Source organism: Catenovulum sediminis (assembly GCF_007289895.1).
Taxonomy (GTDB): domain Bacteria; phylum Pseudomonadota; class Gammaproteobacteria; order Enterobacterales; family Alteromonadaceae; genus Catenovulum; species Catenovulum sediminis.
Genome location: NZ_CP041660.1, coordinates 692055 through 749725, shown reverse-complemented (window position 1 = coordinate 749725; position 57671 = coordinate 692055). Strand labels below are relative to the sequence as shown.

General features: G+C 40.9%; 51 protein-coding genes and 1 tRNA gene (2 of these 52 cut by a window edge). 26 read left to right on the top strand and 26 right to left on the bottom strand.

Annotated elements, in window-relative coordinates:
* The 10 genes from FNT16_RS02985 to rplU all read right to left on the bottom strand — a co-directional run.
* A protein-coding gene (locus FNT16_RS02985; RefSeq protein WP_143870158.1) for a metallophosphoesterase crosses the window boundary here: on the bottom strand, positions 1 to 580 show its 5' portion. Its footprint begins 740 nt before the window's first position; 580 of the gene's 1320 nt are visible here — the first part of the coding sequence; it begins with the start codon at positions 578 to 580; the stop codon falls past the left edge of the window.
* 3 nt (positions 581 to 583) lie between these two features.
* Positions 584 to 1282: a histidine phosphatase family protein gene (locus FNT16_RS02980; RefSeq protein ID WP_143870157.1), complete on the bottom strand. Its 699-nt coding sequence runs from the start codon at positions 1280 to 1282 to the stop codon at positions 584 to 586.
* A 5-nt stretch (positions 1283 to 1287) separates the two neighbouring features.
* Positions 1288 to 2304 carry an NUDIX hydrolase gene (locus FNT16_RS02975; RefSeq protein ID WP_143870156.1) on the bottom strand — a complete coding sequence of 339 codons (1017 nt, stop codon included), beginning with the start codon at positions 2302 to 2304 and terminating at the stop codon, positions 1288 to 1290.
* A 9-nt stretch (positions 2305 to 2313) separates the two neighbouring features.
* Positions 2314 to 3426 (bottom strand): HprK-related kinase B, encoded by a 1113-nt coding sequence (locus FNT16_RS02970; RefSeq protein ID WP_143870155.1) that lies wholly within the window; start codon positions 3424 to 3426, stop codon positions 2314 to 2316.
* Entirely contained in the window at positions 3423 to 4325 is a 903-nt protein-coding gene (locus FNT16_RS02965; RefSeq protein WP_143870154.1) for a GAK system ATP-grasp enzyme, read from the bottom strand. The genes FNT16_RS02970 and FNT16_RS02965 overlap by 4 nt, the downstream gene beginning before the upstream one ends.
* On the bottom strand, positions 4318 to 5952 hold the full coding sequence (locus tag FNT16_RS02960) for a PhoU domain-containing protein (RefSeq protein WP_143870153.1): 1635 nt from the start codon (positions 5950 to 5952) through the stop codon (positions 4318 to 4320). The genes FNT16_RS02965 and FNT16_RS02960 overlap by 8 nt, the downstream gene beginning before the upstream one ends.
* 1071 nt (positions 5953 to 7023) lie before the next feature.
* Positions 7024 to 7521: a dihydrofolate reductase gene (locus FNT16_RS02955; RefSeq protein WP_185976669.1), complete on the bottom strand. Its 498-nt coding sequence runs from the start codon at positions 7519 to 7521 to the stop codon at positions 7024 to 7026.
* An 8-nt stretch (positions 7522 to 7529) separates the two neighbouring features.
* On the bottom strand, positions 7530 to 8699 hold the full coding sequence (gene cgtA, locus FNT16_RS02950) for an Obg family GTPase CgtA (RefSeq protein ID WP_143870152.1): 1170 nt from the start codon (positions 8697 to 8699) through the stop codon (positions 7530 to 7532).
* 179 nt (positions 8700 to 8878) lie between these two features.
* Positions 8879 to 9136 (bottom strand): 50S ribosomal protein L27, encoded by a 258-nt coding sequence (rpmA, locus tag FNT16_RS02945; RefSeq protein ID WP_143870151.1) that lies wholly within the window; start codon positions 9134 to 9136, stop codon positions 8879 to 8881.
* A gap of 17 nt (positions 9137 to 9153) precedes the next feature.
* On the bottom strand, positions 9154 to 9465 hold the full coding sequence (rplU, locus tag FNT16_RS02940) for a 50S ribosomal protein L21 (protein ID WP_143870150.1): 312 nt from the start codon (positions 9463 to 9465) through the stop codon (positions 9154 to 9156).
* 239 nt (positions 9466 to 9704) lie between these two features.
* Between rplU and ispB the strand changes: the two genes are divergently transcribed.
* The 9 genes from ispB (at position 9705) to FNT16_RS02895 (ending at position 20515) form a co-directional block, all read left to right on the top strand.
* Complete coding sequence (gene ispB, locus FNT16_RS02935; RefSeq protein WP_143870149.1) at positions 9705 to 10676, top strand: octaprenyl diphosphate synthase; 972 nt, start codon at positions 9705 to 9707, stop codon at positions 10674 to 10676.
* Between the two features lie 165 nt (positions 10677 to 10841).
* Positions 10842 to 11969, top strand: a complete 1128-nt coding sequence (locus FNT16_RS02930) for an FIST signal transduction protein (RefSeq protein ID WP_143870148.1) — start codon at positions 10842 to 10844, stop codon at positions 11967 to 11969.
* 2 nt (positions 11970 to 11971) lie between these two features.
* Positions 11972 to 13870 (top strand): putative bifunctional diguanylate cyclase/phosphodiesterase, encoded by a 1899-nt coding sequence (locus tag FNT16_RS02925; RefSeq protein ID WP_143870147.1) that lies wholly within the window; start codon positions 11972 to 11974, stop codon positions 13868 to 13870.
* A gap of 140 nt (positions 13871 to 14010) precedes the next feature.
* Positions 14011 to 15438: a tRNA (N6-isopentenyl adenosine(37)-C2)-methylthiotransferase MiaB gene (gene miaB / locus FNT16_RS02920; RefSeq protein WP_143870146.1), complete on the top strand. Its 1428-nt coding sequence runs from the start codon at positions 14011 to 14013 to the stop codon at positions 15436 to 15438.
* 31 nt (positions 15439 to 15469) lie between these two features.
* Entirely contained in the window at positions 15470 to 16495 is a 1026-nt protein-coding gene (locus tag FNT16_RS02915) for a PhoH family protein (RefSeq protein ID WP_143870145.1), read from the top strand.
* A 1-nt stretch (position 16496) separates the two neighbouring features.
* Complete coding sequence (gene ybeY / locus FNT16_RS02910; RefSeq protein WP_143870144.1) at positions 16497 to 16994, top strand: rRNA maturation RNase YbeY; 498 nt, start codon at positions 16497 to 16499, stop codon at positions 16992 to 16994.
* A 20-nt stretch (positions 16995 to 17014) separates the two neighbouring features.
* Complete coding sequence (gene corC, locus FNT16_RS02905; protein ID WP_143870143.1) at positions 17015 to 17893, top strand: CNNM family magnesium/cobalt transport protein CorC; 879 nt, start codon at positions 17015 to 17017, stop codon at positions 17891 to 17893.
* The gene (lnt, locus tag FNT16_RS02900) at positions 17890 to 19494 is read left to right on the top strand and encodes an apolipoprotein N-acyltransferase (RefSeq protein WP_143870142.1); all 1605 of its coding nucleotides are present in this window, start codon (positions 17890 to 17892) and stop codon (positions 19492 to 19494) included. Before corC ends, lnt begins: the two co-directional genes overlap by 4 nt.
* 64 nt (positions 19495 to 19558) lie before the next feature.
* A complete protein-coding gene (locus tag FNT16_RS02895) occupies positions 19559 to 20515 on the top strand; it encodes a Gfo/Idh/MocA family oxidoreductase (RefSeq protein WP_185976738.1) in 957 nt (318 codons plus the stop codon).
* A 333-nt stretch (positions 20516 to 20848) separates the two neighbouring features.
* Here the strand turns inward: FNT16_RS02895 and FNT16_RS02890 are convergent, their stop codons facing one another.
* The 5 genes from FNT16_RS02890 to FNT16_RS02870 all read right to left on the bottom strand — a co-directional run bounded on the left by FNT16_RS02890 (position 20849) and on the right by FNT16_RS02870 (position 25233).
* Positions 20849 to 22237: a HipA domain-containing protein gene (locus FNT16_RS02890; RefSeq protein ID WP_143870140.1), complete on the bottom strand. Its 1389-nt coding sequence runs from the start codon at positions 22235 to 22237 to the stop codon at positions 20849 to 20851.
* Complete coding sequence (locus tag FNT16_RS02885) at positions 22221 to 22541, bottom strand: helix-turn-helix domain-containing protein (RefSeq protein ID WP_246072326.1); 321 nt, start codon at positions 22539 to 22541, stop codon at positions 22221 to 22223. Before FNT16_RS02885 ends, FNT16_RS02890 begins: the two co-directional genes overlap by 17 nt.
* Before the next feature lie 311 nt (positions 22542 to 22852).
* On the bottom strand, positions 22853 to 24445 hold the full coding sequence (gene tnpC, locus FNT16_RS02880) for an IS66 family transposase (protein ID WP_221935053.1): 1593 nt from the start codon (positions 24443 to 24445) through the stop codon (positions 22853 to 22855).
* 48 nt (positions 24446 to 24493) lie between these two features.
* Entirely contained in the window at positions 24494 to 24832 is a 339-nt protein-coding gene (gene tnpB, locus FNT16_RS02875) for an IS66 family insertion sequence element accessory protein TnpB (RefSeq protein ID WP_143870139.1), read from the bottom strand.
* An 11-nt stretch (positions 24833 to 24843) separates the two neighbouring features.
* Positions 24844 to 25233 (bottom strand): hypothetical protein, encoded by a 390-nt coding sequence (locus tag FNT16_RS02870; RefSeq protein WP_143870138.1) that lies wholly within the window; start codon positions 25231 to 25233, stop codon positions 24844 to 24846.
* 106 nt (positions 25234 to 25339) lie between these two features.
* Here FNT16_RS02870 and FNT16_RS02865 point away from each other — a divergent pair, with 106 nt between their 5' ends.
* Positions 25340 to 25960 carry a BrxR family transcriptional regulator gene (locus FNT16_RS02865; RefSeq protein WP_143870137.1) on the top strand — a complete coding sequence of 207 codons (621 nt, stop codon included), beginning with the start codon at positions 25340 to 25342 and terminating at the stop codon, positions 25958 to 25960.
* Between the two features lie 67 nt (positions 25961 to 26027).
* On the opposite strand, the gene FNT16_RS02860 is transcribed toward FNT16_RS02865, so the two are convergent.
* Entirely contained in the window at positions 26028 to 26297 is a 270-nt protein-coding gene (locus FNT16_RS02860; protein ID WP_143870136.1) for a hypothetical protein, read from the bottom strand.
* A 231-nt stretch (positions 26298 to 26528) separates the two neighbouring features.
* Here FNT16_RS02860 and dusA point away from each other — a divergent pair, with 231 nt between their 5' ends.
* Together dusA and FNT16_RS02850 are read left to right on the top strand one after the other, a co-directional pair.
* Positions 26529 to 27503, top strand: a complete 975-nt coding sequence (gene dusA / locus FNT16_RS02855) for a tRNA dihydrouridine(20/20a) synthase DusA (RefSeq protein WP_143870135.1) — start codon at positions 26529 to 26531, stop codon at positions 27501 to 27503.
* Positions 27504 to 27599: 96 nt separating this feature from the next.
* Positions 27600 to 28325: a nucleoside-binding protein gene (locus tag FNT16_RS02850; RefSeq protein ID WP_221935052.1), complete on the top strand. Its 726-nt coding sequence runs from the start codon at positions 27600 to 27602 to the stop codon at positions 28323 to 28325.
* Here the strand turns inward: FNT16_RS02850 and FNT16_RS02845 are convergent.
* From FNT16_RS02845 to FNT16_RS02820, 6 genes are all read right to left on the bottom strand, one after another.
* Complete coding sequence (locus FNT16_RS02845) at positions 28322 to 29038, bottom strand: phosphatase PAP2 family protein (protein ID WP_143870134.1); 717 nt, start codon at positions 29036 to 29038, stop codon at positions 28322 to 28324. The two genes, FNT16_RS02850 and FNT16_RS02845, sit on opposite strands and share 4 nt — an antisense overlap.
* A complete protein-coding gene (locus FNT16_RS02840) occupies positions 29022 to 30566 on the bottom strand; it encodes a glycosyltransferase family 39 protein (RefSeq protein WP_246072322.1) in 1545 nt (514 codons plus the stop codon). The genes FNT16_RS02845 and FNT16_RS02840 overlap by 17 nt, the downstream gene beginning before the upstream one ends.
* 10 nt (positions 30567 to 30576) lie before the next feature.
* The gene (locus FNT16_RS02835; protein WP_143870133.1) at positions 30577 to 31368 is read right to left on the bottom strand and encodes a phosphatase PAP2 family protein; all 792 of its coding nucleotides are present in this window, start codon (positions 31366 to 31368) and stop codon (positions 30577 to 30579) included.
* Positions 31355 to 32938 carry an ArnT family glycosyltransferase gene (locus tag FNT16_RS02830; protein ID WP_143870132.1) on the bottom strand — a complete coding sequence of 528 codons (1584 nt, stop codon included), beginning with the start codon at positions 32936 to 32938 and terminating at the stop codon, positions 31355 to 31357. The genes FNT16_RS02835 and FNT16_RS02830 overlap by 14 nt, the downstream gene beginning before the upstream one ends.
* Positions 32939 to 32943: 5 nt before the next feature.
* Positions 32944 to 33996 carry a glycosyltransferase family 2 protein gene (locus tag FNT16_RS02825; RefSeq protein ID WP_143870131.1) on the bottom strand — a complete coding sequence of 351 codons (1053 nt, stop codon included), beginning with the start codon at positions 33994 to 33996 and terminating at the stop codon, positions 32944 to 32946.
* Positions 33997 to 34093: 97 nt separating this feature from the next.
* Positions 34094 to 35032: a lysylphosphatidylglycerol synthase transmembrane domain-containing protein gene (locus FNT16_RS02820; RefSeq protein ID WP_143870130.1), complete on the bottom strand. Its 939-nt coding sequence runs from the start codon at positions 35030 to 35032 to the stop codon at positions 34094 to 34096.
* A 142-nt stretch (positions 35033 to 35174) separates the two neighbouring features.
* Here FNT16_RS02820 and FNT16_RS02815 point away from each other — a divergent pair.
* The 4 genes from FNT16_RS02815 to FNT16_RS02800 all read left to right on the top strand — a co-directional run bounded on the left by FNT16_RS02815 (position 35175) and on the right by FNT16_RS02800 (position 38173).
* Positions 35175 to 35250 (top strand) — tRNA-Arg (locus FNT16_RS02815).
* 104 nt (positions 35251 to 35354) lie between these two features.
* Positions 35355 to 36362, top strand: coding sequence for a tryptophan--tRNA ligase (gene trpS, locus FNT16_RS02810; protein ID WP_143870129.1), 1008 nt, complete (start codon positions 35355 to 35357; stop codon positions 36360 to 36362).
* A 78-nt stretch (positions 36363 to 36440) separates the two neighbouring features.
* Complete coding sequence (locus FNT16_RS02805; protein WP_143870128.1) at positions 36441 to 37745, top strand: hypothetical protein; 1305 nt, start codon at positions 36441 to 36443, stop codon at positions 37743 to 37745.
* Positions 37745 to 38173 (top strand): type 2 periplasmic-binding domain-containing protein, encoded by a 429-nt coding sequence (locus FNT16_RS02800; protein ID WP_143870127.1) that lies wholly within the window; start codon positions 37745 to 37747, stop codon positions 38171 to 38173. Before FNT16_RS02805 ends, FNT16_RS02800 begins: the two co-directional genes overlap by 1 nt.
* A 63-nt stretch (positions 38174 to 38236) precedes the next feature.
* Here the strand turns inward: FNT16_RS02800 and FNT16_RS02795 are convergent, their stop codons facing one another.
* Positions 38237 to 39808: a GGDEF domain-containing protein gene (locus FNT16_RS02795; protein WP_246072320.1), complete on the bottom strand. Its 1572-nt coding sequence runs from the start codon at positions 39806 to 39808 to the stop codon at positions 38237 to 38239.
* Between the two features lie 170 nt (positions 39809 to 39978).
* On the opposite strand from FNT16_RS02795, the gene FNT16_RS02790 reads away from it, so the two are divergent.
* Genes FNT16_RS02790 through FNT16_RS02775 form a run of 4 tightly spaced genes read left to right on the top strand, consistent with a single transcriptional unit; the run spans position 39979 to position 45566 of the window.
* Positions 39979 to 41838, top strand: a complete 1860-nt coding sequence (locus tag FNT16_RS02790; RefSeq protein ID WP_246072318.1) for an extracellular solute-binding protein — start codon at positions 39979 to 39981, stop codon at positions 41836 to 41838.
* 13 nt (positions 41839 to 41851) lie between these two features.
* Positions 41852 to 42952 (top strand): microcin C ABC transporter permease YejB, encoded by a 1101-nt coding sequence (locus tag FNT16_RS02785; RefSeq protein WP_143870126.1) that lies wholly within the window; start codon positions 41852 to 41854, stop codon positions 42950 to 42952.
* The gene (locus FNT16_RS02780) at positions 42952 to 43977 is read left to right on the top strand and encodes an ABC transporter permease (protein WP_143870125.1); all 1026 of its coding nucleotides are present in this window, start codon (positions 42952 to 42954) and stop codon (positions 43975 to 43977) included. The genes FNT16_RS02785 and FNT16_RS02780 overlap by 1 nt, the downstream gene beginning before the upstream one ends.
* A complete protein-coding gene (locus FNT16_RS02775; RefSeq protein WP_143870124.1) occupies positions 43977 to 45566 on the top strand; it encodes an ABC transporter ATP-binding protein in 1590 nt (529 codons plus the stop codon). The genes FNT16_RS02780 and FNT16_RS02775 overlap by 1 nt, the downstream gene beginning before the upstream one ends.
* A gap of 81 nt (positions 45567 to 45647) precedes the next feature.
* Here the strand turns inward: FNT16_RS02775 and FNT16_RS02770 are convergent, their stop codons facing one another.
* Positions 45648 to 48017 (bottom strand): alkaline phosphatase D family protein, encoded by a 2370-nt coding sequence (locus FNT16_RS02770; RefSeq protein WP_143870123.1) that lies wholly within the window; start codon positions 48015 to 48017, stop codon positions 45648 to 45650.
* A gap of 226 nt (positions 48018 to 48243) precedes the next feature.
* On the opposite strand from FNT16_RS02770, the gene FNT16_RS02765 reads away from it, so the two are divergent.
* From FNT16_RS02765 to FNT16_RS02740, 6 genes are all read left to right on the top strand, one after another.
* The gene (locus FNT16_RS02765; RefSeq protein WP_143870122.1) at positions 48244 to 50082 is read left to right on the top strand and encodes a DUF5060 domain-containing protein; all 1839 of its coding nucleotides are present in this window, start codon (positions 48244 to 48246) and stop codon (positions 50080 to 50082) included.
* Positions 50083 to 50170: 88 nt separating this feature from the next.
* On the top strand, positions 50171 to 51070 hold the full coding sequence (locus FNT16_RS02760) for a sulfatase-like hydrolase/transferase (RefSeq protein ID WP_143870121.1): 900 nt from the start codon (positions 50171 to 50173) through the stop codon (positions 51068 to 51070).
* A gap of 149 nt (positions 51071 to 51219) precedes the next feature.
* On the top strand, positions 51220 to 53547 hold the full coding sequence (locus FNT16_RS02755; protein WP_246072317.1) for a CRTAC1 family protein: 2328 nt from the start codon (positions 51220 to 51222) through the stop codon (positions 53545 to 53547).
* Between the two features lie 223 nt (positions 53548 to 53770).
* Positions 53771 to 54370 carry an anthranilate synthase component II gene (locus tag FNT16_RS02750; RefSeq protein ID WP_143870120.1) on the top strand — a complete coding sequence of 200 codons (600 nt, stop codon included), beginning with the start codon at positions 53771 to 53773 and terminating at the stop codon, positions 54368 to 54370.
* 89 nt (positions 54371 to 54459) lie between these two features.
* Complete coding sequence (locus FNT16_RS02745; RefSeq protein ID WP_143870119.1) at positions 54460 to 55605, top strand: HDOD domain-containing protein; 1146 nt, start codon at positions 54460 to 54462, stop codon at positions 55603 to 55605.
* A 140-nt stretch (positions 55606 to 55745) separates the two neighbouring features.
* The gene (locus FNT16_RS02740) at positions 55746 to 56639 is read left to right on the top strand and encodes a type 2 periplasmic-binding domain-containing protein (RefSeq protein ID WP_143870118.1); all 894 of its coding nucleotides are present in this window, start codon (positions 55746 to 55748) and stop codon (positions 56637 to 56639) included.
* 13 nt (positions 56640 to 56652) lie between these two features.
* Here the strand turns inward: FNT16_RS02740 and mutH are convergent, their stop codons facing one another.
* Entirely contained in the window at positions 56653 to 57333 is a 681-nt protein-coding gene (gene mutH, locus FNT16_RS02735; RefSeq protein ID WP_143870117.1) for a DNA mismatch repair endonuclease MutH, read from the bottom strand.
* A 1-nt stretch (position 57334) separates the two neighbouring features.
* On the bottom strand, positions 57335 to 57671 hold the 3' end of the coding sequence (locus FNT16_RS02730) for a putative RNA methyltransferase (protein ID WP_143870116.1). It continues 524 nt past the right edge of the window; only the last 337 of its 861 coding nucleotides appear in the window; the start codon falls outside the window, past its right edge; its stop codon occupies positions 57335 to 57337.

The window sequence follows — 57671 nt, the reverse complement described above, 5'->3', positions numbered from 1 at the left end:
TGTTTTTTAAGTCTGTTTTTGTTAGATATTGTTCTTTAATTTCTTGTAAGAAAGGGACGGCCTTGGCACCCATACGGATGAAAAAATGCGCATTTCTAGGATCATCTGTTTGACCGACACTGCGCATACCAAACAATACTCGGATATCATGGTTGCCGGCTATCAGGCGCACACGCGCACCCGTTTTGATGAGTTGGTGTAGTGCTCTTAAAAGTTCTAGGTTACTGGGCCCTTTATCAAAAAAGTCACCGCCAAATATAAAAAGTGCTTTTTTACCAAACTCAGTGAGCTTAAAGTTTTTACCTTTATTCGTTATTTCAATCCCACCACTTGCTAATAAAGAGTGAGTGAGCGCATTGGCGTCGGCATGTAAATCCGTAATAAAAATAACTGGGCGCTTGGGCCATTTCCACTCGGTTGTTTTTAACAAGGCCAACACTGACTCTTTAGCTTTTGTATAGTTACTTTTGCACTTTCTAACCGCATATTTTTTGCCATCTAGCCAGTTTTCTGTTTCAACGGGCAATTGTGCAGCGAGCCATTGTTGATTTGCGAAATTAGGCAGTGTTTTTAATAACATAATTTAATCTCTATATTCACTAGATTGACTTCTGACTTTCCAATCGCCATAAACTGGTAATAGCGGTGCACTATCGTTTAAATGAAAAATAACGGGCTGTGCATGAAACATACTCAGTTGTTTAATTTGCTCAAATTTTAAAATGCCCAGTTGGTATGCAGCATGTCGTAATGACGCGCCATGCGCAAAAAACAATATTAGTTGATTTTTTTGCATCGTGCTTTGGCTATTTATTTGTTGTTTTATATATTGTGCAACTCGTTCACCGGCTTGTATTAACGATTCCGCACCTGGGTAGGGAAGCCGATAGTAACTGTCTGATTTCCAATGAGGTATGGGGCTTTGAAGCCTAGGATCTTTTTTTATTATGTCTTCTATCTCGTTGATTGTCAGGTTCGCTAAACTGCCAACACTACGCTCACACAGCGCATCCGATTCGATTATTTTATTCGCTGAGTTAAATTGTGGTGCAAGTGAGTTCATGCACAATTGCGCTGTTTGCCAAGCACGAAGCAGCGTTGAACTGTGAATTTGAGTAATGGCTGAGTGATGTTGTTGGCAAAAATCATTTAACGCTAACGCACACTGTCTGCTTTGTTTTTCACCTGCCTCGGTTAAAGGGTAAGGTTGAAAAGCGCTGGGCGTATTTGCGCGCTGGTGATATTGAGCATGTCTGATTAACGCGATATAGGTTTGTGGCATGTGCTTTACTCAGTTTTTAGCTGTGATGACATGTTGGCTACCAGTTGTTGTATAAGTGGGACGAGTGCGGATTGATTCACCAGTTCACAAGCTTGCTCTGGTGTCACCCAGCGGCGAACTCGGTGTGATTCTGGCCACTTGTTTTTTGCCAGCACTTGCAATACTTGCATCGGATAGACAACAACTTGACAATTGGCCTGCCATTTTTCGTATTGATAGTAACCAATTTCTGTGTCTTCTATAATGCCTTCAATTCCTGCCTCTTCAAACGCTTCTTTCGCAGCAGATTCTTGTGCACTTAAGCCTGGCTCGTGAATACCTTTTGGAATTACCCAGCTGGTATTGCGGCTATTGCTGATTAACAGTATTTGTAAGCTATTTTTCTTTTTACGGTAAGGGATAACAGCTGATTGTTGATAATAATAGGCAGGTCTGATTCTGCGCTCCGTACCCTCAATATTCGGGTAGGGGAAAGATTTTTGGTAAGCGTCTTTGTGCTGTAAAGTTAATAAATCTACCTTTTTTTCAGCAATTGAACGCCACTCGCTGGTTATGTTTAATACGGCGACACTGGAAGACTTAAACAACTTGCCATCTCGACTGGTATGTTTTTGCAGTGCCGCTTGGCCTAATAAAATACTAAGTAGACGTTCTAATATCTTATTGTTGGTGACAAGAATGATTCGGTTGGCCGATTCGGGGAGCGATTGTAAGAGTAATAAAAGTTCCTGATGAGAGCTTTTATATAACTTTTTATTGATTCTAAGTTTGTTGACACTCAACCCCATGGCTTTTAGCATTTTTTCAGCTGATGTTACGGCTGATTCAGCGGTTGAACTGATGACTTCATCCGGTTGAAATTGGTTTTGCGCTAACCAGACACCTAAACGTTGCGACGAACGCTTACCCTTGTCGCTCAGCGGCGCAGTGAGTTTAGGGGTGCGTGATTTGCTTAACAGGTTTTGCATCAAGCTGGTATTTGCGCGTTTTCCCTGACGCACCAGAATAAGTTGTTTAGGCATAAAGAACCGTTACTTTTGCTCTGCAAGGAATTGAGTGCAAAAATTTCTCAATGTTGCGAAATTCACACCACCCGTGACTTCAAATAATTGTATATCTTTTAAACATTCAGTATAAACCTTGGCATCGGGTTTATTTTGATTTTCTAGAAAAACACCCGATTTATCTTGATAAAAAGGGCCGGGAGATTTCATGATAGCCGATAAGAGGTGCGTTTTTTCAGCAATATCGATAGATTGAACCAATGTGGGTTCATCTAATGTATGCGACCAATTGAGAATGAATAGTGCACTAAGTGGCTGGTTGTCAGCAAATTTATCTGAACCATAGACCTGACTGACATCAACATCATATTTGTGTTCAAGCTGCCACAATTCATCCTCTGATAATTGCTCAAACTTTTTTACTTCTGAATCAGATAAGATGGTTTTTAGTTTGCTATTGTTGAGTAAAGTGCCAGGGTTAACTCTGGGTAATTTGGGTATTCCACGGGCAATAAGTTGGTTGTTTTTATTTTTGATGAATAGCCTATCATTGCTAATAAATTTAAAACCTTGTTGATTGAGCAGGTGCAACATAATGGTTGATTTTCCACCGCCCGAATAACCTGCAAAAGATAATGCTGTATTTTGATAAGCGCAGGCGGATGCGTGACAGATAAGCCAATCTTCGTGCTGTATTTGATTCATATATTGGTTGTTTATGAAATTCACAATTTGATTCAGGTTTTCTAAACATGGACCAACAGCAAGTTTCAAGGTCTCATTTTGTAAAAATGTCATGCCGGTTCTGTATTTATAGATCAGGCGCGTATTTTCAAAGTCGAAATACATGTCTTTGCGACCTGATTTTCCTGCTTCTCGCCGCCAGTCCAGCCAGTTTATATTTAATGATGCGGCTTCGGTTTGCAATATAATGATTTTAATGCAATTTTCAGCTGATGATGGCTGTGGCAAGTGTGCAAAATATGTTTGCAGTTGATGGCATATTTGTTCTGAATTGCTCGATATTTCAAAGTAGTAGTCAACAACCTGTAACACAAAAGAATATCTCGCTGAAGAAATAGCTGCATTTTTTGTGAGTTGTTCAATAGTTTCTTGAAGGTTATTCAACTTACTCATCATACTTGTTTGCCTTGTAAAACTTGCTCAACAACATAATCCACATAAAGATTTGCTGCATTAATTCCGATACCTTCTTTTGCCCCTCTAAATCCTCCAAAAGCGGAGACTTCAAATACAACCGGACCGTCAGGTGTTTGTGCAACATCGACTGTCGTAAAATCCATATTAAATGGCACTTGGGCTTTATGTGCCAGTGCAATTAATTCGTCATCAGCTTGGTAATTCGCATATTTTCCGCCGCTATTAATTGTGGTGTTCCAAGCGCTGTTTTGCGAAACACGCGCATAACAGCCTAGATATTCATTACCTAAAAATACCATCCCCAAATCTTGACCGGGCAGTTCTATTTTTTTCTGAATGTACATCATAGGGTTAGATGCACTAAACTCTGTTATTTGCTGCTTAAGCTCTGTTGCTGCTGTGCTGGCTTTGGCGATGAACATGCCACGTGCCTTGGTCGAATATAAAGGCTTAAATACCGCTTCCTGATATTGTTCGACAATTTTAATTGCTTCATCAATTGATTCTGTAACTTGTGTCGGTGGCATTGGGATATCGTGGTTACATAGTGTTACAGTGCAGCTTAAACGGTCTATCAAACGTAAAATATTTTCTGCACGGCTAAAAACACGTACACCGCGATTTTCTGCGACTCTTAACAATTCCAGTTTGTCGAGTACATGTGGGCTATATTCTGCACTGATTTTTTTTACGATTAGGGCATCAAGTTGCGTTAAATCAATATTTTTGTATGTCAGCGTTTTACTTTCAGTATCTAGTTTCACTTCTGCCATATCAAGTAATAAACGATAGCCTGTTTTTTCAGCGACTGCATCCGCTAGGACTTCGCTCGACCATTTTCCGGGTAAGCCAATAACCCCTATTTTTAAGTTAGCCACTAAATAACTCCAAAATTGGCAATTTATATTTTTTTGCTTGTTTAAAATTTAATTTATTTACTTGTGCCAGTATGTACTGTGCACGATAAAACATATTTTGTGAAAGATTGCGATCTAAGATAAATCGCGTTGACGTTGCAAACGAGCGCGCCAATCCAAATGCCAACCTGATTTCAAAAAAGGTGTCGTTATGTTTTTCTGCAAAAGATTGTGCAAATCGATAAAAATTAATGATTTGTTGGTTTATACGTTGGCGGCTGCGGGTATCAAATACCTGAAGCCGGTAGTGAGACACCATAAAAACCGAAACGTCCTGCACATAGTCTTGATAACGAGAGCGGTGTACGTCGATAAAGTTAATTTTGTTTGATGGATGATTATAAATGATGTTATCGACGTTGAAGTCACCGTGAATAAAGACGGTAAATGGAGCAGGGTAAGCAGTTTCTAGTGCTTCTCCATGTTTTAACAGTTCATTTAGGCCGTATTGGGCGTGTCCACAAATATTTATGCTGTGTTGTGAAAATTCTGGATGTATTGCATAGACATCAGCCATTCGCTTTTGGGTTTGCGCACAAAAAGCAGCATTGGCAATTTCATTTTTTTTAGTCGTTTGCCAAATATCGGTTAAACGTTCAGCCAATGCTTGTAGCGAGCATTGCATGATATCTTCAGGGACATTCAGTACGATTTCTTCAAAAGTGATACCCTCTAAGTGTTCAATGAGCAGTGCTGCATTATCGCCAGTTTTTTTGTAGGTGAGTATTTGGGGAGCCACTCCTGGAAAAATGCGGTGCCAGCGCTTCACACCATCAAATTCTTCTTTTAATTTTTTACGCTCACCATCTTTAAAAATCGCCAGTTGTTGCTCGTTGTTATCGTCAATATAATGTACTGAGGATATACCGCTGCCAGAGCGCGTTTCCGCAATCTGTGCGAGTTCAATTTCAGCGAGTTTGTCTTCATCCAGCCAATTATTGAGCGTGTCACGTAGACTTTGGAATCTTTGAAGATCAAGTGGCTGACCTATGTTATTGGAAATAATAGATTCACTGATATTTAACAGGCAATCTCCCATTTGTTCTATCGCGTGAGCAATAAACAATGCGGTTACCAGATCTTCGGTATGTTGCTGTTTTTTGAGTTCTGTTGTGTATGTTTTTAAAATTTTACGGTAAGACTTATCTATTTTATGTTCGGCTTTGCTTAATTTTAATGCTAAGCGCGTATCATTTTTAATAAGCGCCAGTTCGATGAGCTGGGTGCTTTTGATTATTTTTTTTATTAATGGCAAATAAACCGACAGCTCGATTTGGTGGTCGCTTGATAAGTGTTTTATTTGTTGCACACAATCTCTGGCAAGCTGAGTAATGCGCTCTAACTCATTGGCTATTACAGAGACAGTATTTAATTGCATATTCTGCCGATGGCAGTTGTTTACAATGTGGCGGTTGCAGGCGTTTTGGATGCGTTGCATTAGATTGTATGCATAGCCGCTGCGTTTAATTATGCGCTGACCAACTGTGTCTATCTGACTTTCTAAATAGGCATGTAATTGGCTTAGTTGTGATTCAACTTCTACAACTAAAAATCGCAAATTATTACTAATGGCTTTCGGTAACTGCATACTTCAATAGTAGAAAAATAGTAGGGAAATAAAAACAGTATAACATCTGCAAAGGGGCAGATTATGACAATTTAAATTTATTGGAATAATTAACAAGAAGAGTGAATGGTGGCGACCTCAGCCGCCACCTAAATTTTCAATCATCTAACCATGATGAAGACATTCTTGTCGAAGGTTTCCCTAAAAGCATCTGAATGATGTGTCCATTATTTCTAGTTATTGTATTTTGCATCCTGCGGGATTCCACCCATTTTTTCCATTTAAACTCATCCTAAGTCTTTCCCTTATCCTGTACGTCCTGTTTGCTCCTGCTGCTTATCCTAAGCTTTGTATGTGCAACCTTGCTTCCATTTTCCTTTACATCCTGTCGCTTTGCGCCTGCCAGTATTTCCTATACCTAATGTGGCTCCTGCCTTCCTTTATCCTGTACATCCTGTTTGCTCCTGCTGCTTATCCTAAGCTTTGTATGTGCAACCTTGCTTCCATTTTCCTTTTACATCCTGTCGCTTTGCGCCTGCCAGTATTTCCTATACCTAATGTGGCTCCTGCCTTCCCTTATCCTGTACGTCCTGTTTGCTCCTGCTGCTTATCCTAAGCTTTGTATGTGCAACCTTGCTTCCCTTGTCCTTTTACGTCCGAGTACTTTTGTTTCCCAACAGTTCATCCTAAACACTTAAAATCCATTATCCTACCCTAATACTCCACATCCTTTGCACATCCTTGCTGACAATCCTGTTCATCTATTCGGCATCTTGCCTTCCTTTCCTCAACTTTTTCCGTGTTACTCTGAAGTTGGGTGCAATCCGTTTTCCTAAGCAACGTGGTAAATAATAGTTAATTGACCTGCGGTCTGAAACTGACTATTTACTAAATAATTTTCTGCACTAAAATTTTAATACTTCCACATTGCTTTAATTTTGTTGTAAATCAATCGTTTATGTTTTTATTGGTGTTTATGTATGTTGTTTAAAGAGAAAAGTCCTAGCCCCTATGTGAGAAATCTCTTACAAGGTGTGGGGCGTATTGGGAAGGCAGCCTGTGAAATGTAAAAGGCGTAGATCTTGAGTAATTTTAAGATCTACGTGCATAGGTCACAAATTTATGAGGATATTGATTTTTTTCGTCTACAGTCCCTTCAATTTGTTTAATGGGCTGCCAGTTATTTTCTGTGATTTCCGGAAAAAACGCATCACCTTCAATCGATGCATCAACCCAGGTTATATATAAAATGTCAGCATAGGGTAGAAATGTTTCATATATATGGCCACCACCAATGACCACAATTTCTTCCGAGTCAGCGTGTTGTTTCGCTATCTCTAGTGCCTGCTCGGGCGAGTTCGCTAATTTCACATCAGGGTGCGGCGCTTGAGTTTGTCGGCTTACAACAATATTCAATCGGCCAGGCAAAGGCCGGCCAATTGAATCAAAAGTTTTGCGTCCCATAATAATGGGCTTATTCAGCGTAGTTTGCTTAAAAAACTTTAAGTCTGCCGGCATGTGCCAAAGGAGTTTATTGTCTTTGCCAATGGCCCTTTCGGGCGTCATGGCGGCTATCATTGATAATTTCATAATATAACTTACTTTTGATAAATTATTTCTGGGCCGTCTTCGTCATCTTCATCGTCGTCCCAATCGTCATCATCCCAGTCTTCGGGTGCTTCTTCCATAACGCTATCATGATAATTTTGCCATTTAAACTCGACTTGTTCTTCAGTTTTCTGTTCTTCTAAGTCGGGTTGCGGGTTGGCAATTAGCCACTCGCCGAGCTCGTTAACTAAAACATCTAGGTTCTTGCGTTCAGCTGCTGAAATGGCGAAAACTGGTCCTTGCCAATCCAGTGCCGATTTTATTTCATCCATTTTGGCTTGTGCATCTTCTTCGAGCATTAAATCGATTTTATTGAACACCAGCCATCTTGGCTTCTCAGCTAAAGCCGGGCTGTATTTTTCCAGTTCCGACAAAATCGTAAATGTATCTTCAATCGGATCTGAACCATCAAAAGGTTCTATATCAATAACATGCAATAATACCCGACAACGTTCAAGGTGTTTTAAAAAGCGAATGCCTAAACCCGCACCATCTGAAGCGCCTTCGATCAAACCGGGTATATCGGCAACCACAAAGCTATTGCCAACGCCTTGGCGGACAACACCCAAGTTTGGCACTAAAGTTGTAAATGGGTAATTAGCGATTTTAGGTTTAGCCGCAGACACAGCACTAATTAGAGTTGATTTTCCAGCATTTGGCATACCCAATAAACCAACATCTGCCAACAACATTAATTCTAGGTTCAACTCGCGAACTTCACCGGGTGTACCATTGGTTTTTTGTCTTGGCGCGCGGTTAACACTGCTTTTGAAGCGTGTATTGCCTAAGCCATGAAAGCCACCTTTGGCGACCATCATTTTTTGCTCGTGTTTTAACACTTCACCAATCACTTCACCGGTTTCTGCATCGGTGGCACGCGTTCCGACCGGTACTTTTAAATACTTGTCTTGACCTCGACGACCTGTACAGTTTTTACTTTTACCATTTTCGCCGCGCTCTGCTGCGTGAAATCGTTCAAAACGATAATCGATCAGTGTATTTAAACCTTCATCGGCTATTAAATATACGTCACCACCATCGCCACCGTCACCACCGTCAGGCCCACCATTTGGTACATATTTTTCACGTCGAAAGCTAACACAGCCATTTCCACCATCACCGGCGTCAACTTTAATTTTTACTTCATCGACAAAATTCATTTTATACCTCTGTATGTGAGCCGTTATGCCAAGCAGTTAATTTGAATATCAATTATAGCGCTTTAAGGTGCAGGACGTATATGGAGTACTTAAACTGGATATTGAGATTAACTGCAGAAATGTATATTAAACAAAAAACCCCGCCGTAGCGGGGTTTTAAAATTCATTAGGTCTGTAAATTAAGCAGCTTCGATGCTTACAAATTTACGGTTGTGCGGACCTTTAACTTCAAATTTAACTTTACCATCAGATAAAGCAAATAAAGTGTGGTCACGACCAATACCTACGTTGTTGCCCGCGTGGAACTTAGTACCACGTTGACGAACGATAATGTTACCCGCTAAGACAGATTCACCACCGAAACGCTTAACACCTAAGCGTTTGCTTTCTGAATCACGTCCGTTTCGAGTACTACCTGCTGCCTTCTTATGTGCCATTGATTCAGTCTCCTGTATTAAGCATTAATGCCAGTAATTTTGACTTCTGTAAACCACTGACGATGACCAGCTTGTTTGCGAGAATGCTTACGACGTCTAAACTTAACAATCTTAACTTTCTCACCACGACCATGACCAATGACTTCAGCAGTCACTTTACCGCCTTCAACATAAGGTGCGCCAATTTTAATATCTTCGCCATTAGAGATTAACAAAACATTGTCGAACTCAACTGAAGCACCAGCTTCAAGTTCAACTTTCTCTAGGCGAACGGTTTGGCCTTCGGCTACACGGTGTTGTTTACCACCACTTTGGAAAACCGCGTACATATTCTACTCCGCTCACTATAATGACGTTTGACCAAGCAAACGTACAAATCTTCAAAACAGGGCGCGAATTCTACTGTAAGCATTTTTATAAGGCAAGCCAAAAATACGCTTTATTGCGTGAAATATCACCAATATTAAGGATATGCGAAAATAGCGTGGATAAAAGGCATATTTTGTCGCCAAAATTGTGTAAACTTAGCGCACTTTTTAACAGCTTATATTATTGTCGTTTCAATTCAATGCAACTTGAAGAAATTAAAGCATTAACCAACAAAGATATGTTGGCCGTCAATCAGGTTATCGCTCAACAATTAGAGAGCGACGTTTCCCTCATTCAACAGCTTGGCTTTTATATCGTGAATAGCGGTGGTAAACGTATTCGACCACTTATTACGACACTCGCTGCCAGAGCGCTCAATTGCCAGAATGATAAACATATCACGCTAGCCGCAATTATAGAGTTTATCCATACGGCGACATTGTTACATGACGATGTTGTCGACGAGTCAGATAAAAGGCGGGGGCGAGATACGGCCAATGCTTTGTTTGGAAATTCAGCTTCGGTATTGGTGGGTGATTTCTTATATACACGTTCATTTCAGATGATGGTCTCGTTAGATGAGATGCGAGTCATGCAAATTTTATCAGACGCAACCAATGTGATTGCTGAGGGTGAAGTTATGCAGTTAATGAACTGTAATGAGCCAGACACCAATGAAAAAATGTATATGGATGTAATCTATTGCAAAACGGCAAAGTTGTTTGAAGCGGCAACTCGATTAGCCGCTGTGTTGGGTGGATTTGACGAAAAAGTTGAAAAAGCACTGGCAGATTATGGTTGTTATTTGGGTACTGCATTTCAACTGATGGATGACTGGTTAGATTATGCAGGTGAATCAGAGCAATTGGGTAAAAATGTGGGCGATGATTTAGCAGAAGGTAAACCCACACTCCCTTTAATTCATGCGATTCAAAATGGCTCTGATGAACAAGCTGAATTATTGAAAAAGATCATATCAGAAGGCAACGGCTTACCTTATTTACAAGAGGTTTTGGCGATAATTCAACAAACTAAATCGTTGGACTATACGTTAGCGCAAGCGGAGAAACACGCAAAAATGGCGGTCGATGCATTACAGGTGATAGCCGACTCAGAGCATAAATCTGCTTTGGAAGCATTAGCTTGGTTAGCCGTTAAGCGTAATAGCTGATTCTTAATAACAAGCTGAAGCCGCAGGCAAGCTTAGTTTTGCAGAATAGCAGTGCAATAACCTGCTGTTTTGCATCTTGCAACCATCAAAACTTTCATCAATTTGCCTTTACTTGTTTCTGTGTAGTGCTAGCTTTAAATAAGTAAGTTAGCGCGGAGTAAGACAATGAAGGCGACTCAGTATCTGTATAAGGAAGCGCAGTGGCAACCGAAGTTAGAAGTTAATGAAAAGGTAACTCTGCTGTTAGCATTTGGCTGCGCTGAACACATCAAACAAGCTGGTTTTATTGAGCAACTCGAAAGCATATTTCCCAATGCAGAATTAATTGGTTGTACGACAGCAGGGGAAATTTGTAAAGACGAACTTTACGATAATTCTATCGTGCTCACGGCACTTGAATTTAGCGCGACTCAGATTCAGGTGAGCTTAAGTGAGTTGGATCACCATCGCTTGGATTTCAGCGCACAAAATGCAGCGCAAAGTTTATATCAACCCGATCTTAAATACGTCCTTGTGCTGGCGGACGGGCACAAAATAAATGGCTCTGAACTATTGCGTGGGCTGGAAAGGATCTTACCAAATGACATCATCATTACTGGAGGATTAGCAGGAGACGGCACTGAATTTAAGCAGACGCAGGTATTTCACAATCGTAAATGTATTTCAAATGGTTTGCTGTTATGTGGCTTTTATGGTGATGCGATACGAGCTCATCATGGTTCTCAGGGCGGATGGGAAGCGTTTGGGCCCGACCGGCTGGTCACCTATTCAGAGCGCAATATATTATATAGTCTCGACGACAAGTCGGCATTGTCGTTGTATAAAAAATATCTAGGCGAGCATGCAAAAGAACTTCCTTCATCTGCTCTATTATTTCCTTTATTAATCAAATCGCAGGCACAAACCTATATCAGAACAATCCTTGATGTTGATGAAAAAGCGGGCAGTATGATCTTTGCTGGTGATATACCTCAAGGTAGTACAGCGCAATTAATGCGTGCCAGTTTCGACAGATTAATAAATGGCGCAGAACTGGCCGCAAAAGCAGCACAATTGAATTTACCTGAGGATGCACAAAGTGGCTTAATTTTAATGGTCAGTTGTGTTGGCCGACGCTTAGTTTTAAAACTCAGAGTAGAAGAAGAACTTGAAGCCGTCACTAAATTATTTGGCGATAACTGGACATATGCCGGCTTTTATTCATATGGAGAAATATCACCCTTGATAGACGGAAAAGCTTGTGCGCTGCACAATCAAACCATGACCTTAACCGCTCTATATGAAGTGCTTTAAATATGCATAGATTGTTGCAGCGTTTAATTAAAAAATATCCAGCATATGAAGATCTCATGAACGAGATATCTGTTGTTTTTGAGCAATCAGATGAGGATAGACGTATGTTGGAGCTTGCATTACAACTCACGTCGGATGAATTAAACGCAATTAATCATAGGCTGCAGCAACAACTGGATCATACAAAAAACTACCAAACTCAAATTCAAATTGCATTAAGTAAACAAAAAGCGCTATTAAATGCCAGCCCTGAAGCCGTATTCAGTTTTGCTAGTTCGGGCCATATAGATAGTATAAATCGGGCTGGTTGCGAATTTTTTAATATGCGTGAGGCGGATATTCGGCGCTTGAGCTACAGTGAAATCTTACGTTTAGTTTTTGCTAAAATTAAAGATGGTAGCGAGTTATACGCAGCAATTGATTCATTAAAATTAGATAAGTTTGCGCAGTTGCAGGGGTTTTTTGAAACCCATGATGGCAACTATTATGAGTACAATAGCAGTGCTGAAATAGCACAGGGACGCTATATTGGACGGGTATGGTGTTGTCGGGATATCAGCGAAATTAAACAACAACAAGATGTCATTCAACATCAGGCATTTTACGATGGTTTGACCGGGTTACCAAACCGCATTTTGTTAAAGGAAAACTTACAAAAAGCCATTAACCGAGCCAAACGCAGTGCGCAGCAAGTAGCCGTTTTATTTATAGACTTAGATGACTTTAAAAAGGTAAATGACAGTGAAGGGCATAGTGAGGGGGATCTGTTTTTAGTTGAAGTTGCAAATCGCTTGCAGGCTACTTTGAAAGATGTCGGTATTTTAGGACGTTTGGGCGGAGATGAATTTTTAGTCATTATAGAAGCGATTGAATCAATAACTCAAGTTGAACAAGTTTCAGCGAACATTTTGGCGATATTTAGCGAGCGTTTTATTTTCAAGAGCAATCAATACGCCATATCTGCCAGTATCGGGATTAGTGTTTATCCCGATGATGGTTCTAATGTAGACAGTTTAATTAGCAAAGCTGATATGTCTATGTATCAAGCAAAACGGAAAGGCAAAAATACCTATTGTTGCTTTAATACTGAATTAGAAGAATATGTTATGACGCGCGTCAACACTGAAACGCGTTTATATGAGGCGATTCGCAAGCAAGACTTTGTACTGCACTTTCAGCCTAAAATAGACCTGCAATCAGGTTGGCTGCATGGCGTTGAAGCGCTCATCCGCTGGCAACCAGAAGGGCAAAAGTTAATTTACCCCGACGGCTTTATTGCGCTTGCCGAAGAAATTGGAATCATTAGTCAAATTACTGAAATCGTGGTGCGTCAAGTTTGTGAAAAAATTGCCTGCTGGCAGCAAGGCGCACTTGCAGGCATTCCCGTTTCAATCAATATCTCAGCCATTGATTTTAGTAATTCTGCGTTTATGAACAGATTAATGCAGATGATTAATGAAAGTGGGGTTGACACTCATCTGTTGGAATTTGAGTTAACAGAAACCGCTTTGTTTACCGATTTAGAGCATGTCAGAAAAGTGATTTCTGAGCTTAAGGCTTATTCGATAGGGATTTCAATTGATGATTTTGGTACGGGCTATTCTTCATTCAGCTACTTACAGCAATTGGATATCGATTACCTCAAAATAGACAAAAGCTTTATTCAGTCAATGAAAAATAACGAAAAATCGTCGGCTATCATTAAGAGTATGATCGATGTCGCGCGAAACTTGGGCTTGAAGGTTGTTGCTGAGGGGATTGAAGATGAAAATGACGCGCAAATGTTATGTTTAATGGGCTGCCATTTAGGGCAAGGTTATGTATTTGCTAAGCCTTGTGATGAAAAACAATTAGAAATGTATGTTAAAAACCAGTTTCGCAGACAACCCTATGTGCTGTGAAAACAAGCTGTAACAGAAACAAAACGCCTGTTGATGTAAATCTAAACAAATTTGTTTTAACCAGCTATGGTCTATGGATAGGAAAGTCGTTACAATACGCGGTCATTTTTCCCGTTGGTTAAAATTTGGGCGTTATATAAATGGGCAAAAAGCTTTATATTAAAACTTGGGGTTGCCAGATGAACGAATATGATTCGCAGAAAATGGCGGATCTATTAGACTCAACCCATGGTTATACCTTGGCTGAAGAAGCTGAAGAGGCGGATGTTATCTTATTGAATACCTGTTCTATTCGTGAAAAAGCGCAAGAAAAGGTATTTCATCAGTTAGGTCGCTGGAAAGAATTAAAAGATGTCAATCCAGAGCTTGTCATTGGGGTGGGGGGCTGTGTTGCTTCGCAAGAAGGTAAAGCCATTCGCCAGCGTGCACCTTTTGTTGATATTGTTTTCGGACCACAAACTTTACACCGGCTACCTGAAATGATTAATCAGATTAAATCAGGTGATAAATCTGTTGTAGATGTCAGTTTTCCGGAAATTGAAAAATTTGACCGTTTACCAGAACCGCGAGCTGAAGGTCCAACCGCTTTTGTCTCTATTATGGAAGGTTGCTCCAAGTACTGTACTTTTTGTGTTGTGCCTTATACTCGGGGGGAAGAAGTTTCCAGACCTGTAGATGATGTATTATACGAAATTGCCCAATTGGCCGAACAAGGTGTCCGAGAGGTTAACTTGTTAGGACAAAACGTAAATGCATATCGCGGTGAAACGTTTGATGGTGGTGTTTGCCATTTTTCTGAGTTATTACGTTTAGTTGCATCAATAGACGGTATTGATCGGATTCGTTATACCACTTCTCATCCGGTTGAATTTACTGACGATATTATTGAAGTTTACAAAGACTTGCCTGAATTGGTGGATCACCTGCATTTACCGGTACAATCCGGTTCAGACCGTATATTAGCGTTGATGAAACGCGCACACACGGCTATTGAGTATAAATCTAAAATTCGCAAGCTTAAAAAAATCCGTCCAAATTTAAGTATGTCTTCTGATTTCATTATTGGTTTTCCAGGTGAAAGTAAAGAAGATTTCGAAGCCACTATGGATTTAATCGCACAAATCGGCTTTGATATGAGCTTTAGTTTTATCTATAGTGCTCGGCCGGGCACACCTGCTGCAGATTTACCGGATGATGTCAGCGAAGAAGAGAAAAAACAGCGTTTATATTTATTACAACAGCGCATCAATCAACAATCACTGCAAATAGCGCGAAGCATGCTTAATACAGAGCAACGTATTTTGGTTGAAGGTCCATCTAAAAAGAATCCAATGGAGCTTTGTGGCCGTACTGAAAATAATCGTGTGGTGAATTTTGAAGGCCCGCATACAGTGATTGGTCAGTTTGTTGATGTAAATATTGTTGATGTGTTTTCTAACTCTTTGCGCGGTGAATTAATTCGTAGCGAAGCAGAGATGAATTTGCGTGTTGCAACCGCGCCTGCGCAAATACTCGCGCGTAAACAAGAGCAAGTAGATGAATCGGGTGTAGGTGTTTTTACACCATAAGCCCAGTTGAATAATTTGAGGACAATAATTTTTGAGTAGTCAGATAGAATCGATAGAAATATTTTTAGAACCGGCTGACCGCTTTCGGTTAGCCAGTTTGTGTGGCCCTTTTGATGATAACCTAAAGTTAATTGAACGCCGTTTAGGTGTCGAGCTCAGTTATCGTGATAATGAGTTTAAAATAACCGGTAAAAAACCGGTTATTTTGCCAGTTGCAGAGCTACTGCATAAGCTATACGTAGAGACTCAAATTGTTAAGGGTAAAGCCACAGAGCTCGATTCAGAACAAGTTCATTTGGCTATTCAGGAATTAAAAGTTTTAGAGCAAAACACAGATGATGGTGATATTGGCAAAGAAGCCTTTATTAAAACCAAACGTGGTGTGATTAAGCCAAGAAACCCAAATCAAAGTAAATATGTGCACAATGTATTAACCAATGATATCTGTTTTGGGGTGGGGCCGGCAGGGACGGGTAAAACCTATTTAGCGGTTGCTTGTGCAGTAGATGCTTTAGAAAGGCAAGAAGTACGCCGAATTTTATTAACGCGTCCTGCGGTTGAAGCCGGTGAAAAACTGGGCTTTTTACCCGGCGACTTAAGCCAAAAGGTCGATCCCTATTTACGTCCATTGTATGATGCATTATTTGAAATGTTGGGTTTTGAAAAGGTTGAGCGATTAATTGAGCGCAGTGTAATTGAAATTGCCCCTCTAGCTTACATGCGTGGTCGAACCTTAAATGATGCTTTTATTATTTTGGATGAGAGTCAAAATACCACAATAGAACAAATGAAAATGTTCTTAACACGCATTGGTTTTAACTCCAAAGCGGTTATTACCGGTGATATTACGCAGATTGACTTGCCCAAAGGGCAAAAGTCAGGTTTGCGGCATGCGGTTGAAGTATTACAGGATGTAGAAGATATCAGTTTTAATTTTTTCCGTTCGCACGATGTTGTCCGCCATCCTGTTGTACAACGAGTCGTGGATGCTTATGAACGTTGGGATGAAGTTCAACAGCGTAAGAAAATTGCGGAAAAAAATACTCAAGTTGATTAATATGACTTTAGATGTTTCTCGTATAGCACTTGATTTAGATTTACAGATTGCTTGTCAGGGAGACGTCCCATCTAATGCAGACTTTTTGTTGTGGGCGCAAGCTGCGTTACTAGAACGCGGTGATGCGCTAACTGAACTTTCTATACGATTAGTTGAATCAGATGAGAGCCAAGTACTCAACAACCAATATCGTGGCAAAAACAAACCTACCAATGTGTTATCTTTTCCGTTTGAAGCACCGCCTGGCATTACGCAAACTTTTCCCTTAATTGGTGATTTAGTGATCTGTGCAGATGTCGTACGTGAAGAAGCAAAAGCGCAAAGTAAAAGTGAAACAAGCCATTGGGCACATATGGTTGTGCATGGGTGCTTGCATTTATTGGGCTATGACCATATAACTGACGATGAAGCGCAAATCATGGAAAACATGGAAAGGCGTATTTTATCGCAATTAGGGTTTGACGATCCCTATAAAGTTGAAGACACTAACAGTTCCTGAATGAATGAGAAAATGCCTGTATGAGCGAAGAAAATCCTCACTCTAGCAACGGTTCTCAAGCAAAATCTTGGCTAGATAAGCTAGGGCAAATGTTTGCTGGAGAACCGAGAAGTAGAGAAGACTTACACGAAGTATTCGAAGAGGCGGCAGAGCGAGCTCTGATCGATAACGATACTAAGGATATGATTGACGGCGTATTGGATATTGCCGAGATGCGTGTAAGAGATGTGATGATCCCCAGATCACACATGGTTACGATCGAAAGATCGCAACCTGTCGAAGAATTTTTACCTCTAATGATTGAGTCAGCGCATAGCCGTTTCCCGGTTATTTGCGAAGATAAAGATCATATAGAAGGCATCTTATTAGCCAAAGATTTGTTGGCGTATGTCTACCATAACGGTTTTGATAATTTTAGCTTTCAAGATTTATTGCGCCCAGCGGTCGTGATCCCTGAAAGCAAACGATTAGATATCCTGCTCAAAGACTTCCGCAAAGAAAGATATCATATGGCGATTGTTATCGATGAGTTTGGCAGTGTGTCAGGCTTGGTGACAATTGAAGATATCCTAGAATTGATCGTCGGCGAAATTGAAGATGAACACGATATTATTGAACCAGAAGATATTCGTAAGGTGACTACCTATGTTTATGCGGTCAATGCATTAACTGAAATAGAAGAATTTAACGAGTATTTTAAAACCAACTGGCGCTCAGATGATATAGATACAATTGGTGGACTGGTTACCCAGGCATTTGGCCATCTACCAGCCAAAGGTGAGTCAATTGACGTCAATGGTTATAATTTTAAAGTTGTTAGTTGTGATGGTCGGCGTATCAATCAGTTGCAAATGACGATGCCACGTGATTCAGATGAAACAAAGGACTCTGTGATTTGAAAACGGTCAATGCGTGGTGGCTAAGTGCATTCTTATTTTTATTAGGATGTAGTGGCACACTCGCATTTGCACCTTACAGCCAATATTGGCTGGTTTTTTTAACGCTCCCTGCTTTTTTATACCTGTGTTATCAGGCTGATTTTAAACCTGCTATTCGTCATGCTTTTTTCTTTTCTCTCGGTTGGTTTAGCGTCGGGCTGAGTTGGATACATGTCAGTCTTGCGCAATTTGGCGGTATGCCTCTAGCTGCGTCTGTCGGCATGATTTTACTGCTGGCTGCTTATCTGGCTTTATACTTTAGTGCTGCAATTGCAGTAACACGTTATTTAATGTGTAAAGTCGATAAAAAGATGTGGTTTTTATTACCGACTTTTTGGCTGATTTTTGAGTATTTGCGCAGTTTTGTATTAACTGGATTTCCTTGGTTATCGTTAGGCTACAGTCAAATTGATGGACCTTTTTCTGTACTGGTGCCGTATGTCGGTGAAACCGGATTGAGTTTTTTACTGGTATTGTGTGCGACCCTCTTGGTATTTTTGCTGGCTGAGAAAAAATTAAAAATAGCCATTGCGAGTCTGTCATCCACAGTGGTCGTTTTAATGACGATGTCTTTTATGACATCATCAGTTTCTATACTGGGTGGCGATAATCTAACTTCACAGAAAAACGCAGAAAAACAGGTTCGTCTGACTTTAGTGCAGGGTAATATCAAACAAGAAAATCGTTGGCAACCAGAATTTTTATGGCCAACCATGCTTAAATATCAAGATTTGAGCCGACCATACTATTCAGAATCTGACATTATTATCTGGCCGGAAGCAGCAATTCCCGCGATTGAGCCAAGTGCGCAGGATTATTTGACTAATTTGGATCAAGCAGCCATTTACAATCAAACATCCGTGATCAGCGGAATTATTAACTATCAACCTGATAGTGGTGAGTTTTATAATAGTTTAATTGTTTTAGGTCAGTACGAAAACACGCAAAATAGCGCGTTATACTTTCATGGGCATGAGAATCGATATAACAAACATCATTTATTACCTATTGGTGAATATGTCCCTTTTGAACAATGGCTACGACAATTAGCACCGATATTTGATTTGCCTTATTCATCTTTTAATCGGGGTGAGTATATTCAGCCAGATTTAAAAGCCAGTGGCTTTAATATTATGGCGGCTTTATGTTATGAAATCGTATTTCCAAGGCAGGTACGCGATAACTTAAAGGAAAATACAGACTTTATACTAACCGTAAGCAATGACGCATGGTTTGGCCGCTCGCATGGCCCGCATCAGCATTTAGAAATTGCTAGAATGAGAGCGTTAGAGTTAGGCATACCTGTAGTGCGGGTAACTAATACGGGTATTACTGCTGTCATTAACGAGCATGGCAAAATAACAGCGCGTGCACCGCAGTTTGAAGAAGCCGTATTACAGTATACTTTGCCAGTGAGGCATAAGATGACCTGGTATCGCCAATATGGTGATAGCATCGCATGGTTTTTAGCGTTGATTAACTTGTTAGCCGTTATTTTTTGGGTTAAAAAGCGCACTCAACAGCCTAAACAACAAAAGCAAAGCAATAACTGTTCGGCTTGAGTTTGCAGTATATTCGTGCAGAATGAGGTTACTTCGAATTTATAAATAGAGACATTATGTCAGAATTTCGCTGGGGCTGATAGGTCCGGGCCGGATCGCACATCGTTTTGCGCAGGCATTATCTGCTGATTTTGTTGGAAAATTACAAGCGGTTGCCAGTCGCAACGAAGCGCGAGCACGTCAATTTGCAAGCCAATATAATTGTTCAACTATTTACACGCAATATGAAAACTTGTACGAGGCTAAGGATATAGATGCGATATATATCGCAACACCGCATAATTTTCATTATGAGCAAATTAAAGCTGGTTTAACGGCGGGTAAGTCAGTGTTGTGTGAAAAGCCATTGACCGTTACTTCAGCACAAGCGAGCGAACTGTTTACACTGGCTAAAAAGCAAGGTGTCTTTTTAATGGAAGCCATGTGGTCACTTTATTTGCCGGCATATCAACAGGTTAATGAATGGATTGGACAAGGACAAATCGGTGAACTTAAATTAGTTCGTTCGACATTCGGCTATAACACCCCGAAAGATCCAACAGACAGGCTATTAAACCCCGAATTGGCGGGCGGTGTTTTGTTGGATATGGGCGTATATTGTGTCGCAACCGCACAATGGCTTATGCAAGAGCAAGCTCAAACCATCAGTGCAATTGGACAAATAGGTGAAACCGGTGTCGATGAACTGACGATGGCAAACTTAGGCTACTCAGGTCAAAGATTCGCACAGTTCACCAGTAACTTCCACTGTCAGACAGAAAACACATTAGATATTTATGGCAGTGAAGGACGCATCCATCTACCGAATATGTTTTGGCAGCCGCAGCAAGTCACGTTAATCAAGCAAAATAGCGAACTGACTGTGCGCAAACCATTTGCTGTCAATGGATTTGAATACGAAATAGCAGAAGCGGAAAAATGTATAACTCAGGGCATGTTGGAAAGTTCAGTTGTAACCCATCAATTCACACATAATTGTCTGCAAACGATGGAATCGATTTTACAGCAGGTGAAAGAATAAAAAGCCGAGCGATGAGCTACGAGCTACGAGCTTCGAGCAATAAATCAATGTAGGTCGCGGCTTTAGCCCGACACTTAGGTCGGTGTTTACGCCAATAATGTTGTTTAACATAAAAATGTCGCCCCATAAATTAACAGGTTTAGTTAGTAAATGAATATGTCAAAAATAAACCACAGCTTTTCAGTAGCCCCTATGCTGGAAAGGAATCACACATGCGCAAAATACTGTTTAACCACTTGATTTAATAAGGTTTAATTTTCAATTGCAAACTTCGCTGTCTACTTATTGTCACTCCACTTTAATGAAATAAACAGAAATAGCCAGAAATCCACACTAAATCAAGTCACTCATTTCCGTAATTAGATCCACTTCTGCACTTAGCTCTTCAGCCGCTTCATCAATGATTTGAATACAGGTATCAACATGCTGTATTTCAGAATTAGTCAACTGTTGTTTAAGTGCATCAGCTTTGGCTAAATCTACAGAGGTTTGCACCTGCTTGATCATTTGCTTCATTAATAATTGCAGACGTGCGAGCGATATTCCGAATTTTTGGGCGAAGTCAGCCAACATGTAAGCAGTAAGCGGGTGATTAAAATTACCAGCACTGCCTGCATCATATTCACCTATCGACATCGAGAAATGGCTTGCCATTGGCGCATTAGAGTTTTCATTAGCTTGCCTTGCCTGGATCTCTCGAATGATGGCCTCAATATTTACTAAATCGTAAAATGGCGTAAGACTTAAACCCTGTTTACCCACAAAGAAACTGATGTTCTTACCGTGAGCATCATAGTTTCGCACTAAAATATTAAAGGTCATCCAGCGTATAAGTTGCGTTTGATATGCTTCGGCATTGGTTGTTTGTACATTAAACAGCTTCGGAAAAGACACACCATCACGAATATAAATACCGTCGCCTTCATCACCGTGTTGACGCTCGTACTTGTAGGAAGGTGGCAGGTTAGTAGCTTGGCAGCCATCAATGATGTGACGGCGCATAACACGCTGTTGCTCGGTTATTAACTTACGGTCAAAACGGTCAATGACAAACGCGCTGACTTCTCCATATTTTCTTACTGCCACCTCTGGTACATCGATACCCGAATGTTTTGCCAATAACATGGTAAATAATTCATTCACAGCAATAAAAGGCGCTTTTCCCGTTTCAAACTTAAAAATCTTATTGGAGCAAAGCTGACCTTCACCAAAGCCTAATTTGCCATCTATTTCTAATAAGTTAAGTTTATCTTGTACACCCGCTACTGATAGCCTTGTACGACCATCCCAATAGGTAATTGATTCTCCAGCACTCTTAAAACGAGCTAACTTTTCGATTAGCTCTTCATTAGTAACTTCTCGAAACGTAGTTTCGCTTTCTTGATTATTTTGACTTGTAAATGATAACGCGCCAGAGGTTTCTGCACCGATGATCTTGATAAGCCCAAAGGTATTATTTTTGGATATAGTGGTATTACTAGTGATCTCTTCTAACCCTTTGCCTTCAGGTAACAAGTTTTGTAGAAAGTTCCGAACGGCCCTGTGATCAAACTCACCGTTCAAAGGCAGGTGGGGCGAGATAGCAAACCCCTCTTTAATCCAATCAGGCTCGTAAGTTAAGCTTAATTCGGTTTCAGAGCCTACAGGAATGGTTATCGCCGCAATTCTACGACCATGACCGATATAAACGTTTAGGGTATTTAGATCAGTACCAGTCATCACTTACCTCTGTTTTTTCTTTGGAAGTAGCATCATCGGAAAGAAGGCTAAATGAAAGACCAAGGTATTCCATTACCTTGAGAAGGTTCGCTAACTGTACATTGGTATCGCCTTTTTCTATTTTCACTAGCGTTGGCTTTGAAATAGACAATGCTTCAGATACATCTACGAGAGACAGCTTCATACCAGTTCGCTTTGCAGTGATCGCTTCAGCGAGCTGAGTCGAGGTAAAGCGTTCTGATAAGTTAGGCATCACTGTTGCCTTAACCGCTTTACCAGTTCTGTTTGTCTTGGTTAGATTACTCATATAAGTTAACTATTATTTACTTTTAAATATAAAGTAATGCCAAAATAGTTATAAGTCAAATATAATTAACTTATAGGTGTTGAGGTCTTTTTTCCCATTAAAAGTCAGTTTTAATTTACTTTTAATGCTCTAAATAAAAGTCTAGGGAAGCTAGTTCATTTTTAATAGCACGCCTTACTTCAGCACTCAGATGACCTGTAAAGCCTAACGAGTATTCTTGTATCCATTCATGCGCCTCTTCAATAGAAATAACAGTGAGCTTACGGCAAGTTAGCGTAACTTTACGCCCGAAATGTGCATAGACCCAGCATTTAATCTGGGCACTGTGATTTGTAGTTCCAAGGCAAGTAAAGTTCAGGGTTTAATCGCAACTTGTCACTGTACCGCTGTAGCACGGTTAAATACTCTAGCGCATTGACGCCAGCATCTGCGCAAGTCGCAATCAGCGAAGTTAGCACATCACCGATGTCCGCACCTGCTTGTGTTTTTTTGAACATCGCGTTTTTTCTATCGCGTATGATGAGCTTTAACTGGTTTTCCATTTTGTTGTTGTCTAATTGCGCGCCTTCTATACAACAAAATGCACTGAGTCCAGCAAAGTGTTTTAGGTAATAATTAATTGCTTTACCCAAGCCACTATTGGCTTCAACTGTGCCTTTGTCTAAATGGGCTTGCCCCCAATTGGCAATACGGTACATCACCGGCAACGAGTGTTGCTGGTGATAGGCTAGCCGTTTGTCTGCTGGCAAGCTCTGCGCTTGCACTGTGTTTTCGTGATGCCAAATTTTGCCATATTCTTCTATCACCCATGCGACTTCTTCTGGGAAGTGACTGTGTACATCATAAAATTGCCGCCGTGCATGGCTATTGCACAAACTCATTTTGACCATGACTTTGCTGGGTTTATTGGCTGAGAGTGCATCACTCATTAATATCGGCTCGGCTACATCGGCGGGTCTTTTTTGCAATATTTCATCTATAAACTCGCCCGCATGGCCTATGTTGGTTTGAAATAAAATGATGTTGTGCTCTGCGATTGTGGCAATTAACCCTGAGGTATAAACCCCTGTGCGCGCTCGCGTTTTGCCATCGCGCGATTTTTTCATCACCGATGTTTGATTTAAAATACGGTTTTTGGTGTCATCTAAGGCGTAGTGCTCTGCTGTTGCAGCAAGCTCTGTTAAATATTTTTGCACTGGATAAACGGCGTTCGCGGCTTGCTCTATTTGGTCAAAAATGCTCGATGCACTGATAGAGACACCTAATAAATCTTGCATACTGCCTTGACGATAAAACGGCGAGCCTGCGTAATATTTACTGATGCTCATTAAAGCACGGGCACTGTAACCATACTTTTGATGTAGGGCACCATCGGCAATCACTTCATCACTGACTGGCGCGGTAAAATAAGCACCACAGGCGTTACAGCGCAGTCGCTCCATCACATGTTGCTCGGGTTTGAATGGACTTTGTCCAGTAATTCTTAAAAAGGTCGCTGGCTCAAATTTGTATAATTTACCTGTTGGGCATTCTGGGCAGTTATCCCCTTTTTGTAAGTCTGAGTGTTTGTGGTGAATCACTTCAGGTTTAATTTGCGCTGCCTGAGCTTTGTTTTTTCGTCCATGCGGCGTGCTTTTTTTGCGCTTAGCTAGATTGGATTTTAAGCTTTCTGACGATTGTACGATGCCTGCCAGCTTTCTAAGCTTGCTGATGGTGATGTCATTATCACTGAGTTTTTCTTGCATGCTGGCTAGGGTCAATAACGCGTCTAACAACAATTCACAATCTTCGGGTGAAAGTGTTAATTGGTGCGCTTTGGCTTGTGTGATCCGTTCAATCAGGGCATCAAGCTCTTGGCTGCTGATATCGGTAAAGGTTTGTGTCATTATCTTGTTATTTTGCATAGTTATTTTGTTGAGTTGCCAGATCTGATCGCAGCTATTTCAATTAGTTCAATTTATTTTATATTTTTTATCCACGGGTTTGGCTTCACCCTTTAATAGCTCTCTAAGCTCAGTTGCTAACATGGGGGATACTGTATTGGGTGACTTCGGCCAGTTTTGAAATCGTCCTTTAGATAAACGTTTGGTCATCAACCAATAGCCGCTGCCATCGTATGCCAATACGCGTAACATGGTTCGACTTTTATTAATAAACACAAAGCGAATATCGGCACGTGGATTTTGTTGGAGTGAGTCGCGACAGACGGCGACAAAACCATCAATGCCTTTACGAAAATCTTGCGGCTGTGTGGCCAGCAATATTGCAGTTTGAGCAGAGAGTTGTAACATCAGTGTGCCTTTTAAAGAGAAGCTGAAACGGTTAACGCTTGGGCAAGCACAGAGAGGAGCTGGGCGCTGGCCCCGCCATTGAGCTGAATATTTGTCCCGTCGTTTAATACAATACGGGCCTCGGCAATGGCGGCACTGGCCTGTTGGGTGTTTGGCAATGTGACAAATGTATCAATGGGTTCACTCGTCGTTTGAGTGTGTTTAAGCTCGGCGCGCCAGCGTTTAATAACAGAGCCAATTAAGCCTAAGGTGGTAACAACCTTGGAGGCGGAATACTGGTGTGTAAGCTCAACGGCTTGCCTGCGTAATTCAACGGGTGTTAAGGTGCCTAACGTTTCTTTGTTGTCACGCCAGTGGTCAAATTGTGCTTTAGTTTGCTCTAATAAAGGTGTGGTATTCATTGATTGCGCCTTGGTTTGTTTAAGGTTGCAATCAAGTATGCCAAATGGTTTTTAATTATTTGCGCTATGTTGTCGTAAGGTCACAGAAAGAAACACTGCGTTATCAATTTTAAGAAATAATGAATTTGCACAAATTATAAACCTGAATCATGCCGATGGTGTATTAGGAGTTCCTAGAATTTCTGCGCCAAACATTGATGTCTTAACTCATTTAACTCGTGCAGTAGCTAATAAAAAAGCTGTGAAAATTAATTATTGTGCGGCTTCTAGAGCCAGTGAAACTGTAGAAATTGTTCCTCACTCCTTTGTTGATAATGGAATTAGGTGGCATATCCGGTCTTATGATAAGACAAATAAAAGGTTTTGGGATTTTGTTATTGGCCGAATTGAGAGCATTACTGAATCGTCAAGTGAAGTTACGATTGACGAATCGATGCAATCCGATCACCAGTGGAATCGTATGGTTAGATTAGAGCTAATAGCGCACCCTAATATAGAAAATTTACACAATAAGAAAGCTATTGAATTTGAATATGGAATGGAAGAAGGGAGGTTAATCATTCAGGTTCGAGCTGCCGTTGCTGGCTACTGGCTTAGAATGTGGAACGTGGATTCATCTCTGGATCATTCTTTAGAAGAAAAAAGTTTTCAACTTTGTTTAAATAACCCTGAAACACTTTACGATGTAGACAACGCATTGTTAGCCCCTGGTTACATGAAGCAGTAAATTTTGCATATTTAAATCGTATATATAAAAAGTTAAGGGCATAAGTTCATTAAGAGGGCATCAACAACTACTTCGCCAATGGCAATACTAGCCGTCCTAGCGGTTGGAAATAATATTGGAAGCTCACAATCGTTTTATAGCCATACGCCGATGTTCGACCAAGTGGCTTATTCGATTTGTCTTTGAGCTTGATATAATCGCGGATCAAATCACCGAGCAACGCTTCTCGTAAGCCAAGTAAGTTCATTGCTTCATTATCTTCTAATTGATCAACTAAAATCTTAGCCCATTTGGTAGCTGCACCTTTGGTTGTGAATGTTTTAGATTTACTAAACATTTTTTGACCTTTCCGCTTCTGTCTAACTTCGGCACAGTAAACTGGTAGTTCGCCTCTGAAGCGTTTTTTGATAAGATAATAGGCCATCGAAAGTCCTCTGATTTTGTCACCCCATTTGTCACCCCAGGGTGTGAAAATTGACGAAAAACAGCGGAAATCACCGAAACTTTGAAAGGTAATTATTTTGCAAGAAAAAGCGTTAAGCCACTATAAATCAATGGACTCAGTCTTATGACTGCTAAAAAGATAGATCGCCGCTTTTCAGTAGCCCCTATGCTGGATTGGACAGATCGCCATTGCCGTTATTTTTATCGCGTGATGTCAAAACAAGCCGTGTTATATACAGAAATGGTGACAACTGGCGCAATTATTTATGGCAAAGGTGATTATTTAAAATTTAATCAGGCTGAACATCCGGTTGTTTTACAGCTAGGGGGGAGTGATCCGGTTGATATGGCGAAAGCGGCACAGGCGGCGCAGGAATATGGTTACGACGAGATCAATATTAATGTAGGCTGTCCGTCCGATAGGGTTCAAAACGGGATGTTTGGAGCCTGCTTAATGGCACAACCTGAAACCGTCGCCAAGTGTTTACAGGCCATGCAGCAAGCGTGCGATATACCAGTAACGGTAAAAACCCGTATTGCAATTGATGATGAAGACGAATATGCCTTTTTACAAACATTTGTTGATACTGTCGCTTCAGCTGGCTGTACGCACTTTATTGTGCATGCACGTAAAGCTTGGTTACAGGGGTTAAGTCCAAAGCAAAACCGAGAAGTTCCGCCATTAAATTACCCACGTGTCTATCAACTTAAACAAGAGTTTCCAGATCTAGAGATTAGTATCAATGGCGGTATAGAAACTTTTGATGATGCACATTTGCATTTACAACAGGTTGACGGTGTGATGATGGGACGCGCTGTTTATCAAAACCCATTTATCATGAGTCAGGTCGACGAGCAAATTTATGGTGCTGAAGCGAATTCAATAACACGAGAGCAGGTTGTACAGGCGATGTTTGAATATATCGAACAAGAAACGCAAGCTGGCGCAACCACTTGGCATATCGCACGACATATGTTGGGACTCTATAACGGCCAGCCCAGAGCCAGAATGTGGCGTCGATTTTTAAGTGAAAACGCCCGCAAGATGCCAAAAGGAACAGCCCTATTTAAGCAAGCGTTAGATGTTGTTGCAGGATAATAAATTAACAAATCGTTCAACAGCTGCAGTTTAACCAACCGCCAAAATAAAAAATATCACCTATACTTGCTGTAAACAGGTATAGGTTGATTTTTGATGCATAAAATACATTCATTTTTATTCCATTTATTTGTTATATCAACAATGCTAATTTCCGTTTCCCTGTCTGCTAAAACGCTTTGGTCGGACTTTAGTCTTACAGCGCTCAAAGGCAAAAATTATCAAATAGGTGACAAACAACGCGATGTTTTTACAATGGAATATGCGGCAGGTTTAAACTGGGGAGATATTTTTGTGTTTGTCGACCGGTTACAATCGGATAATGGAGACAGTGAAATTTACGGCGAATTGAGTCCTAGAATAAGCCTGTTCAGTTGGTCAGATTCGGCGCTCCAACATATTTCGTTTGCCAGCACGATAGAGTTTAAAAATTTCACCTCAGCTATTGGTGAAGGGCAAGATATGACCAACTATTTATTCGGTATTGGTAGCAAATTTCAGCCGGCTTATTTTAAATTTCTGAACGTAAATATATATCGCCGTTTTAACGAGTTTGGTTCAGATAACATGCAGGTAACGCTGGCTTGGGCATTACCTGTCGGGCCATTTTATTATGATGGTTTTATCGATTTTACCAATGCAAAAGACAATAAATCGGCCAGTCAAAACTTTACCTCACAATTTAAATATAATTTGGCACCCATAATGGGGATCACCTCGAAATTTTTTGTTGGCGTTGAGTATGTGCATTGGAACAACAAGTTTGGCTTAAAAGGAATAAATGAACGCAATATAAACTTGCTGGCAAAGTTTCACTTTTAACCACTTTTTTTGCTGAGCTTAGTTAATGTGAAGTCTTTTACAGCCTGTTTGGGGAATTCTAGTTTAAACCAATACGCAAGCGTTAAATTGGTAAAATAGACCACCCAAAAAGCAAATACAGTGTCACTTAAAAAGTGGCCACCTTTTGCAATGCGGGTAAAACTAACCATAATGCCAATAGCCAACCCCCAATAAAATGCTTCTCGGCGGCGCAATAACCAAGCTAAACCAATAAAGTAAAAACCGATTGCAGCATGCCCACTGACAAATGAGCAATTTGTCTGGCATTGGCCTGAATAGACAAAAGCGGCCGTAAAGGTGTTTTGTCCACCAAATTCCTGTACCTGAGCGGGCCTAGCACGGCCAATAGAATTGTTTTTTATCAGCTCATTGACGATTAAACCCGGCCCTATAAGCAAAGACGCCAACAAAAAACTGCAAACATATTTTTTATGATAATCCTGTTTATATTTATTAAAGCAATAAACAGCGGCAAAAATTAAAACAGGCAAAATGATGATGTGAGGTTTGGCAAAAAGATTATAAATAAACTGAACAAACGGATGGTCTGCCAAATGGAATATTTCTTTCTGGCTATCATAAAACCAGCTAGATACTTGAATATCTAATGATGGAAAACGAACAAACAACAACACCATCAAAAAACATAACAACATATCTTTACGTAGCAAAATCTTATTGAGTTTTTTCATCCAAGTATCCTTTAAAACCGGCAACTTTGTATAAATCGGCTTGGCGCTGCATCGAACTGTATATCGGTAAAGATTGTTGAGTAACAAGTTCGACCCGATGAAAATATTGCTTAAGTTTATCTTCATTCCAATTATCTGTGATAAAGAGAAACTGAGATTCATTACTTTCACCCATTGAATACATCAAATCGTAATGGTGGTCTATATGTAAGTCACCATCCATTGAAATTCCGGTAAAATCGTTTGGCTGCAGGTAATAGCCAAAATAAGCCAGTAATTTACGCGAGTTGCTGGCTAATTTATGATCGGGATAAAGATTGAAATAAGGCTGAAACTGAGCGACAAATTCAGGCCAACCGACTATTCGTTTAAATGGATCATTGTGTTGAGTGCGTTCAACACCTATCGTTTTAGTAAAGCTATTAAAGTGATAAAAGCTAAGCATTAACAAAAAATTACAAAATAAACCTGCAATTAGCCAGCTTGGTTTTTTCTGCCGGCTGATATAAAAGCCGGCCAATAAACTTGCAGCTACATAGGCTGAAGCTGCCCAGTTCATATTCGCTCGAGCTAAAAATGCCTGCAGTGATATAACGACAATCGTTGGCCAAAAAAGACACCACAATAGTTTAACTGAATCACGTTGTTTTAATTTAGGGAGGCGTTTGTGAGCTTTTGTTTTACTGATTAAATAAATTAAAAATGCTGGGCCAAAGACAATTAGCTGCAAACCTAAAAACTCTAACATACGGAGAAAACTCGCACTATTTTCGCCATGTTTCGAGATTTCAGAAGTATGTTGAAAACTAATAAAATCGTACTGAAAGTTCCAGTATAAATTGGGCAAGAGAATTAACATTGCCAGCAGACAAGCACACCAAAATTTAGTGTTGCGTAAAATACGCTTGCCTTTTTTGCTGACGAGAGCAAAACACAAAAAAGCGACGGGCAGCAGAATAAAGGTGTACTTAGATAATAAACCTAAACCACCAGCGCAACCTGCTAGTAACCACCATACCCAGTGGTTTTTTTCATTTGCGCGGATAAAAAAGTAGCTAGCTAATGCCCAAAAGAATAACTGTGGCGCATCGGTTGTGACAAAAAGAGAATTCAGGCTCACCAGTGGCATCGTGATAAAAATACAGGCCGCCCAAAAACCGGCACGTGGTGAGAACCATCGGCTATTTATGCAATACAGCAAATATGCTGTAGCTGTATATAAAACGGGCGCAGATAATTTCACAGCCCATTCTGCTTGACCAAACAGGCTGGTAGAAAGTGCAATTAACCAAGCGACCACCGGTGGTTTTGAATAATAACCCCACTCAAATGATTGCGCCCAGCTTAAATAATAAGCTTCATCATAAAATAGGCTAATAGGCGTTGAAATGGTGACCCATTCGCGGTAAACAAACAGGGTGACTAACATACAAATTAAACAATATAACCAATACTGTGACTGTGATATTGATTTAGAAAAAAACTGTTTTGAGAAAGCGTTGGTCAATGTATTTAAAGCAGTCAGCATGTTTTAAAACCTAGTTGAATCTTAATTTTTGGATGCGTCTAGTGAGACATAAGCGGTGACGTTTAACCAAGTTAAATAGGTAATAAACAATGGCTAAGCTGGTGATCATAATGGCAAATCCATGCCCCTGTGGATATCCGCCGTCATGGGTAAAAACTCTATACGCAGCGTAGCAGGGCAAAATAAATAAAATCAATTGGCTACTCCAATGTGTACCTAAATTGTATTTGTGAGCAATGTAATATCCTAACCACGCACTGAGTAAGCCAATCGCTGCGCCGACCATAATATCTACTGGCCAGTGCGCGCCAACCATGACTCGGCTAATACCAGCCATAAAGAGCACGCATAGCATCAACATTCGCTGCCACGGATATTGGCTAAACATGATAAATAAACCCACCAGCACGGCAGCTGTCATGGTATGGCCGGACGGAAAACTGCCCATTTCTAATACCCGGCCTATTTGATTAAAAGTCTGTTCATCTAATACAGCTGAGGGTCGGTCAATTGGCATGCCTCGCTTAAAACTTTGCGCTATGATTGTTGCCGGAAGCGTCGCGATCAGCGCAGCGGGTAGCAGACGTTTGTGCATGGCCAACAAAAAAAAGGTTAAACTTACAGCCACATAAGTATCACCCAGTAAGGTTGTAGCGGCCCAAAACGCATTCGGAAACAGTTGCCCTAATGTATTTAGCGGTATAAAACCGGCGTGATAACCGAATACTACATATGTGCTCAGCGCGGCCACTAACAATAAGGCACTGACAATAAATATAAGTTTGGATTCAATTTTCAACATTAACCAAAGCCCGTTGTTGTTTATCGTGTAAAATTTCAGCCAAAACAATGCCACCGTGTTGATAGAAAACCCGTACGTTTTGACGACCAAACATTTCCTGTAAGCTGCTGACTCTATCGGCCCGAGTGTAGACGTAATCACCGGGTTTCACTTCACGTCTGTGGGTAATATCTTGTCGATAAACGCTAAAACTGGGCATATGTATTTTATATGCGACAAAAGGCTGTGCAATATCTTTACTTTGCAGTGCGGCTTGTTTTATTGGGGCTTGTTGTATTTCTGCTAGCGCCGGGATTAAAAAGGTGTAACAAAACAAGGTTTGCAGTAAAGCAGCGGTAGATAAGCGTTTCCACAAACTGATCGGAATAAAATATAAAACCGAAACGAGCAGCAATAATATTACACTGGCAATTAAATAATTTGTATTAAATACCTGTGTGGCAATGGTTAACATTTGTTGTTGGTATAAATTGTTTTGCTGCTGAGCCAAATCCGGTGCAACAAACAACAAAATAAATTGGATTGCACAAAACGCTAAAGGAAATAGCCATTGCCAATGTTGCCGGCTAATAAGGTTGCGGTATTTAGCAAACAAAATAAGTAAGGGTGTGACACCATATAATACATAATGCGGAAGTTGTGTTTGTGATATCGATACCAGCATAAAAACAACACTAAACCAAATTATTAATAAGCGATTAAGCGGGTTTTGCCAAAGGCGTGCGCAGCGGCGAATGGGGTTCAATATTAAACCTGAATAGGGCAGAATGATCATCGGTAAAACCAATAAATAATAGTACCATGAGCCACCATGACCTTCTTTGGTTGCGGTAAAGCGTTTTAAATTATGCTCAACTAAAAAACCGTAGAAAAAATCACTGCCTTGTTCTAACCACACCATGTACAACCAAGGGGTTAGTACACTTAAAAATATCAACCAACCCACTGGATTTAAAACGGCTTTAAGCCAAACTCTAAAATGTCCCAGACTCAATAACCAGATTAAACTGCTGATTGCCGGAATCGCGACGGCAACTGGGCCTTTGGTTAACATACCTAAGCTCATCCACAGCCAAGCACGGTAACAATGAATATTTTGCTGATGTTGGCTATAACGGTAAATATCAAAAAAGCTGAGAGCGATAAACAGATTTAATAATGCATCGGCGGTAGCCGCGCGGCCGATTACAGTGATCCATAACGTGCTGGCAAAGATAACCAGTACAGCAACTGCAGTATTTCTATTGATAAACTCCTTACAAAATAAAAAGCAGGCAAGTGCCCACAAAGCTGCACTTATAACTGAGTGCATGCGTAAACCAAACTCATTGAGGCCAAAAATACTGACAAAAACAGCCTGCACCCAATAGGTTAAAATCGGTTTATCGTACCTAGGTTGCCCATCTAAATACGTGGCAGACCAAACACCTGAATTTAACATTTCACGGGTGGCTTCTGAAAACGCCCCTTCATCAACATCAAAAAGCGGGATAACGGATAAGTTAAGTAAAAAACCGACAAAGATAAAAGCGGTTAATACAACAGGATGTGACAACTCAAACTTTTTCATCTGTATTATTTTCTACTTTTGTCTGTTGTTCTGGCGTCTTTGCACTTTGCACTTTGCACTTTTTGCACAAACCAAGCATTTTGCTCTTGTGGTTCACATATTTTTCTAACAACAAAGTTACGCCCTTCGGAGCCTTGGAAAAAAATGCGACTGAGCATCTCGGCAACAACACCCGTGGTTAAAAACTGGAGAGCCATGACCAACAGTAAAACGGAAACGATTAGCATAGGGCGATTACCAATATCCTCACCCAAGACGAACTTAACGAACAACAACCAGCTCATCAACAAACCGCCAATTGCGCCACTGGTGAGTCCAATTGAACCAAAAAAATGACCGGGACGGGCTTTGTAACGCAAAAAGAAAAATACCGACAGTAAATCAATAATCACCCTAAATGTACGGCTAATTCCGTATTTAGATTCACCAAACTGCCGTGCGTGATGGCTAACGACTGTTTCACCGATACGATGAGGCGCAGTAATACCGGCTACCCAAACCGGAATAAAACGGTGCATTTCACCAAATAAACGAATTTGTTTTAAAATACTGGCGCGGTAGATTTTCAAGCTACAGCCATAATCATGTAGCTTAACACCTGTAATGCGAGCGATTAACTTATTGGCAATACGAGATGGCAGCTTACGCTTAATGGCCGCATCCTGCCGGTTTTTACGCCAGCCTTGCAGTAGATCTAAATCACGTTCTAGCAATTCATCTACCATGCGGGGGATATCATGCGGATCGTTTTGTAAATCGCCATCCAAGGTTGCAATGAGCTCTCCTCGTGCGGCATCAATACCCGCTTGCATCGCTGCTGTTTGACCAAAGTTTCGTTGCAGTTCGATTATTCTGACATGTTCACCGTGCGTTTGCTGTGCTTGACGTAATTTCGCTAAGGTACAATCTGGGCTACCATCGTCTACACAAATAACTTCCCAGTGGCCGTTAAATAATTCCATACCTTGATGGATTTGTTTAATCATTAACTCGGCATTTTCTTCTTCTTTGTACATGGGAATGACGATTGAAAGGCTGGTCGGGTGGTTTGCTGTCATGATTTTCAGATCTCTACATTTCTCGATAGCTAGTATTAGCGCCTTAAAGGCTACGAATGAATACTGAATACTTGATTAAATTTATCTTAAACTAATCTTAAGTTTGTATTTCATTTTTATGTACCTGAGGTTTAGCTTGAATGCACAGGGCAATCGGGACAGATAGTAAAGTGACGGCCAATACATATATATGTAAATTGACTGCGGCGACTAAAATGCGCTCAGGCTGCAAACCAAAAGGTAGTAAGGCGGCCAGTATCGCAGCCTCAAACGTACCACTACCTGCCAATCCATGAATTGGCAATACACTGCTTAAGTCGGCACTGACAACGGCAAAAATCGCTTTAAAACCGTCCAGTTCAATAAAAGCGGAAAAAATAAACACCAGTGCAGCAAGCTTGATTAACCAAATGCATGCTGTTTGACAATATACCTTGGCTAGAAATAGCGCTGCATTACGCTCTTCTTTTCGCTCTTCAATAGGCCCTTCAAGCGATAATAATTGGACCTTTTGTTGTAGTTTTTTTGGCAGTTTTAACAGCAAAAAAGGAAAAATATGCCACACAATAAACGGCAAAATTACCCATCCAAGGGTTAATAGCCAAAATAAAGTGTTAATTTGCAATGCAGCCAAAAGACTCAACAATAACAACAACCAATGTAAATCCATTAACCGAATCAACAACAATCCGCTACTGGCCCGCAGGATAGAGTAATTAAAAGTTTGTTTCATAAACAATGGGAAAGAAGCTTCGCCCAGTCGCATCGGTAAAAAGTTGTTCAAGGCATTATGTAAAAAGTTAATTCGGACATATAAACTAAAAGGGTGGTTAAGCGCTTTGCCAAAATAATAATAGCTACGATACGCACGTAAGTAATAGCTGATAAAAGTCAAAGCCGTAATGAGCAGCAGTTGGGTGATAGATAGCTGTTGCCATTGTGCGAGCACATTTTGCCAACCCACTGTAATTTGCATATAGCTGATAACCGCAATAAAAACCATGCTTGCAATCAGCCAGCGTAACCCTTTAGACATACGATTCCCGTGTTATATTTCGTTGGATCAAGTGATAAGCAATTCTTAACATCAGCATACACCCTGTATATGACAAAACAAAAGAAGCGAATAGTAAACTTGCAATTGTTTAACAAATCTCGCTAAAATTCAGCTCAAATTTGGCCCTATAGTTCAACAGGATAGAACAGTTGCCTCCTAAGCGATCGATCCAGGTTCGAGTCCTGGTGGGGCCGCCATTTTCACAATTAACCATCTATTTACAATTCTTGCTTGCAAAAACTGAGTAAGATACGGATCATTGCACAGCAGATAAGCCAATATAGAAGTATTTGAGGACATTATGAGTAAACCCGTCGTATTAAGTGGCGCACAGCCTAGTGGTGAGTTAACAATTGGTAACTACATGGGAGCCCTGCGTCAATGGGTTAAAATGCAAGATGATTATGATTGCCTCTTTTCACTGGTTGATTTACACGCCATTACCGTGAGACAAGAACCCGAAAAATTACGAGAAGCCTGTCTTGATGGATTAGCGCTCTACTTAGCTTGTGGCATCGATCCAAATAAAAGTACGGTATTTGTTCAATCGCATGTGCCGCAGCATGCACAGTTGGGTTGGATTTTAAATTGTTACACGCAAATGGGTGAACTGAATCGTATGACTCAGTTTAAAGACAAGTCGGCAAAAAATGAAAATAACATTAATGCCGGTTTATTTACCTATCCTATCTTAATGGCTGCAGACATACTGTTGTACAAAGCCGATCAAGTTCCAGTCGGCAACGACCAAAAGCAACATTTAGAGCTCAGTCGAGATATCGCCATTCGTTTTAACAATATTTATGACAATGTTTTTAAAGTGCCCGATCCCTATATTCCAGAAACAGGCGCAAGAATCATGAGCTTGCTGGAACCCACTAAAAAGATGTCAAAGTCAGATGATAATCCTGGCAATTTTATCGGTTTGTTAGAAGACCCGAAAAAAATCACTAAGAAAATTAAACGAGCGGTGACAGATTCTGACGAACAAGCGCGTATTTATTTTGATGTAGAAGAAAAAGCGGGTGTTTCGAATTTATTAACTTTATTGTCTTGCGCAACAGGTCGCAGTATCGAAGCGCTGGTACCTGAGTATGAAGACAAAATGTATGGTCATTTGAAAAAGGATACCGCTGAAGCTGTTGTCGCATTATTAGAGCCGATTCAAACGCGTTTTGCGCAATTACGAGGTGAACGCGCTGAGTTAGACAAAATTATGGCGGCGGGCGCTGAAAAAGCATCTCAGCGTGCCCAACAAACATTAGATAAGGTGTATGAAGCGGTTGGTTTTATTCCGCGTGTAAAATAATTATAAGGCAACGAGCTCAATTGTCATTTTATCGGTTATACACTAGATTTAGTGTTACATATGTTTGTGGAAGTTATTATGAATAGTATGCCTAAAGCAACCCAAGTGATTAAGTGCACTTGTCTGGCCGCGACACTGGCTTGCGTTGCAGGTAATGTAGCAGCACAGGGGACTCAAATATCTGGCTTTGGCTCTATTGCTGGCTATCATGCAGACAGTACTCAACTGGGTTTTCGCTCTGATATTGCAGCGCCTGAAGAAGGTTATCGCGGTGATTTTAAAATTTCTGATTTGAGCCGTTTAGGTCTTCAGATTAATCATCAGTTTAATAAAGAATTCGAGCTGGTCACCCAAGCTGTTTTGCAAGAGGAGATGGTAAGTTCTGATTTAGACCGAGTTAAAATCGCAACACTTAATTACACGCCGTCAGCCAGTTGGTTGGTCAGAGTCGGGCGTTTTTCTCCGCGTATTTATTTTTTAAGTGAAAGCCGCTACATCAGTTATGCACATGATACGGTTTATCCAGTGCATGATTTTTATGCGCAAATTCCACTGTCGTTTGTCGACGGTTTTGACGCAACTTACCAAAAGAGAGTGGGGTCAACCTTTCTAAAAACGAATTTTTTTGCTGGCCAAACACATGTTGTTGTGGATGTTGTTGGTGTTGAAACAGAAAACGAATTTGATTGGCTGGCGGGTTTAAATTTTGAAGTTGAATATGGTAATTGGTTATATCGAGCCAGTTATACTCAAGCTCAATTTGAATATACTGAAAGCCAAAATGTAGAACCTTTTTTGGAGCTGCTCGCGAACCCAGGCATCATCTCGCCGTTAAAAAGCTTACCTAACTGGCAGGAAGCAGGGGTCATCAAACAGGCCTATAGTATAAGTGAAAGCAGATTAAACTATGCATCTGTAGCTTTTGAATATCGTGACTTTGAATGTCAGGTTCGAGGGGAATTTGGCAAGTTAACTTCTGAGTCGGACTTGGCGCCTGATAGTACCGCGGGGTATTTACAATACAGTTACCGTAGTGATGTTGTAACGCCTTTTATTATTGCTTCTGCCATAAAAACAGATGAAGGGTATCAGCAACAAACACAACCTAACCCTATGTTATTAGGTGGTGTCACACAAGCCTTAGGTTTTGATGCGGCTTCTGCGGTTGTTGGCGTTGTCGATGCGCTAAATGTCGAATACGAGCAAAAAAGCTTAGCAATTGGTATGCGCTGGGATTTTGATGCAAATATTGCAGTAAAAGCTCAATATGAAAGAAGTTGGGTGGAAGAAGACGGTGGCGGTTTATGGATTCAAGAGCGCTTGGCTTACAATGACTCAGAAGTAATCGATGTGATGGCTTTTAGTATAGATTGGATATTTTAATGATGAAATATTCCAAGATAAAAAAGTTGATCGCCGGTGCTTCGTTATTATTCAGCAGTTACGTTTGCGCTGAGCTAGTATTGATTGTGCATCCAGAAAACCCAGTAGATTCACTTGAGCTAACGCATGTCGTTGATATCTATACCGGGCGGTATGTCGCATTTCCCAATGGCACTTCAGCTGAGCCGATTGATTTACCGAATAGCTCTCAGGACAAGGCAGACTTTTACAAAAAAGCAACGGGCTTGTCATTAGCTAAAATTAGCAGCTATTGGGCAAGGTTGAAATTTACCGGTCGTTATATGCCGCCTACTGAGCTAGCAACAGCGAGCGAAGTTGTAAATTTTGTCGCGAAAAACCCCAAAGCGATTGGTTATGTTGAAGAAAGTGAAGTCGATAGCTCGGTCAAAGTTGTCTATCGTTTCTAAGTAAAGGTTTTTCATGAACGTTTAAAAAATGCAAATCGACTTTTTGAGGGAGCGCTGAGTGGCTTAGTTTTGCCACTCATAAAAAGCGAAATCGTTTTTGCCCTGTTTTTTAACCTGATACATAGCATGATCTGCGTGGTCGAATAAGCGGTCAAAGTCTTTGCCGGCTTCGGGGTAAGTCGCAATGCCGATACTACTGCCAACCTGCGCGGAAAGCTCATCGCCAATCGCGATTGGCACACTGGTGACATTAACCAATTTTTCCGCAATCATCTCAACTTCTTGGCGATTAACATTGGTTAGTATAATTAAAAATTCATCGCCGCCCCAACGGCAAACAATGTCCGATTTTCTGGTGAGTGCGCGATAGCGTTGCGCGATTTCGACTAAAACCCTATCTCCGGCATCATGGCCATAGGTGTCGTTTACCCCTTTAAAACCGTCTAAATCAATCAGTAAAATCGCAAATTCGGGTGATAATTCTGAATTATCAATGATACGTTCAATGATGCGTCGGGTCGAACGGCGGTTTTTAAGGTGCGTTAACATGTCATGATCAGCTTCAAATTCAGTCATTAATAGTTTTTGACGCTGTTCGGTGATATCACTAATAATGAGGAAAATATTAATCTCGCCAAACATATTCTCGGCTTTGCTGAACGTGAGATTATACCACTGTGCTTCTTTGTCTTGTTCACTCGGTTTTTTAACTTCTATTTCATAGGTTAGTGAATCGTTTAAAGTTTGATGTGCGAGAATTTCTTGCTTTATTGATTCAACTTCAAAACATATGCGTTCTAACCATTTATCATCGTAAATAACTTCAGACAAGCCACTGTTTTTTTGCCACAACTCAACAAATTTAGGGTTTACCGACTGCAGAATCAGGTTTTCATCAGTAACAACCAGCGCATTGGTTGAGAGTTCACAAATCATTTTAAAATTGCTGGAAAGTTTTTCCGTTTGCAAAGTCAGATTGCGTTCGTGCTGTAATCGCTCATCCAGTTTCGCTAACATGCGATTGATAATCGTTTTGATTAGACCCAATTCATCTTTTCGGGTTTGCGCTTTTAACCGGCCGGTTTCTTCATGGGTAAAGTCAATTGTTTCAAGCTCATGCGCTAACATACTAATTGGGTGGGAAACTAATACATAAGTGATAATCAAGGTACAAACCGCTATGATAAAAACGATCAGAAAAATACCGGTGATTTCAGCCCATACTTGCTCGAGTGCTTTTTCATGGACAAATTGCTCGTTTTTATATAAGCGTAATGTACCTATTTTACTGCTGGCATTAAATGGCGAGTAAAGTGTCTCACTGTACATTTGTTTTGGGTTGCACTGACTTTCTGAGTTTTCTTTGATTTGTTGGCTGATGATATCGGCGCATTCGACCATCGCATTTTTCAACAGACCCGATATGACATCGTTTGCTAACGGTTCATCGTTTAGGTAAGCCGCTGCCGCAGCGGTATTGTATACCGTGGCCGCTAAAGAGCGAATGGTTTTGTCTGCTTCATCGTGGCTAGATGATAATACCCTTGAATAAGAAAGTAGTGATATTAAAAGTCCCGCTAATATCGCGACGAGGGCAACCAATACTGTCAGTTTTACATTGATTTTCATAGTCATTTAGCAACTTTACAGGTAATCTAGCTTTTCAGATAATAGTGGAAAATTCGGTCGTATCCTGAAACTTCTACTCGCGTGATACATCTTACTGTTTTTTAACTGTCTTTGTAATACTCAATATAGCGCAAGTCGAGCAGAATCGATTTTGTTTTTGTGGAGAAAATAAAAATATGCGAAAAATAAGTCAAATATTCATGCTGTCCACCTTGTTTGGTTTGCTTAGTGTCGGAAGTACCACTTTGTTTGCACAAGAGGCAGCGCAAAAAAAGTCAGAAAAACAAGTTACTGTCCATAAAAGCACTTCAATTGCCTTGCGTGGTGAAGCTAAATATTCACAAGGGTTTAAACATTGGGATTATGTCAACCCAGATGCACCAAAAGGTGGGCAAATAACCATGGGGCAACGAGGCACTTTTGATAACTTTAATCGTTATGCTCAGCGCGGAACGTCGCCTGCAATGATTGATGGTTTGTTGTATGACTCGCTAATGTCATCTAACTCAGATGAAATCTCTGTGTACTATCCGCTTATTGCAAAACAAATTGAGTATGCCGATGACTTTTCTTGGGTCACTTTTTACATTGATGAAAACGCTAAATTTCATGATGGCACGGCGATAAAAGCCAGTGATGTGGCATTTAGCTATAATCTGTTTTTTGAGCAAGGCGTGCCTCAATTTAAGAAATATTTTGAAGGCGTAGCGGTAAAATCAGTTAAAGGGAATGCTGTTACTTTTAGCTTAGATATTCCGGGCAAATCTTTAATGCTCAGCTTGTGTGATTTAACCGTATTACCAGAGCATTATTACAAAGATAGAAAATTTTCAGAGCCGTTTGAAAAGCCGCCATTAGGCAGTGGTCCTTATACGATAAAAGACTATGAAATGGGGCAATATATCGTCTATCAAAGAAAAAAAGATTATTGGGCGGCGCAGCATCCAAGCCGAGTTGGACGTTTTAATTTTGACCGCATTAAAATAGATTATTACTTAGATGAAACCGTCTTAATGGAGGCCTTTAAAAAAGGTGAATATGATTTTCGGGTAGAATCGATCGCGAAAAACTGGGCAACACAATACACAGGGGATAATTTTGACAAGGGGTATATTGTTAAAGACGAAATCTCTCACCAAGTGCCCACCGGTAACAGCGCATTTATTTTTAATGTGCAAAAGCCGCAATTCAAAGATAGAAAAGTGCGTCAGGCATTAAATCTATTATTTGACTTTGAATGGACCAACAAAAACCTGTTTTACGGCGATTATCAGCGTAATTATAGCTATTTTATGAATACCGAGTTCTCAGTTACTGATTTGCCAAACGGACGCGAGTTGGAAATTTTAAGTCAATACAAAGAGCAGTTGCCGAGTGAAATTTTTAACAAAAAATTCAGCTTAAATAAAACGGATGGCAGCGGCAATATTCGTAAAGAAATCAGACAAGCGCTGCGCTTATTTAAACAAGCCGGTTATACGTTAAAAAATAACCAGTTGTTAGATCCAACAGGCAAGCAATTTGAGTTTGAACTGCTGATCTACCGTCCGTCTGAAGAACGTTTTGCAATTCCTTTTCAAAAAAATATCGAACGTATCGGCGCCAAAATGAATATTCGTTTAGTCTCAGATGCTTCTCAATACATAAACCGAGTGCGTGAGCGTGAGTTTGATATGATTAGCCGTTCATTTTCCGGATTCCCCAGTGAAACATTAAAAATACAATGGCATTCAGATTATTTGAACTCATCTTATAACTTTGTTGGACCAAATCATCCGGTCGTTGATGCATTGGTTGAAGCAATTGCGCAAAATCAAGAAAATGAAGCTGAATTAACCGCATATGCTAAAGCTTTCGATCGCGTTTTATTGTGGCAATATTATTCGATCCCGCAATGGCACCTGTCGAAATATCGTGTTGCGTATTGGGATAAATTTTCACGTCCTGATACGATTCCAAAATATGAATTAGGTGAAGACACTTGGTGGTACGACGCGCAAAAAGCGAAAAAATTACCCAGCAATAAACAACAATAATTTTAGGTAAATTATGCTTGCCTACATATTTAGAAGATTATTACTTGTCGTACCGACGTTTTTCGCCATTATCACGTTAAACTTTTTTATTATCCAACTGGCTCCAGGAGGGCCAGTTGACCAATATATTGCGGCGCAATCCGGTCTTGCGAATACCAATGTCATGCAAGAGCGATTAAGTGGCAGTGCCAATGAAGTTGATAAACCCAGAGATATTACCGCCAAAGAGCAATCCGGTTATCGTGGTGCGGGTGGTTTAACCAAAGAAGAAATAGCCGAGATTGAACGCCGTTTTGGTTTTGACAAGCCAATACATGAGCGTTTTTGGATCATGCTAAAAAATTATCTGGTTTTTGATTTTGGCGAGAGTTTATTTCGCGGTAAAGAAGTGCTTGAACTGATATATGAACGTCTGCCTGTTTCAATCTCACTGGGCTTATGGTCAACATTAATTGTCTATGCTGTATCGATTCCATTAGGTATTCGTAAAGCGGTGCGCCACAGCAGCCGTTTTGATATTTGGACGACAACCATAGTATTGGGCGCAAGTGCCATTCCGGCCTTTTTATTTGCTGTGTTATTAGTGATTCTCTTTGCGGGTGGTAGCTTTTTAGACTGGTTTCCACTGCGCGGTTTAACCTCTAATAATTGGGAGGAGCTATCCTGGTGGGGCAAAATTGTCGATTATTTTTGGCATATGACCTTGCCTATTATTGCAACTGTTATCGGTTCATTTGCAGCGCTGACCATGTTAACTAAAAACTTATTTTTAGATGAAATCAGCCGGCAGTATGTGATGACAGCTCGTGCTAAAGGGTTAACAGAGGATGCTATTTTATACAAACATGTATTTCGCAATGCCATGTTGGTGATTGTCGCTGGCTTGCCTGGCTCGTTAATCGCGGTATTCTTTGGCAGTTCACTGATTATCGAAATTATCTTTTCACTGGACGGACTCGGTTTACTGTTTTATGAAACCACAGTACAGCGCGATTACCCGGTTATTTTTGCAACCTTATATGTATTTACCCTAGTCGGTTTACTGTTAAATATCGTCAGTGACGTCATGTATATGATTATTGATCCTAGAATTGATTTTGAGTCGAGGTCGTAATGCAATTAAGTGCACTCAATCAACAAAGGTGGTTAAGATTTAAATCGAATCGCAGAGCTGTTTGGTCTTTGTGGCTATTCTCTGTGTTATTTTTCATTTGTTTATTCGCAGAGCTTATCGCCAATGACAAACCATTTTTAATTGAATACAAAGGGCAGTGGTATTCACCGATTTTCGTGGAATACTCTGAAACCACCTTTGGAGGCGAGTTTGATTTAGCCGCCGACTACCGAGACCCTTATATTCAAGAATTAATAGCAGAAGGGGATGGTGAAATATATTGGCCTTTAATCCCCTTTCATTATTCAACCATTAACTATGATTTACCGACCCCTGCGCCCAGTGCACCTACCGCAGAAAACTGGTTAGGCACTGATGATAAGGGGCACGATGTTGTCGCGCGAGTTATTTATGGTTTTCGCTTAAGTATTTTGTTTGGTTTTGCCGTTACGTTAGCCTCTGCTTTTATTGGTATTTCTTTAGGCGCAATTCAAGGGTTTTACGGTGGCTGGGTCGATTTAGCCTTACAGCGGTTTATGGAGATTTGGGGCGGCTTGCCACAACTTTTCATGCTGATTATTCTGGTTAACTTTATTACCCCAAATGTAGCCTGGCTGATTGTTATTACCTTGCTTTTTGGCTGGATGGGGTTTGTCGGAGTTGTTCGAGCTGAATTTTTAAAATGCCGTAACTTAGAGTACGTGATTGCCGCCAAAGCAATGGGGATGTCAGACTGGCGATTGATGTTTAAACATATTCTACCCAATGCAATGGTCGCGACATTGGCTATGTTGCCGTTTTCACTATCGGGTTCGGTCACTATTTTAACCTCACTGGATTTTCTGGGATTCGGTTTACCGCCGGGTGAACCTTCATTAGGCGAATTGCTGGCACAGGGCAAATCAAATATTCAAGCCCCTTGGTTAGGGTTTACCGCATTTGGCTCTTTGGGCTTAATTTTAATGCTGTTGGTTTTTATTGGTGAAGGCATACGTGATGCGTACGATCCGAGGAAAAGTTACTAATGAATGATGTATTAAACATTAAAGACTTATCGGTTGGTTTTAAACAAGGCGACAATATTCGTCAGGTGATTCATCAGATCAGTTTTACCATACAGCAAGGTGAAACTTTTGCCTTAGTCGGTGAAAGTGGCAGTGGAAAATCGGTTACTGCTATGTCGGTATTGCGCTTATTGAATGAACCTCCAGTTACTTATTTAGGGGGTGACATTCAACTGCAAAACCAATCGGTTTTAAAAGCCTCACAAAAGCAATTAAGAGCTTGGCGAGGTTCACACGTCGGTGTGATTTTCCAAGAGCCCATGATGTCTCTTAACCCTTTACATACAATTGAAAAGCAGCTCAGTGAAACCTTGTCGATTCATCGTGGATGGAGCCTTAAACAGAGCCAGCCTAAAATTATTGAGTGGCTAAATAAAGTCGGTATTCGTAATGCAGAGAACCGTTTAAAAGACTATCCACATCAATTCTCCGGCGGTGAAAAACAGCGTATTATGATCGCCATGGCGCTGATTAATGAACCGGCTTTGTTAATTGCGGACGAACCTACAACCGCGTTAGATGTAACTGTACAAGCGCAGATTTTAGAGTTAATCCAGCAATTAAAAGATGAACTTAACATGGCGGTACTGTTTATCAGCCATGATTTATCTGTGGTGAAACAAATTGCGGATACGGTTGCTGTTATGGAAAAAGGCAAAATTGTTGAATTAGCCGACAGCCAAAGTTTGTTTGCCAAGCCACAACATCCTTATACGCAAAAGCTGATTAATGCTGAACCCCCGGATGAATTCAGGCAGACCCGAGAAGATGCGCCAGAACTGATTAATATTAAAAACCTCAAAGTTTGGTTTCCAATTGAAAAAGGCATTTTTCGCCGCGTTAGCGGCCATGTCAAAGCGGTTGATGATATTAGTTTTACAATCAAACAGGGCAGCTCACTTGGCGTTGTCGGGGAAAGTGGTAGCGGTAAAACAACTTTGTCTAAAGCGCTGTTAAAGCTGATTGATTCAGACGGAGAGTTGTTATTTAACGGCACTAATTTGAATCAAATTTCCAAACAGGACATGACTAAACTGCGGCGCGATCTGCAGTTTGTATTTCAAGACCCGTATGGCAGTTTGAGCCCCAGAATGTTGGTCAGTGAAATTATCGGTGAAGGACTTGAAATTAATGGCATTGGCACGGCGCAATCGCGCGAGCAGATGATCATTGACGCAATGAAATCGGTTGAGCTAGACCCTGAGATAAGACATAGATATCCACATGAGTTTTCCGGTGGGCAAAGGCAACGAATTGCTTTGGCACGGGCGCTTGTCATGCAACCTAAGTTTATTATTTTAGATGAACCCACTTCATCATTAGACAGAACGGTGCAGTTTCAAGTTTTAAGCTTACTGAGAAAACTTCAACAAGCGCATAATTTAACTTACTTATTTATCAGTCATGATTTAAAAGTGGTTAAAGCTTTGTGTGATCAGATTGTCGTGATGCGAGCGGGGAAAGTTGTTGAAGCGGGCGGTTGTCAGGCGGTTTTTGAACAACCTAAAACTCAGTACACGCAAGCTTTAATTAGTACCGCCTACCTTTAAATAAACTAGGGCTATTTTAACCTTAACAAAAGCTATTACGCCTTGTTGTTAGTTAAAATAGCCATTAAGTCACTATAACAATTAGCTTAATTTATTTTGCCCGATATTTTCATCTTGATGGATCACGACAGGCCATCCAGCAAACTGATTGTTTGGATCGCCATCTGTCACGTCAATTAAAAACTTATAGGCCTCAATTTTGTATGTTTTCGCTTGCGTGTCAAATGTGACAAAACCAAACCCACTGCCTTTTTGGTGAGCCTTAATATAGCGGTTAGCGGCTTTACCGACCTCTGGAATACCTGCTGCATAGATATACATTTTATTGCCGAAGCTATCTAGGTATTCGCCGGTCTGTGGGAGCGCATGTTCTGGCCGGTTAACAATAGGTAAGCCGACCACATCTGGTAACCAGAATCTAGGCCAGCCGACTGCAATAGCGGGTCCACAAAACGCCCAGTTACTGTCACGTTGTTCATGTAAACCATATTGTGAAAGCGTCGGCAAGTGCGTGTCACCACAAATATGCAGTGCTTTGGTTTGACGCATAATTTCAACCGCTTTATTACGTGCGGTTGCGGGCCAGCCATTGCTGTCAAAATCGTATTTTAAATAACGGTCAGGTCTGGGTTGATGCGTACAGATACTGGCCAGTACCGTCTGACTTAAAACAGCTTTCATTTTATGGCCCCGAAAATCTTTTCCCCATTGTTCTAAGAATGCTTCCTGGCGGGCGCCTAACAATTGTAAATCTGCTCTGTCGTATGCTGGGTTGATATACCCCGGATCTTCACCCTGACCAGACACACCCACTTCGATATTCAATTGGTCTGGGCCACTTTTCCATTGTCTATCCGCTAAAATCGCAAAACCGACATCGCCATACACCATATCACAATAGTAAACACTAATGCCGCGTTTGCTGGCTTCTTTGTCATACGGCTCAGGCATATGTGAGGTATGTGTTTTATGTACTGTGTTTATCATGCGCACGGGTTGAATATATCCACCCCAAGCATCCGAGCGGCCTGATGCCAAACCTTCGTCAGACATCTGTGCACCATTTTCACCCCATAAATTACCTTGCATTACGTCATGATCGTCAGGTAAACATACGGTGGGTGCATTGCGCATAACATCCCGAAACGCCCAGCCAAACTGATAGTACATGCGTAAATAATTTAAAATGGCTGGTTGAGCTGGCTTGCGGATAACACCAAATCCACCGTGCGATTCGTAAATCTGATCGCCGGAGAAAAAGACTAAATCTGGGTTCATTTTTTCAACGTTTTCAGCAACCGGAGCATATGGATAGGCATAGTCATTTTGACAAGTCAAAGCTGCTAGCTTTAATTTACGACCCACTGGGTTTGATTTAATAATGCCATCATAAATATCTGGTTTCTGTTCACCATTTTTCAGTTTTTCACGGTAAATAGCGCGATATTTAATCTCTTTTTTCTCATTCCAGTTGGCAATTCTAAATGTTGCTGTCCAGGCATCCGGGTCTAACTTTGCGAAACCTAAAGACTGCCAAGCACCCTCGTTTTCAATTTGCAGTTCAATGGTTTGGTTGTCATCTTTGCCCATAGGTCCGGTCAGCACGCTAAGCTTCATGACAAAACCTTCGTCTGAACGGCTGTCGTTTAGGGTATACATAGTCCACAAAATTGGGCCAAATTTTTGCTCGGGTTGATGATTAAAAGCAGAGCCTGCGATTGTCCAATCACTGAATCGGTAGCGACTGCTACCTGGAATCGACATTTTTTCAGAAGATGATTTAAAGTTGCTGACGATCGCCACATTACCTAGGATCTTATCACTCGCCACATGTTCGTTTAAACGACCAATCAATTGCTGCGTCTTCGCTAAACGGGCTTGGAGTTCTACCTCATAGACACCGACACGCGGTTTGCCAATTAGAGTTAATTGAACTTCGTCCTGCCAGTTTAAGTTTGGCAAATTTAATGTTTTTTGCCCAAGCACCAACTGATTTTTAACAAAACCCGCATCATATCCTTTTTGCACAAAACAGTTACTGCGGTATTCATTTAAATCACTTTTTACGCCGATGCGGATTGCTGCACCGCCATCATTCTCACCGTATTCTAGGCGGCTAACATTAACCGAAATGTTAAATTCACCCGATGCGTCAACCAATTGATGCACTAAAGAATGAATGCTACGGTTTCCGCCTGTTGACTGGCATTCAACTGCGCCATTGTGTACGCGCCAGTTTTCCATAGGATTGGCCCAATATTCACCACCAATCCAAACTCGATCATGGGTATTGCTCCAAGGGTCATTTATTTTGGTTTCTAGTATTTTTCGTTGGTTATTCGTACCCGTTGTGGCCACTGTTGGCATAGTTGATTGGCAGCCGATAGCTGTGGTTGCAATGCCGGCTGCGGCTAGTTTGAGCGCGCTACGACGCGTTAATTCATTTTTCATGTTTAACCTTACCCAAGTTAAGCTCTAAAACTGTGACGTTAAATTGATAAATACAGCGGGTCGTCAGCCGGCTTTTTTATCATACTTGTTGTAGATAATGGTGGACAATTACGCCCTATGGTTTAATGTTAACAAAAGACAATGCTTTGTAAAGTCTTTGTTTTAAGCTGTATTGCTTTGGGTTTATATTAGATTTTACTGATTTTATGATGGAGGAATAAATGTGATGCAAATAACCAAAGGTCTATCGCTGTTGATCGCGATACTATGTTGCTTTACTAACCTAGTTTCAGCTTCGCCAAAAATAAGCGGAGAGCTAAAAAAATGGCATAGTATTCACTTAACCTTTGATGGCCCGTATGTTTCAGAAATGGATACTGAAAACCCATTTACGCACTATCAATTTAATACCACCTTTACGCATCAACAAACTAAGAAGCAATATACAGTGCCTGGCTTTTTTGCAGCCGATGGTGATGCAGCAAACACAGGCGCAGCCGCAGGTAATAAATGGCGCGTCATATTTAATCCAGATGAAGTGGGTTTATGGCGGTGGCACGTTTCTTTTAAAAAAGCACCTTTTATCGCAGTATCAGAGCGTATTAACAGTGGCCACAGTGTCGCGGGTGTTGACAATCTAAATGGTACTTTCGTGGTTACTAAAAGTGACAAAAAATTACCTGATTTTCGTGCGCGTGGCCGCTTGCAGTATATCAATCAACCTTACCTAAAATTTGCAGATGATGGATACTTTATTAAAGCCGGTCCTGATTCACCTGAAAATTTACTGTCGTATAAAGATTTTGACGGTAGCTTTAAATCGGATGGCCACAAAGATCAGCTTGTTAAAAGCTGGCAGGCACATCAGCAAGACTGGCAAGAGGGCGATCCCAGCTGGCAAAATGGTAAAGGTAAAGGTTTGATTGGCGCACTCAATTACATCGCCAGTAAAGGCATGAATTCAATCTCATTTTTGACAATGAATATTCTTGGGGATGACCAAAACGTATTCCCTTATGTGGATTATGATACCTACGACAGATTTGATGTGTCGAAGTTAGCACAATGGGATATTGTTTTTTCACACGCCCAGTCTCTTGGCCTGTTTTTGCATTTTAAAACGCAAGAAGCAGAAAATCAGGGGTTGTTAGACAACGGCGGATTAGGTTTACATCGTCAATTATACTATCGTGAGCTTATTGCGCGATTTGGCCATCACTTAGCGCTGAACTGGAATATGGGGGAAGAAAACGGTAACTGGTATCCAGCGCACCAAACGATGCCGCAGGCGAGTAATCAAAGAATTGCAATGGCTCGATATTTTCACCAACACGACCCCTATAAACACCATGTAGTCATTCATAATGGTAATTTCTTTGATGATTTACTGGGGAATGACAGTTACTACACAGGGGTTTCGTTGCAAACCAGTCAGGCTGATTTTGCCAGCGTACATGACACAGTTAAAAGGATCCGTTCTTGGCCTGTCAGTAATGGTCGGCCATTTGCCGTTGCCGTCGATGAACCCGGCGATGCACAATTTGCACTGCAACCGGATAAATATAACCCAAGTCATGATGCTGCGCGGATGAATGGTTTATGGGGCGCTTTGACAGCCGGTGCTTGGGGAACAGAATGGTATTTTGGCTACAAACGTGAACATTCGGATCTAACCGCTGAGAATTGGCGCAGCCGCGATAAATTTTGGCAGCAGGCAAAACATGCGATCGATTTTTTTGAATTGATAGAGGTTGAATTTCAATTGGCTAAGAACCTGGATGAAGACGTTATCAACGGGTGGGGTTTAGGCAAAAGGGGCGATTTTTATATACTGTACAGCAAAGATGCAAGTCAGCTTTTGCAGCTTAAATTACCTCAAGGGCAAGCAAAATACAGTATTCATTGGTATAACCCAAGAACAGGCGGAGCCTTGGTGCAGGGGAGTAAAACAGAAATAACCATAGACGTCCCATTAAAATACTATTTTCAAAAAGTACAAGCTGAGATTGGGACACCACCCAATGATATCAACAAAGATTGGGTGGTATTGGTTCAGCGCATTTAAACGCTGGAACATTGCATAATAATGTACTTGCCTGTAAATTTGCATGTGAAATTTAATATTTTCATGTGAAATTTCGGGTGTGCATATCGTGAAACAAGTCAAAAAACAGCTATTCAGTGGAATATTGATTTTTGCCTGTATGGCAATGCAAGTTGCAGTAGCGGCAAATGATCAAGAGCACGGACTTCAGAGTAAACCGAATTTTGTTTTTATCTTAAGTGATGATCAATCCTTTAATACCCTGAAAAATATGGGTAATAGTGAAATTGTCGCGCCCAATATAAACGAATTAGCAGCGCAAGGTGTGACCTTCAGCCATGCATATAATATGGGCGCTTGGAACGGAGCCGTTTGTTTAGCATCACGCGCCATGCTCAATTCTGGTCGTGCATTGTGGAATGCAAAAGCACTGGAAGACAAACAGTTTCATCAACAGCGACGAGAAACCACTTGGGCCAACTTAATGCGTAAAGCCGGATACCAAACCTACTTTACCGGTAAATGGCATGTTCACTTACCCGCCCAAAAGGTATTTACCTATACTCGCAATGTTCGCCCTGGGATGCCCGTTGATGGTTGGAACCATGCGAAGATGATTGAGAATTTCAATTTATTAAAAGCCGGAAAATATTCGCATTACCGAGAATTTATGCCAATTGGCTACCTTAGACCTATTCAAGGGCAGGTCGACAAATGGTCACCAACCGATCCGAAATTTGCTGGCTTTTACCAAGGTGGAACGCATTGGAGTGAAGTTGTAAAACAAGATGCGGTTAAGTTTATTAACCAAGCATCGAAGCAGGATGCGCCTTTTTTTATGTATCTCGCGTTTAATGCACCGCACGAGCAAGTCGACTTAGCAAACGATAACGATCAGCAAAAACGTATTAAAAAATTATTCGCTGCATTGACCAAGCTACAAAAAAACATGAACGATCCGTTGCCACTAAAATGGCGCCCTAAACATAGCGCTAAGATAATCTTTTAGTTGTTTTTATATAATTTATATTTTTTAAATGTGAATGAAATTGCTTTAGGTGGGTAGGCAAATGGCTAAAATTGTTGTAGATTGTTAACCAAATATGAATAAGTCGCTTGTCTGCTAAATGAGATAAGCAGTATTTGGTGAGAATATCTATGAATATGAAAAGAAAAGTATCTGCAATGCGCTACGCGATAGCCTCTGCAGTTGTTTTTGGTAGTTTAGCTGGCTGTGTGAGCAATGATAACGGCGTCAGTAATGCGCATAATCCTGCCAGCAATCTTGGCCATAATCAATTAGCACAAGCTGTTTCACTGATAAATAAACCGGTTGTGCTAACCAATGACAAAACTTACCAAACAACACATTCAGTCGCAGGCAGTGTTATTCAGCGCCTTACGATGGACGTTTCTATCGAAAAAAGTTATGCCAATATCAGTGTTTACAGCGGTGATCGTCTAATTGCAGACAACCTGAACATTCCAGCAAAAGGCAAACATACCTTGGATGTTTTGGTTGATTTTAAATCGTTAGGTGAACAGCCATTAAAATTTGTCAGACGCTCTGCCGATATTACCCTTCATTCAATTAAACTTGAACCCGTTCATGATCTGTTGGTACCGGCATTTAACAACATCTCAAAACAAGTCGGTTTTGAAACTGAGATCACTTATAAATACGGTGGGCCATCCATTGGCGATATCGACAACGATGGTGATTATGATTTTGTATTGAACAACCATAATCATGTGCCAACTCAATTGGTGACCAACAATGGTGACGGTAGCGTCGAGATTGAACGCTTATTTGGCTGGGCCTTAGATTTTCACGGTTCATCGGTTGGTGATTATGATAACGATGGCGATCTGGATATTATGGTTGCACAAGGTGGGGCCAATGGCACTAACCCAACATCTTATATATTGCTTAAAAATACTCAGGGTAAGTTTACGAATGCATCTGCTGAAGCTGGCATTTTAACGCCAGCACGCGGTCGTTCACCTCGTTGGATTGATTTGGATTTAGACGGGGATTTAGATGTTGCCTTATTTAATGCAAAAACCCCAAAATATGATGGACCCAGACAATTATTTTATAAAAATAACGGTGACGGCACTTTCACTCAAAAACAAATCGCGGGTATTGAACATGCTGCGGGTGAGCGATTGTTAGTGACTGATTTTAATCAAGATAACATCGACGATATCATTGTATTTTCACCCATTACATTATGGCAGGGCAATGGTGATTTCACCTTTACGGATGTAACAGCAGATAAATTGCCTAAACAACTCCAAGGTCGCAGTGGTTTTAACGCGGCAGCCGATATCGATGTCAACAATGACGGCTTAACCGATTTATATATAGCCGGTAGTCGCACGCATTATCAGCTATCTAGAAAGTCGATTGACTTTAACCCTGAATTAAAACGTCTGGATATTCGTGATGATGGTGAAAAAGGCGAAACCGCCGTTGAATTTACAGCCGATGGTGCAATTAATTTATCCCATATGGAACTGACTTATCGCCAGTACAATGATGGTTTCGCAATCTTTTTAGGTGAAAACAAAACCCGCAAAATTGTTAAAGCGAAAGGTTTTCAGCCTAGTCAGTTACCAGAAGAGATGAAAACTACCGCCAGTGAGTTGGATATTGCACCAAGTGATGCACAAGGCTGGCCCGAAGAACGTAAAGTGAATGGTTTGTATATTGGTCATATAGGCAATGGCCAGTGGCGTGCAGAGTGGGTTCGGGATCGGAATATCTACTGGACAGTCACTTTTTCTTTAACCGGGTTAAATGATGTTAGTTACGATTGGGCTCCAAACAACCGCAACGTACAGGATATCTTGCTAATAAACCAAGGTGATAAATTTATCGACGGTACAAAACAATGGAATATTCCGCTAGGCGGCAATAACTGGGGTGTAACACGCGCTGATTTTAATAACGATGGTTGGCAAGATTTGTTTGTCTATCGTTATGGATATCTAAAAGAACGCGTGGCTGACCTAATGTTATTAAACACAGGTAAAGGTTATTTTGAGACCTTAACTTCGCATGGCGCAGCTGAAGCAACTGATCCGGGTCATGGCGACATGGGACAAGCATTTGATTTTGATAAAGACGGTTTGATAGATATGCTCAACGGCAGTGAAGAAGAAGGGCCTTGGTATTTATATCAGAATAAAACCTCAACTGCTGGAAACTACATATTGTTTGATGTCGGTTATAGCCCCAAAGAGAATATCGATCCCTATTCAGCTGTGATCTGCATAAAAACGGCCACGGGTAAAACATATCAACAACGCGTAGGCTCAGCGGGTGCAGTTCATTCTCAAAGTTTACTCGATATCGTCCACTTTGGTTTGGCACAAGCAGAGACAATCAAAGAAGCGACCATTCGCTGGCGAAATGGTGAAACAGTGCGTTTTACCAATCTAAAAGCCAACGCGCTGTACAAAAGTGAAGATGCGCACTAATCACAGCGCGGACTAATTGCTCACCTCTTCAAGAGACTGAATAATCTCTTAAAACACCGGCTGCTGCCGGTGTTTGTGTATTTACTAGCGATAAAAGTGGGAAAAGGTTAACCTGCTCTAATTGTTGAAGGGTTGGTGTTTTATTTGTAGAATGCGCCAGCTTGGATAATTAGTTCGAGTTATATCTGATAAAAATCCAAAAACTCACTGAGGTAATCGCTAAGTGCTACTCATTATAGATAATTACGATTCATTTACCTTTAATTTAGCGCATTACTTTATCGAGCTGGGGATTAAAGTCAAAGTTGTTCGCAACGACGCAATAAGCATCGACGAAATTGAAAATTTAAATCCAAGTCATATCTGCATTTCACCAGGTCCATGCTCGCCCAAAGAATCGGGCATTTCAATGGCGGTTATTCGCCATTTCGCCGGCAAAAAACCGATATTAGGTGTTTGTTTAGGTCATCAATGTATCGCACAAGTGTTTGGCGGGAAAGTGGTTAATGCACCGACCGTAATGCATGGTAAAACATCTTTAGTTGAGCATGATGGGCAAGGCTTATTTGCCACCATTAGCAGAGACTTTCTAGTAACACGTTACCATTCGTTAGTGGTTGACATGCAATCTTTACCGGCAGAGCTGCAAGCCAGTGCATGGTGTAACGAAGCGAATGAAAAAGTATTGATGGCGTTTTATCATACTAGGATGCCAATCGTTGGCGTGCAGTTTCACCCTGAATCTGTTTTGTCAGAGTATGGTCATTTAATATTGAAAAACTTTCTTAGTTTAAAAGTAAATGGCTATCATTCAGTCGTATAGTTAGCTATCCTCAAATACACAAAATTTGTACAGCTTTGCCGACTGGTCTAAACTGTTTTCGTAGTTTCCGTAAGGATGAATAACAAGTAATGGCAGATACGCGCTACTCCAACTTAATAAACACTCGATTTCATGATTTGCTAATCAGCTATGATTTTGCAAAACAACACAATGGCTTAAATTTAGAAGCCATGGGTGATTTGTTCTCAGAGCAAGAACAACGTCAACTGCTGGATGTTGAGCAAGCTGCAAAAAATCAGCGTGAAGCTGATCTTCAGTCGCGTCAATCGAACAAACAAAAAAAAGCAGATGAAATCAATCTGCTGGTTTCAGAAGCGGTTGCAACACAATTGCAGGATATTGAAACCATATTTAATAAAACATTGGCAATACAAGATTCTATACCCGCGATTTTAGATATATTAGCAGTGCGTGCAGCTTCTGTTGCGCGTTTAGAGCCTTTGGTTAATAACTTAGCTTGGTTGGAAAGCGATTTAATTCAATTTGTTAATCTGCCGGTATATCGTAAAGTCAGTCAAGGTAAACCGGTGCGGGTCGATAAAGCACGAACCGCGCTTGGATATATAGGGGTAGATAACCTTAAATTGGTGATCCCCAGTTTTGCGCTACGCAAATGGATCCCATACTCAACAGAGCCTTTTCGTTTAATGAAACGAAAACTTTGGGAAACCGGCTTAGGTGCAGGTATTGCCTGTCGAAAGTTAGCGCAAATTCACGGTCAAGACCCAGCCACTGCGTTCGCAACGGGCGTTTTTCACGAATTAGGAAAGTCAGCCTTGGTTCGTTTGTATTTGCGTACCTTTGAAACCATATGGAAAGAGCAATTGGAAGTCGCGCGAGGCAGACGTTTAAAAGAAGAACATGAGGCATTAGTTGATTTAGAGCCCGATGGCCGTAGTTTACGGGATTTGATGATGCAACACACCGCAAGGCTTAGTGCTGAATTGGTCAGGCGTTTTGAACTTAAACGAATGAATCTTGCAGCCCCCATGATGGAGTATGCGCAGGGCGACAGTCGGGAGATGTCTCCAATGGCAGATATTCTGGCAAAAGGCATTGCATATTCACGTTATAAATTGCTGCAGCGCCACGGCCTAATTGCTAAACATGAAGCAAAGATTTACTTTAAAGAAAATAAACTGAGTGCACAGGAAGTTGGTGAACTTAACAAGCTCAGTATGCGCCGACTAAACCTCAGATTAGAGCAACAGTAATAGTGAAATTGTACATTATTGTCATACCGTTTATGTAAAATATTTTGATGTTGTTTTACATAATTGTTTGACACTTTGTTGTTCGGATATTAACCTTACAAACAGATCTCATTGTCAGTTGTCAGGTTTAAGGCGAGTCTATGCTAAGTTATAAAGTTAATTTTCGATTACCAGCAATAGCACTAATATTACTAATATTGTTGTCTCTCGTTGCTAAAAGCGCTTTTTCTGTTGAAGTGGTTAGGCACAACAACATTAAATCAGCTAAAGAATCATACCAGCTTGCTTTGTTAAAACTGGCTTTGTCGTACAGCTCAAAACGTTATTCCTTTCAAGAGTCTAGTGAGTATTTAACACAAAACAAATTATTGAGTGATTTAGAGCAAGGCAAAATCGATGTCGCTTGGGTGGGTACGTCGAAAGAATATGAAGACAAGTTTCTACCTGTGCGCGTACCGCTTTTTAAAGGTTTGCTGGGACACCGAATCTTTCTGATTAGAAAAGGCGAGCAGGCTAAATTTGACCGGGTCGCGACATTATCGCAGTTGGCGCAATTAAAAGCTGGACAGGTGGCAAGCTGGACAGATGCTCAGATTCTGCAAGATGCAGGTTTAACCTTAGTCGGCACAAATAAATATCAAAACTTGTTTTACATGTTAGAAGGGGGGCGATTTGATTATTTGCCGCGCAGTGTTTATTCGCCTTGGGCTGAAATGCAAGCGCATCCAGAGTTAGACATCACAGTTGAAGAGCACTTGATGGTGATTTATCCGTTACCCGCCTATATCTTTGTTAACAAAAGTAATCAGCAACTATACCGTGATATTTATGATGGTTTATTAAAAGCGGTTGAAGACGGGCAGTTTGATGAATACTTTTACAGCCACCCTCTGATTAAAGAAGGGTTAGAGCGTAGCAAATTGCATAATCGTACCGTGTTGAAGGTTCCAAATCGTTACCTGACACCGGAAACGCCCACAGACGACGCTCGCCTTTGGTTCGACGTGGATGCATATATTAATAAATCTAATTAAATAAATAGATGGTTCAGGTTAACAAAGCAGAGTCGGTTAATATCTTGCGGGTGAAATTCTTTTTTAAGTAAAACCCACGGGGTAAGGTTTCAATTGGCTGCCCGTGTGCACCGATACCTTGAGTACGCACCTTACTATTGGCCGCTTTGGGTCGGATTTGTAAAAATTCACCGGTTCGCGCGGTTATCTGGTCAACCTGACCTAATACAATCATATCCATTAGTTCTTCCCAGTCTGCTTGCAATGCAAGATCTTCTTGCACTGTCGGAGACCACAAAATCGGGAACCCTATGATACGCTGCGCAACTGCAATACTGCGCTCCGCCAAGATAGGCACCCACAAAACACGATTTAATTTAATCCTAACAGGGCTGTCTGGCCATGTTTGTCCGGCGCAACCGGTAAGTGGGGCAACACAAATATAGGTGGTCTCTAGTGGTTCGCCGGCACGGTTGACTGGTATTGTTTTGAGCTCTATGCCTAAGAGTTCAAAATCCGGTACAGGTTTTGAACCGGCTGTCGCGCCAAGGTGCCATTCTAATAATTGACCGGTCCAACCTTTATCTCGCTGCAAGTTATCCGGTACGGGAACATTGGCAAGCTGCGCGAGTTGCTGCAAGTTTAAACCCGCGATACTCTGTGCGCGTTGCATCAGTTCTTCTTCAGTTTGTGGCGCACTCGGTTTGGCTATCATATTATTCTTTGTTGCCGCATTTTTGCAGTATACGTATGCGTATATCAATGGTGATATCTAAACTGTCCAATTTTTCGATAAGTGATTTTTTTTCAACACTGGCTCTGTGTCCATGTGGTGTCATATACATCAATTGAGCAATTTGCTGTGCGTTTAACATAACTTGCTGAGTATGTGTGGTTTCTGCGACCCATTGTAAACCTGCAGCTTGTGCTTGTGGGTAATGATTGAGTTTAAAAGGCGCTATTTGCGGATAAATCAGCTCACGTAATTCAATTAAATGCTTTTCAGCACTTTCAAGCAAAAATATATACCCATCGGGTGCTAATTTATCGGCG

Bases quoted from the DNA above. Each gene is read 5' to 3' on its own strand.
- FNT16_RS02980 (WP_143870157.1), bottom strand. From the start codon at position 1,282: ATGCCACAAACCTATATCGCGTTAATCAGACATGCTCAATATCACCAG.
- FNT16_RS02975 (WP_143870156.1), bottom strand. From the start codon at position 2,304: ATGCCTAAACAACTTATTCTGGTGCGTCAGGGAAAACGCGCAAATACC.
- FNT16_RS02970 (WP_143870155.1), bottom strand. From the start codon at position 3,426: ATGATGAGTAAGTTGAATAACCTTCAAGAAACTATTGAACAACTCACA.
- FNT16_RS02960 (WP_143870153.1), bottom strand. From the start codon at position 5,952: ATGCAGTTACCGAAAGCCATTAGTAATAATTTGCGATTTTTAGTTGTA.
- FNT16_RS02955 (WP_185976669.1), bottom strand. From the start codon at position 7,521: ATGAAATTATCAATGATAGCCGCCATGACGCCCGAAAGGGCCATTGGC.
- cgtA (WP_143870152.1), bottom strand. From the start codon at position 8,699: ATGAATTTTGTCGATGAAGTAAAAATTAAAGTTGACGCCGGTGATGGT.
- rpmA (WP_143870151.1), bottom strand. From the start codon at position 9,136: ATGGCACATAAGAAGGCAGCAGGTAGTACTCGAAACGGACGTGATTCA.
- rplU (WP_143870150.1), bottom strand. From the start codon at position 9,465: ATGTACGCGGTTTTCCAAAGTGGTGGTAAACAACACCGTGTAGCCGAA.
- ispB (WP_143870149.1), top strand. From the start codon at position 9,705: ATGCAACTTGAAGAAATTAAAGCATTAACCAACAAAGATATGTTGGCC.
- FNT16_RS02930 (WP_143870148.1), top strand. From the start codon at position 10,842: ATGAAGGCGACTCAGTATCTGTATAAGGAAGCGCAGTGGCAACCGAAG.
- FNT16_RS02925 (WP_143870147.1), top strand. From the start codon at position 11,972: ATGCATAGATTGTTGCAGCGTTTAATTAAAAAATATCCAGCATATGAA.
- miaB (WP_143870146.1), top strand. From the start codon at position 14,011: ATGGGCAAAAAGCTTTATATTAAAACTTGGGGTTGCCAGATGAACGAA.
- ybeY (WP_143870144.1), top strand. From the start codon at position 16,497: ATGACTTTAGATGTTTCTCGTATAGCACTTGATTTAGATTTACAGATT.
- corC (WP_143870143.1), top strand. From the start codon at position 17,015: ATGAGCGAAGAAAATCCTCACTCTAGCAACGGTTCTCAAGCAAAATCT.
- FNT16_RS02885 (WP_246072326.1), bottom strand. From the start codon at position 22,541: ATGAGTAATCTAACCAAGACAAACAGAACTGGTAAAGCGGTTAAGGCA.
- tnpC (WP_221935053.1), bottom strand. From the start codon at position 24,445: ATGCAAAATAACAAGATAATGACACAAACCTTTACCGATATCAGCAGC.
- tnpB (WP_143870139.1), bottom strand. From the start codon at position 24,832: ATGTTACAACTCTCTGCTCAAACTGCAATATTGCTGGCCACACAGCCG.
- FNT16_RS02870 (WP_143870138.1), bottom strand. From the start codon at position 25,233: ATGAATACCACACCTTTATTAGAGCAAACTAAAGCACAATTTGACCAC.
- FNT16_RS02860 (WP_143870136.1), bottom strand. From the start codon at position 26,297: ATGTTTAGTAAATCTAAAACATTCACAACCAAAGGTGCAGCTACCAAA.
- dusA (WP_143870135.1), top strand. From the start codon at position 26,529: ATGACTGCTAAAAAGATAGATCGCCGCTTTTCAGTAGCCCCTATGCTG.
- FNT16_RS02850 (WP_221935052.1), top strand. From the start codon at position 27,600: ATGCATAAAATACATTCATTTTTATTCCATTTATTTGTTATATCAACA.
- FNT16_RS02845 (WP_143870134.1), bottom strand. From the start codon at position 29,038: ATGAAAAAACTCAATAAGATTTTGCTACGTAAAGATATGTTGTTATGT.
- FNT16_RS02840 (WP_246072322.1), bottom strand. From the start codon at position 30,566: ATGCTGACTGCTTTAAATACATTGACCAACGCTTTCTCAAAACAGTTT.
- FNT16_RS02835 (WP_143870133.1), bottom strand. From the start codon at position 31,368: ATGTTGAAAATTGAATCCAAACTTATATTTATTGTCAGTGCCTTATTG.
- FNT16_RS02830 (WP_143870132.1), bottom strand. From the start codon at position 32,938: ATGAAAAAGTTTGAGTTGTCACATCCTGTTGTATTAACCGCTTTTATC.
- FNT16_RS02825 (WP_143870131.1), bottom strand. From the start codon at position 33,996: ATGACAGCAAACCACCCGACCAGCCTTTCAATCGTCATTCCCATGTAC.
- FNT16_RS02820 (WP_143870130.1), bottom strand. From the start codon at position 35,032: ATGTCTAAAGGGTTACGCTGGCTGATTGCAAGCATGGTTTTTATTGCG.
- trpS (WP_143870129.1), top strand. From the start codon at position 35,355: ATGAGTAAACCCGTCGTATTAAGTGGCGCACAGCCTAGTGGTGAGTTA.
- FNT16_RS02805 (WP_143870128.1), top strand. From the start codon at position 36,441: ATGAATAGTATGCCTAAAGCAACCCAAGTGATTAAGTGCACTTGTCTG.
- FNT16_RS02800 (WP_143870127.1), top strand. From the start codon at position 37,745: ATGATGAAATATTCCAAGATAAAAAAGTTGATCGCCGGTGCTTCGTTA.
- FNT16_RS02795 (WP_246072320.1), bottom strand. From the start codon at position 39,808: ATGACTATGAAAATCAATGTAAAACTGACAGTATTGGTTGCCCTCGTC.
- FNT16_RS02790 (WP_246072318.1), top strand. From the start codon at position 39,979: ATGCGAAAAATAAGTCAAATATTCATGCTGTCCACCTTGTTTGGTTTG.
- FNT16_RS02785 (WP_143870126.1), top strand. From the start codon at position 41,852: ATGCTTGCCTACATATTTAGAAGATTATTACTTGTCGTACCGACGTTT.
- FNT16_RS02780 (WP_143870125.1), top strand. From the start codon at position 42,952: ATGCAATTAAGTGCACTCAATCAACAAAGGTGGTTAAGATTTAAATCG.
- FNT16_RS02775 (WP_143870124.1), top strand. From the start codon at position 43,977: ATGAATGATGTATTAAACATTAAAGACTTATCGGTTGGTTTTAAACAA.
- FNT16_RS02770 (WP_143870123.1), bottom strand. From the start codon at position 48,017: ATGAAAAATGAATTAACGCGTCGTAGCGCGCTCAAACTAGCCGCAGCC.
- FNT16_RS02765 (WP_143870122.1), top strand. From the start codon at position 48,244: ATGCAAATAACCAAAGGTCTATCGCTGTTGATCGCGATACTATGTTGC.
- FNT16_RS02755 (WP_246072317.1), top strand. From the start codon at position 51,220: ATGAATATGAAAAGAAAAGTATCTGCAATGCGCTACGCGATAGCCTCT.
- FNT16_RS02745 (WP_143870119.1), top strand. From the start codon at position 54,460: ATGGCAGATACGCGCTACTCCAACTTAATAAACACTCGATTTCATGAT.
- FNT16_RS02740 (WP_143870118.1), top strand. From the start codon at position 55,746: ATGCTAAGTTATAAAGTTAATTTTCGATTACCAGCAATAGCACTAATA.
- mutH (WP_143870117.1), bottom strand. From the start codon at position 57,333: ATGATAGCCAAACCGAGTGCGCCACAAACTGAAGAAGAACTGATGCAA.